Annotated in this window: 48 protein-coding genes (1 of these 48 running past the window's edge); 14 read left to right on the top strand and 34 right to left on the bottom strand. The window is 72.5% G+C overall.

Features of this window, described 5'->3' with window-relative positions:
- The 5 genes from AB0424_RS22880 to AB0424_RS22860 all read right to left on the bottom strand — a co-directional run.
- Window positions 1-966: the 5' portion of a hypothetical protein gene (locus AB0424_RS22880; RefSeq protein ID WP_366308235.1), read on the bottom strand. It extends 387 nt beyond the left edge of the window; the window shows 966 of its 1,353 coding nt (coding positions 1-966); it begins with the start codon at window positions 964-966; the stop codon falls past the left edge of the window.
- Between the two features lie 43 nt (window positions 967-1,009).
- Complete coding sequence (gene cimA, locus AB0424_RS22875) at window positions 1,010-2,626, bottom strand: citramalate synthase (RefSeq protein WP_366308233.1); 1,617 nt, start codon at window positions 2,624-2,626, stop codon at window positions 1,010-1,012.
- Between the two features lie 317 nt (window positions 2,627-2,943).
- The gene (locus AB0424_RS22870; RefSeq protein WP_366308231.1) at window positions 2,944-4,278 is read right to left on the bottom strand and encodes an MFS transporter; all 1,335 of its coding nucleotides are present in this window, start codon (window positions 4,276-4,278) and stop codon (window positions 2,944-2,946) included.
- 81 nt (window positions 4,279-4,359) lie between these two features.
- Window positions 4,360-4,899 carry a TetR/AcrR family transcriptional regulator gene (locus AB0424_RS22865; RefSeq protein ID WP_366308475.1) on the bottom strand — a complete coding sequence of 180 codons (540 nt, stop codon included), beginning with the start codon at window positions 4,897-4,899 and terminating at the stop codon, window positions 4,360-4,362.
- A 117-nt stretch (window positions 4,900-5,016) separates the two neighbouring features.
- Window positions 5,017-6,033 (bottom strand): agmatine deiminase family protein, encoded by a 1,017-nt coding sequence (locus tag AB0424_RS22860; protein ID WP_366308230.1) that lies wholly within the window; start codon window positions 6,031-6,033, stop codon window positions 5,017-5,019.
- A 165-nt stretch (window positions 6,034-6,198) separates the two neighbouring features.
- On the opposite strand from AB0424_RS22860, the gene AB0424_RS22855 reads away from it, so the two are divergent.
- The gene (locus AB0424_RS22855) at window positions 6,199-7,620 is read left to right on the top strand and encodes a cytosine permease (RefSeq protein WP_366308228.1); all 1,422 of its coding nucleotides are present in this window, start codon (window positions 6,199-6,201) and stop codon (window positions 7,618-7,620) included.
- A gap of 2 nt (window positions 7,621-7,622) precedes the next feature.
- On the opposite strand, the gene AB0424_RS22850 is transcribed toward AB0424_RS22855, so the two are convergent.
- The 3 genes from AB0424_RS22850 to AB0424_RS22840 all read right to left on the bottom strand — a co-directional run bounded on the left by AB0424_RS22850 (window position 7,623) and on the right by AB0424_RS22840 (window position 10,229).
- Entirely contained in the window at window positions 7,623-8,711 is a 1,089-nt protein-coding gene (locus AB0424_RS22850; protein WP_366308226.1) for a branched-chain amino acid aminotransferase, read from the bottom strand.
- A gap of 255 nt (window positions 8,712-8,966) precedes the next feature.
- Window positions 8,967-10,007: a 3-isopropylmalate dehydrogenase gene (locus tag AB0424_RS22845; protein ID WP_366308224.1), complete on the bottom strand. Its 1,041-nt coding sequence runs from the start codon at window positions 10,005-10,007 to the stop codon at window positions 8,967-8,969.
- Between the two features lie 90 nt (window positions 10,008-10,097).
- Entirely contained in the window at window positions 10,098-10,229 is a 132-nt protein-coding gene (locus AB0424_RS22840) for a hypothetical protein (RefSeq protein WP_017235997.1), read from the bottom strand.
- Between the two features lie 291 nt (window positions 10,230-10,520).
- Between AB0424_RS22840 and AB0424_RS22835 the strand changes: the two genes are divergently transcribed.
- The 3 genes from AB0424_RS22835 to AB0424_RS22825 all read left to right on the top strand — a co-directional run bounded on the left by AB0424_RS22835 (window position 10,521) and on the right by AB0424_RS22825 (window position 12,584).
- Window positions 10,521-10,862 carry a PadR family transcriptional regulator gene (locus AB0424_RS22835; protein ID WP_366308222.1) on the top strand — a complete coding sequence of 114 codons (342 nt, stop codon included), beginning with the start codon at window positions 10,521-10,523 and terminating at the stop codon, window positions 10,860-10,862.
- Window positions 10,859-11,578, top strand: a complete 720-nt coding sequence (locus tag AB0424_RS22830) for a hypothetical protein (protein ID WP_366308220.1) — start codon at window positions 10,859-10,861, stop codon at window positions 11,576-11,578. The genes AB0424_RS22835 and AB0424_RS22830 overlap by 4 nt, the downstream gene beginning before the upstream one ends.
- 118 nt (window positions 11,579-11,696) lie before the next feature.
- The gene (locus tag AB0424_RS22825; RefSeq protein ID WP_366308218.1) at window positions 11,697-12,584 is read left to right on the top strand and encodes an alpha/beta fold hydrolase; all 888 of its coding nucleotides are present in this window, start codon (window positions 11,697-11,699) and stop codon (window positions 12,582-12,584) included.
- Between the two features lie 37 nt (window positions 12,585-12,621).
- On the opposite strand, the gene AB0424_RS22820 is transcribed toward AB0424_RS22825, so the two are convergent.
- The gene (locus AB0424_RS22820) at window positions 12,622-13,077 is read right to left on the bottom strand and encodes a MarR family transcriptional regulator (RefSeq protein ID WP_366308216.1); all 456 of its coding nucleotides are present in this window, start codon (window positions 13,075-13,077) and stop codon (window positions 12,622-12,624) included.
- A 134-nt stretch (window positions 13,078-13,211) separates the two neighbouring features.
- Between AB0424_RS22820 and AB0424_RS22815 the strand changes: the two genes are divergently transcribed.
- Window positions 13,212-14,195 (top strand): zinc-binding alcohol dehydrogenase family protein, encoded by a 984-nt coding sequence (locus AB0424_RS22815; RefSeq protein ID WP_366308214.1) that lies wholly within the window; start codon window positions 13,212-13,214, stop codon window positions 14,193-14,195.
- A 74-nt stretch (window positions 14,196-14,269) separates the two neighbouring features.
- Here AB0424_RS22815 and pruA read toward each other — a convergent pair whose 3' ends face one another.
- Window positions 14,270-15,901 (bottom strand): L-glutamate gamma-semialdehyde dehydrogenase, encoded by a 1,632-nt coding sequence (gene pruA, locus AB0424_RS22810; protein ID WP_366308212.1) that lies wholly within the window; start codon window positions 15,899-15,901, stop codon window positions 14,270-14,272.
- Window positions 15,902-15,931: 30 nt separating this feature from the next.
- Window positions 15,932-16,858, bottom strand: a complete 927-nt coding sequence (locus tag AB0424_RS22805) for a proline dehydrogenase family protein (protein ID WP_366308210.1) — start codon at window positions 16,856-16,858, stop codon at window positions 15,932-15,934.
- Between the two features lie 184 nt (window positions 16,859-17,042).
- Here AB0424_RS22805 and AB0424_RS22800 point away from each other — a divergent pair, with 184 nt between their 5' ends.
- Both AB0424_RS22800 and AB0424_RS22795 read left to right on the top strand, forming a co-directional pair.
- Complete coding sequence (locus AB0424_RS22800) at window positions 17,043-18,155, top strand: helix-turn-helix domain-containing protein (RefSeq protein ID WP_366308208.1); 1,113 nt, start codon at window positions 17,043-17,045, stop codon at window positions 18,153-18,155.
- A 110-nt stretch (window positions 18,156-18,265) separates the two neighbouring features.
- Window positions 18,266-19,258 (top strand): NAD(P)-dependent alcohol dehydrogenase, encoded by a 993-nt coding sequence (locus tag AB0424_RS22795; RefSeq protein ID WP_366308473.1) that lies wholly within the window; start codon window positions 18,266-18,268, stop codon window positions 19,256-19,258.
- Here AB0424_RS22795 and AB0424_RS22790 read toward each other — a convergent pair.
- The 7 genes from AB0424_RS22790 to AB0424_RS22760 form a co-directional block, all read right to left on the bottom strand.
- Window positions 19,230-19,811: a TetR/AcrR family transcriptional regulator gene (locus AB0424_RS22790; RefSeq protein ID WP_366308206.1), complete on the bottom strand. Its 582-nt coding sequence runs from the start codon at window positions 19,809-19,811 to the stop codon at window positions 19,230-19,232. The genes AB0424_RS22795 and AB0424_RS22790 overlap by 29 nt on opposite strands.
- 76 nt (window positions 19,812-19,887) lie before the next feature.
- The gene (serA, locus tag AB0424_RS22785; RefSeq protein ID WP_366308204.1) at window positions 19,888-21,477 is read right to left on the bottom strand and encodes a phosphoglycerate dehydrogenase; all 1,590 of its coding nucleotides are present in this window, start codon (window positions 21,475-21,477) and stop codon (window positions 19,888-19,890) included.
- A gap of 237 nt (window positions 21,478-21,714) precedes the next feature.
- Window positions 21,715-22,716, bottom strand: a complete 1,002-nt coding sequence (ilvC, locus tag AB0424_RS22780) for a ketol-acid reductoisomerase (RefSeq protein ID WP_366308202.1) — start codon at window positions 22,714-22,716, stop codon at window positions 21,715-21,717.
- A gap of 119 nt (window positions 22,717-22,835) precedes the next feature.
- Window positions 22,836-23,363, bottom strand: a complete 528-nt coding sequence (gene ilvN / locus AB0424_RS22775; RefSeq protein WP_351909000.1) for an acetolactate synthase small subunit — start codon at window positions 23,361-23,363, stop codon at window positions 22,836-22,838.
- A 41-nt stretch (window positions 23,364-23,404) separates the two neighbouring features.
- A complete protein-coding gene (locus tag AB0424_RS22770) occupies window positions 23,405-25,255 on the bottom strand; it encodes an acetolactate synthase large subunit (protein WP_366308199.1) in 1,851 nt (616 codons plus the stop codon).
- A gap of 228 nt (window positions 25,256-25,483) precedes the next feature.
- Complete coding sequence (locus AB0424_RS22765; protein WP_366308471.1) at window positions 25,484-28,210, bottom strand: EAL domain-containing protein; 2,727 nt, start codon at window positions 28,208-28,210, stop codon at window positions 25,484-25,486.
- Window positions 28,211-28,902: 692 nt separating this feature from the next.
- Window positions 28,903-29,841 (bottom strand): 2-hydroxyacid dehydrogenase, encoded by a 939-nt coding sequence (locus AB0424_RS22760; protein ID WP_366308469.1) that lies wholly within the window; start codon window positions 29,839-29,841, stop codon window positions 28,903-28,905.
- A gap of 102 nt (window positions 29,842-29,943) precedes the next feature.
- Here AB0424_RS22760 and AB0424_RS22755 point away from each other — a divergent pair, with 102 nt between their 5' ends.
- The 3 genes from AB0424_RS22755 (at window position 29,944) to AB0424_RS22745 (ending at window position 32,508) form a co-directional block, all read left to right on the top strand.
- Window positions 29,944-30,954 (top strand): aldo/keto reductase, encoded by a 1,011-nt coding sequence (locus AB0424_RS22755; RefSeq protein ID WP_366308197.1) that lies wholly within the window; start codon window positions 29,944-29,946, stop codon window positions 30,952-30,954.
- A 100-nt stretch (window positions 30,955-31,054) separates the two neighbouring features.
- The gene (locus AB0424_RS22750; protein WP_366308195.1) at window positions 31,055-32,188 is read left to right on the top strand and encodes a PQQ-dependent sugar dehydrogenase; all 1,134 of its coding nucleotides are present in this window, start codon (window positions 31,055-31,057) and stop codon (window positions 32,186-32,188) included.
- Between the two features lie 8 nt (window positions 32,189-32,196).
- Window positions 32,197-32,508: a DUF6191 domain-containing protein gene (locus tag AB0424_RS22745; RefSeq protein ID WP_366308193.1), complete on the top strand. Its 312-nt coding sequence runs from the start codon at window positions 32,197-32,199 to the stop codon at window positions 32,506-32,508.
- Here the strand turns inward: AB0424_RS22745 and AB0424_RS22740 are convergent.
- The 7 genes from AB0424_RS22740 to AB0424_RS22710 all read right to left on the bottom strand — a co-directional run bounded on the left by AB0424_RS22740 (window position 32,392) and on the right by AB0424_RS22710 (window position 42,696).
- Entirely contained in the window at window positions 32,392-35,448 is a 3,057-nt protein-coding gene (locus AB0424_RS22740) for an AAA family ATPase (RefSeq protein WP_366308191.1), read from the bottom strand. The two genes, AB0424_RS22745 and AB0424_RS22740, sit on opposite strands and share 117 nt — an antisense overlap.
- 7 nt (window positions 35,449-35,455) lie before the next feature.
- Entirely contained in the window at window positions 35,456-35,653 is a 198-nt protein-coding gene (locus AB0424_RS22735) for a hypothetical protein (protein ID WP_366308189.1), read from the bottom strand.
- 160 nt (window positions 35,654-35,813) lie between these two features.
- Window positions 35,814-36,407, bottom strand: a complete 594-nt coding sequence (locus AB0424_RS22730; protein WP_366308187.1) for a hypothetical protein — start codon at window positions 36,405-36,407, stop codon at window positions 35,814-35,816.
- Window positions 36,408-36,442: 35 nt separating this feature from the next.
- Entirely contained in the window at window positions 36,443-37,006 is a 564-nt protein-coding gene (locus tag AB0424_RS22725) for a GNAT family protein (RefSeq protein ID WP_366308185.1), read from the bottom strand.
- Entirely contained in the window at window positions 36,984-39,248 is a 2,265-nt protein-coding gene (locus tag AB0424_RS22720) for an MMPL family transporter (protein ID WP_366308183.1), read from the bottom strand. The genes AB0424_RS22725 and AB0424_RS22720 overlap by 23 nt, the downstream gene beginning before the upstream one ends.
- A gap of 182 nt (window positions 39,249-39,430) precedes the next feature.
- On the bottom strand, window positions 39,431-41,521 hold the full coding sequence (locus tag AB0424_RS22715; RefSeq protein WP_366308181.1) for a phosphocholine-specific phospholipase C: 2,091 nt from the start codon (window positions 41,519-41,521) through the stop codon (window positions 39,431-39,433).
- A gap of 179 nt (window positions 41,522-41,700) precedes the next feature.
- On the bottom strand, window positions 41,701-42,696 hold the full coding sequence (locus AB0424_RS22710) for a winged helix-turn-helix domain-containing protein (RefSeq protein WP_366308179.1): 996 nt from the start codon (window positions 42,694-42,696) through the stop codon (window positions 41,701-41,703).
- 147 nt (window positions 42,697-42,843) lie between these two features.
- Between AB0424_RS22710 and AB0424_RS22705 the strand changes: the two genes are divergently transcribed.
- The 3 genes from AB0424_RS22705 (at window position 42,844) to AB0424_RS22695 (ending at window position 44,913) form a co-directional block, all read left to right on the top strand.
- Window positions 42,844-43,776: a hypothetical protein gene (locus AB0424_RS22705; protein ID WP_366308177.1), complete on the top strand. Its 933-nt coding sequence runs from the start codon at window positions 42,844-42,846 to the stop codon at window positions 43,774-43,776.
- A 92-nt stretch (window positions 43,777-43,868) separates the two neighbouring features.
- Window positions 43,869-44,333: a hypothetical protein gene (locus tag AB0424_RS22700; protein ID WP_366308175.1), complete on the top strand. Its 465-nt coding sequence runs from the start codon at window positions 43,869-43,871 to the stop codon at window positions 44,331-44,333.
- A gap of 121 nt (window positions 44,334-44,454) precedes the next feature.
- Entirely contained in the window at window positions 44,455-44,913 is a 459-nt protein-coding gene (locus AB0424_RS22695; protein WP_366308173.1) for a hypothetical protein, read from the top strand.
- A gap of 78 nt (window positions 44,914-44,991) precedes the next feature.
- Here the strand turns inward: AB0424_RS22695 and gatB are convergent, their stop codons facing one another.
- From gatB to AB0424_RS22650, 9 genes are all read right to left on the bottom strand, one after another.
- Window positions 44,992-46,503 carry an Asp-tRNA(Asn)/Glu-tRNA(Gln) amidotransferase subunit GatB gene (gene gatB, locus AB0424_RS22690; protein WP_366308171.1) on the bottom strand — a complete coding sequence of 504 codons (1,512 nt, stop codon included), beginning with the start codon at window positions 46,501-46,503 and terminating at the stop codon, window positions 44,992-44,994.
- A 16-nt stretch (window positions 46,504-46,519) separates the two neighbouring features.
- Window positions 46,520-46,753: a hypothetical protein gene (locus AB0424_RS22685; protein ID WP_189513203.1), complete on the bottom strand. Its 234-nt coding sequence runs from the start codon at window positions 46,751-46,753 to the stop codon at window positions 46,520-46,522.
- 5 nt (window positions 46,754-46,758) lie between these two features.
- A complete protein-coding gene (gene gatA, locus AB0424_RS22680) occupies window positions 46,759-48,258 on the bottom strand; it encodes an Asp-tRNA(Asn)/Glu-tRNA(Gln) amidotransferase subunit GatA (protein ID WP_366308169.1) in 1,500 nt (499 codons plus the stop codon).
- 6 nt (window positions 48,259-48,264) lie between these two features.
- A complete protein-coding gene (gatC, locus tag AB0424_RS22675; RefSeq protein ID WP_015036350.1) occupies window positions 48,265-48,561 on the bottom strand; it encodes an Asp-tRNA(Asn)/Glu-tRNA(Gln) amidotransferase subunit GatC in 297 nt (98 codons plus the stop codon).
- Window positions 48,562-48,656: 95 nt separating this feature from the next.
- Complete coding sequence (locus AB0424_RS22670; RefSeq protein WP_366308167.1) at window positions 48,657-50,771, bottom strand: bifunctional diguanylate cyclase/phosphodiesterase; 2,115 nt, start codon at window positions 50,769-50,771, stop codon at window positions 48,657-48,659.
- A 251-nt stretch (window positions 50,772-51,022) separates the two neighbouring features.
- A complete protein-coding gene (gene ligA, locus AB0424_RS22665; RefSeq protein WP_366308165.1) occupies window positions 51,023-53,203 on the bottom strand; it encodes an NAD-dependent DNA ligase LigA in 2,181 nt (726 codons plus the stop codon).
- 32 nt (window positions 53,204-53,235) lie between these two features.
- Window positions 53,236-54,234, bottom strand: coding sequence for a methionine synthase (locus AB0424_RS22660; RefSeq protein WP_366308467.1), 999 nt, complete (start codon window positions 54,232-54,234; stop codon window positions 53,236-53,238).
- A gap of 20 nt (window positions 54,235-54,254) precedes the next feature.
- Window positions 54,255-54,953, bottom strand: a complete 699-nt coding sequence (locus AB0424_RS22655) for an SDR family oxidoreductase (protein ID WP_366308163.1) — start codon at window positions 54,951-54,953, stop codon at window positions 54,255-54,257.
- 7 nt (window positions 54,954-54,960) lie between these two features.
- Window positions 54,961-55,500 carry a TIGR00730 family Rossman fold protein gene (locus tag AB0424_RS22650; RefSeq protein ID WP_366308161.1) on the bottom strand — a complete coding sequence of 180 codons (540 nt, stop codon included), beginning with the start codon at window positions 55,498-55,500 and terminating at the stop codon, window positions 54,961-54,963.
- Between the two features lie 98 nt (window positions 55,501-55,598).
- On the opposite strand from AB0424_RS22650, the gene AB0424_RS22645 reads away from it, so the two are divergent.
- Window positions 55,599-56,426, top strand: a complete 828-nt coding sequence (locus AB0424_RS22645; RefSeq protein WP_366308159.1) for an alpha/beta fold hydrolase — start codon at window positions 55,599-55,601, stop codon at window positions 56,424-56,426.
- The last annotated feature ends 90 nt before the right edge of the window (window positions 56,427-56,516 follow it).

Genomic DNA, 56,516 nt, shown 5'->3' with positions numbered 1-56,516 from the left:
CGGCGTCCAGTCGCGGTCCCCGGCGGCGGGACCGTGCCGCGGGTCGAAGAAGCACGGGGGCCGGCGCTCCGGGAGCGGCCTGCTCTCGCGGCGGGCGGCCAGGACGGCGAGGGAGTAGCGGCCGTCCTCCAGGGCCTGGGTGACCGGGCGGACGTCGTGCGGCCGGGCGGCCGCGGCCATCAGGGACTTGGCCCGGTCGTACGAGTCGAGGGCGCGTTCGTAGTCCCCGCGCATGGCGTCGTCGGCGCCGGGCTCGGCCGGGTGGAAGTCGAGGCGTTCGAGCTCCTCGCCGAAGGCGGTGATGTCCTCGTCGACGACCACCCGCAACCGGTCGAGGGCGGCCCGCTCCTCGGCCTCCTTGCGGAGCCGGTTGCGGCGGACCACGGCGTACGCCCCCGCTCCGCCGGCCACGACGACCGCGCCGAGGGCGACGAGACCGGCCACCGGGACCCCGGAGTCGGCGGGGGCGGCGCCCCAGGACGCGGGGGCGGAGCCGCGCAGCACCGGCAGGGCCTGGTCGACGAAGTTGTTCAGCTCGGTGGCCGCGTCGGCACCCGGCTGCCGGACGGAGGTGACGAGGTTGCCCACGGCGTCGCGGGACATCACGGCGCGGTCGGCGCGGGCGTCGAAGCCGTCGCCGAGCCGGATCGCGTACAGGCCGGTGATGCCGGTCCGCGTCCGCAGGTTCTGGAAGAGGTCCTCCGGCGGGAACTGTCCGTTCGCCGGCAGCACCGCCACGAAGAGCGGCTTGTCCGCGTCCTCGATCTTCTGCGCGAGGGCCTTGGCGTCGGCTGCGGAGAGCTGGTCGGCGGCGCCCGGGTCGACGTAGACCGGGCCCTGCTTCAGGGCGGCGGCCGCGTCGGGTACGCCCGTGGCCCTGGCGCCCGCGAGGGGTGCCAGGACCAGAAGCAGGAGCATCGTCAGCCCCGCGAGGGCCGACCCTGTGGACATCGCCCTGGTCCTCATGGTTCGACGCTACCCGAACGACGCCGAACAGGACATAGAGGGACTATTCGGCGGGGTCGATCCCGGCGCGCAGCAGACCGTAGGTGAAGGCGTCCTCCAGGGCCTGCCAGGAGGCGGCGATGACGTTCTCGCCGACACCGACCGTGGACCACTCGGTGTTGCCGTCGCTGGTGGTGACCAGGACCCGGGTCGTGGACTCGGTGCCGTGGCGGCCCTCCAGGATGCGGACCTTGTAGTCGACCAGCTCGAACTTGGCCAGCGGCGGGTACATGCGCTCCAGCGCCACCCGCATCGCCCGGTCGAGGGCGTTGACGGGGCCGTTGCCCTCGGCGGTGGCGACGATCCGCTCGCCCTTGGCCCAGAGCTTCACGGTGGCCTCGTTGGCGTGGGTGCCGTCGGGGCGGTCCTCGACGATCGCGCGCCAGGACTCGGTGCGGAAGTAGCGGCGGGCCCGGCCCTCGGCCTCCTCGCGGAGCAGCAGCTCGAAGGAGGCGTCGGCGGCCTCGTACGTGTAGCCCTGGAGCTCGCGCTCCTTGACCCGCTCGACGACCCGGCCGACGAGGGCGCGGTCGCCGCCCAGGTCGACGCCGAGCTCCTTGCCCTTGAGCTCGATGGAGGCGCGGCCCGCCATGTCGGAGACCAGCATCCGCATGGTGTTGCCGACCAGCTCGGGGTCGATGTGCTGGTAGAGGTCGGGGTCGACCTTGATCGCCGAGGCGTGGAGTCCGGCCTTGTGGGCGAAGGCGGAGACGCCGACGTACGGCTGGTGGGTGGAGGGGGTCAGGTTGACGACCTCGGCGATCGCGTGCGAGATGCGGGTCATCTCGGCGAGCGCGCCCTCGGGGAGGACCGTCTTGCCGTACTTGAGCTCCAGGGCCGCGACGACCGGGAAGAGGTTGGCGTTGCCGACCCGCTCGCCGTAGCCGTTGGCGGTGCACTGGACGTGGGTGGCGCCGGCGTCGACGGCGGCGAGGGTGTTGGCGACGGCGCAGCCGGTGTCGTCCTGGGCGTGGATGCCGAGGCGGGCGCCGGTGTCGGCGATGACGGTGGCGACGACGGCCTGGATCTGGGCGGGGAGCATGCCGCCGTTGGTGTCGCAGAGGATGACCACGTCGGCGCCGGCCTCGTGCGCGGCGCGGACGACGGCCTTGGCGTAGTCGGGGTTGGCCTTGTAGCCGTCGAAGAAGTGCTCGCAGTCGACGAAGACCCGGCGGCCCTGGGAGGTCAGGTGGGCGACGGTGTCGCGGACCATCTCCAGGTTCTCGTCGAGCGTGGTGCGCAGGGCCAGCTCGACGTGCCGGTCGTGGGACTTGGCGACCAGGGTGACCACCGGGGCGCCGGAGTCGAGGAGCGCCTTGACCTGCGGGTCCTCGGCGGCGTTGCCGCCGGCCCGGCGGGTGGCGCCGAAGGCGACGAGCTGCGCGTTCTTGAACGCGATCTCCTGCTGCGCGCGGGCGAAGAACTCCGTGTCGCGCGGGTTGGCACCGGGCCAGCCGCCCTCGATGAAGCCCACGCCGAAGTCGTCGAGGTGTCGCGCGATGGTCAGCTTGTCCGCGACGGTGAGGTTGATGCCTTCACGCTGCGCCCCGTCGCGCAGCGTCGTGTCGAAGACATGGAAGCTGTCGTCGAGGGGCGCGCTCTCGGCGTTCTCCGTGGTCATGACTGTGATGGCTCCTGTCGGATGTGGCTCCGGAAGGTCTGGATCCACTTGCCCCCATTCTCACGCGTCGTCCGTTTCCGGCATGGGTGGGGCCGGAAAACGAAAAAACCCCTCGCGGGTGCGAGAGGTCTGCGCGCGGGTCTGGGGCACGGTGTCCACTGCCGCGGGGGTCGTGCCGCGATTCAGTGGCCACTGCGGACCGGCGCGCTGCTGCCGATAATCATCGTGGTAGCAAGCACGTCGGCAGTCTGCCACAGCCGCACGGGGGGCGGCCCCGCAGTCTCAGGATGCGGGCGGGGCGCCCCGGGCCCGGCGGTTCAGGCGGTGGGGGCCGGGGCCGGCCGCTTCTCCCCGGCCCGGTCCGCGCTCCCCCGGCGGCCGACGCGGGCCAGGTCGATGTCGCGGGTCTCGCGCATGGCGAGGTAGACGACCAGCGAGACGGCGGCGCAGCCGGCGACGTACCAGGAGAAGCCGGACTCGATGCCGGCGTTCTTGAACCAGAGGGCCACGTACTCGGCGGTGCCGCCGAAGAGGGCGTTGGCGAGGGCGTACGGCAGTGCGACGCCGAGGGCGCGGATGCCGGTCGGGAAGAGCTCGGCCTTCACGCAGGCGTTGATGGAGGTGTAGCCGGTGACGACGAGGAGCGCGAGGAGGGAGAGCCCGAGGGCCGGCCAGAAGGAGTCCGCGCGCTTCAGCAGCGCCAGGATCGGCACGGTGAGCAGGGTGGAGCCGACGGCGAAGGTGATCAGGAGGGGGCGTCGGCCGATCCGGTCGGAGAGCAGGCCCGCCAGCGGCTGGAGGCAGGCGAAGACGATCAGCGCGCAGAAGGAGACCAGGGTGGCGGTCCGCTGGGGGAGCCCGGCGGAGTTGGACAGGTACTTCGTGAGGTAGGTCGTGTACGTGTAGTAGGCCACGGTCCCGCCCATGGTGAGCGCGACGACGAGGAACGCCTCCCGCTTGTGCGCCCAGAGGGCCCGGAGGGTGCCCTGGGCGCCGTCCGCGACGCCGTCGCCCGCGGTCTCCTCGTACACCTCGGTCTCCAGCATGGTGCGGCGCAGGTAGAAGACGACGGCCGCGCCGAGGGCGCCGACGACGAAGGGGACGCGCCAGCCCCAGCCGTGGAGGGCCTCGGTGGTCAGGGTGTGCTGGAGGGCGATCAGCAGGCCGAGTCCGAGGACCTGGCCGGCGGTCATCGAGACGTACTGGAAGCTGGAGGCGAAGCCGCGGTGGCGCGGCGCGGACGCCTCGGTGAGGTAGGTGGCGCTGGCGGCGTACTCGCCGCCGACGGAGAGGCCCTGGAGGAGGCGGGCGACCAGGAGGACGGCGGCGCCGCCGTAGCCCGCGACCTCGTAGGTGGGGGCGAGGGCGATGAGGAGGGCGGAGGCCGACATGAGGGTGACGGTGAGGGTGAGGGCGGTCTTGCGCCCCCTGCGGTCACCGACCCGGCCGAGGAGCCAGCCGCCGACCGGGCGCATGAAGAACCCGACGGCGAAGATCCCCGCCGTGTTCATGAGCTTGGCGGTGTCGTCGCCGTCGGGGAAGAACGCCCCCGCGAAGTAGGGCGCGAAGCTCGCGTACACGAACCAGTCGAACCACTCCACCATGTTGCCCGCGGAGCCGACCCAGATCTTCTTCCAGTGCTCTCGTCCCATGGACCGGAACCGTGCCGGAGTCGGCCGGGCGGCAACAAGGGTGCATCGCACAACGATCGGGACTACTTCCGTGCCTAAAGGTCACGGGATCAGGGTTTGGGCGATGAACTCCCTCACGTGATCGAGCACTTGCCCCCGGCCGGTGCCGGGGATGCCGACGGCGACGTGCACGCTGAAGCCGTCGAGGAGGGCCCGCATCCGGCTGGCGAACCGGTCCGGGTCGACCGTCCGGAACTCCCCCCGCGAGACGCCCTCGGCCAGGATCGCGACCAGGTCCCGGTGCCAGGCCCCCTCGATGGCCGCCTGCCGGGCCCGGGCGTCGTCGTCGGCGTTCTGCGACCGGTTCCAGACCTCCAGCCACAGCGTCCAGTGCGGATCGCGCGGCCCTTCGGGCACGTACACGTCCACGTAGCCGTCGAGCCGTTCGCGCGCGCTGCCGGGACCGGACAGCAGGGCGCTGCGCCGCGCCCCCAGCCGCCCCTCGCTCCACTCCAGCGTCCGCAGCAGGAGTTCGTCCTTGGTGCGGAAGTAGTAGAGCAGGTGGCCGCTGCTCATCCCCACCTGGCGCCCCAGCCCCGCCATGGTCAGCCCGTCGAGCCCGCGCTCGGCGATCGTGTCCATGGCCGCGGCGAGCACGTCCTCGCGCGGCGGCGCGGCCTGGTTGCGGCGGCGGGGGTGGGGTGGGGTGGGGTCGCTGCTCTGACTCACTCGTACGTTCTACCTCATGGTCCGTGCGGGTCAGACCCTCGGCTGCTGCTGGGTGATGCAGTGGATGCCGCCGCCGCCGGCGAAGATCGTGCGGGCGTCGACCAGGGTGACCGTGCGCTCGGGGAAGAGGCGGCGGAAGATCTCGGCGGCCAGCTCGTCGTGCGGGTCGTCGAAGGCGCAGAGGACGACGCCGTCGTTGCAGAGGTAGTGGTTGATGTACGAGTAGTCGACCCAGTCGCCGTCCTCGTCCTTCAGGACGGTGGGGGCCGGGACCTCGATGACCTCCAGCGGCCGCCCCTGGGCGTCGGTCTGTCCGCGGAGGAGCTCGACGTAGAGGCGGGAGCGCTCGTAGTCGGGGTGGGCCGGGTCCTGCTGGCTGTGGACGAGGACGGTGCCGGGGCGGGCGAAGGCGGCGACGATGTCGACGTGGCCCTGCGTGCCGTAGAGGCCGTAGTCGCCGGCGAGGCCGTGCGGGAGCCAGATGGCCTTCGTGGTGCCGAGCCGGGCGTGGATCTCGGTCTCGACCTGCTCGCGGGTCCACTCGGGGTTGCGGCCGGCGCCGAGCTGGACGGTGTCGGTGAGGAGGACGGTGCCCTCGCCGTCGACGTGGAGGGCGCCGCCCTCGTTGACCAGGGTGCTGCTCTGCACGCGGACGCCGGCGACGTCCGCGACATGGCGGGCGATCTTGGAGTCGTGCTCCCAGCGGGCCCAGTCCTGGGCGCCCCAGCCGTTGAAGACCCAGTCCACGGCGGCGAGTTCGGTGCCGTCGGTGACGAAGGTCGGGCCGATGTCACGCATCCAGGCGTCGTCGAGCTCGCGCTCGACGAGGTCGATCTCCGGACCGAGGAGCGCGGCGGCCGACTCGGTGTCGCCGGGGGCGACCACCATGGTGACCGGCTCGAAGGCGCGGACGGCACGGGCCACCGACGCCCACGCGGCACGCGCCTCGGCGAGCTCCTCGGCGTTCGTGAAGGTGGGGTTGGCGCCGGGCCAGGCCATCCAGGTGCGCTCGTGCGGCATCCACTCGGCGGGCATACGGAAGGTCATCGGAAGTCCTCGGGAAGCTCGAAGGAAGGGCGACGGCATGGCCACGGGTTTGAACGCCACTCTAAATGCAAATCGGCAGTCTTCCAAGGATTGACGTGCCGGTCGACCTGAGGTCACATTGAGCGGCACTCAAAACCAGCGTCACGCCCGTCCCCAGGAGGCCGCATGCCGATAGAACAGCGCGGAGTCGACACCATCCCCGAGGCCGAACGCACCAGCGGCCCCCGCGACCTCGTCTCGATCCTGCTCGGATCCAACCTCTGCCTGGGGGTGATCGTCTTCGGCTGGCTGCCCGTCTCCTTCGGCCTCGGCTTCTGGGCGTCGGTCACCTCCGTCGTGACCGGCACGGTGGCCGGCGTCGCCGTCACCGCCCCGCTGGCCCTGGTCTCCCTGCGCACCGCCACCAACCTCTCCACCTCCTCCGGCGCCTTCTTCGGCGTCCGCGGCCGGCTCGTCGGCTCGGTGGTCGGACTGCTGCTCTCGCTCGGCTACACCGCGCTGACCCTCTGGATCGGTGGCGACGTCATGGTCGGGACCCTCGCCCGGCTCGTCGGCCTGCCGACCGGCGGTGCGGCGCACGCCTCGGTGTACGCGCTGCTCGCGGCCTGCACGGTGGTCGCCGCGGTGTACGGCTACCGGCTGCTGCTCCGCCTCAGCAAGGCGCTCGCGGTGGGCATGACCGTCCTGCTCGCCGTCGGGATCGCCGCCTACGCCGGGGACTTCACGACGGCGGCGGTCGCGGACACCCCGTACCTGCTCGGTTCGTTCTGGCCGACGTGGCTGTTCTCCGCGGTCGCCGCCGGACTCAGCGGACCGGTCGCCTTCATCACCCTGCTCGGCGACTACACCCGGTACGTCTCCCCCGAGCGCCACAGCCCTCGGAAGGTGTGGCGGGCCACCTGTCTGGGCCTGCTCGTCGGCCTCCTCGTCCCCCAGCTCTTCGGCACCTTCACCGCACTGGCGTCCCGCGGCGGGCTCGACTACGCGGGCCCGCTCGTCGCCGCCTCGCCCGCCTGGTACCTGGTGCCGCTGCTCCTCGCGGCCACCGCCGGCTCCGTCGGCAACGCCGGTCTGATGCTCTACTCGATGGGGCTCGACCTGGACGCGATCCTGCCCAGGGCCACCCGCGCGCACGCCACGCTCGTGGTCGCGGCGGTGGCGACCGTCTTCGTCTTCCTCGGTCACTTCGCCTCGGACGCCCAGACCGCCATGACCTCGTTCGTCCTGCTGCTCACCGCCATCGGCACCCCGTGGGCGGTGATCACCCTGATCGGGCACGCGCGGTGCGGCGGCACGTACGACCCGGAGGCCCTCCAGGTCTTCAACAACCGCTCGCGCGGCGGGGTCTACTGGTTCTCCGCGGGCTGGCACCCGCGCGCCACCGTCTCCTGGGCGATCGGCGCCGCCGTCGGACTCGCCGCCGTCTCGACGCCCCTCTACGAGGGACCGCTGCTCGCCCTCACGGGCGGGATCGACTGCAGCTTCGTGTTCTCGGGGATCGTCGGCGGCGCGCTGTACGCCGCCCTGACGCCGAACAGGGCTCCCGGGACCACGACGGCCCCGGAAGCCCTGGCTGCCGCGGAGTAGGACTAGCCCAGCTGGTGCATCCAGCCGTGGACGTCCTCCGCCTTGCCGGTCTGGATGGCGAGGAGCGTCTCGCGGAGCTTCATCGTGACCTCGCCGGGCTCGCCGCCCGAGTGGTGCCACTCGCCCCGGGCGGACTTCACCGTGCCGACCGGGGTGATCACGGCGGCGGTGCCGCAGGCGAAGACCTCCGTCAGGGTGCCGTTCGCGCTGTCGTCCTGCCACTGGTCGATGGAGATCCGGGCCTCCTCCGACTCGTAGCCGAGGTCCTCGGCGACCTTGAGGAGGGAGTCGCGGGTGATGCCCGCGAGCAGCGAACCGGTGAGGGTGGGCGTGACGATCTTGTTCCCGTACACGAAGTACAGGTTCATGCCGCCCAGTTCCTCGACCCACTTGTGCTCGACCGCGTCGAGGTAGGCGACCTGGATGCAGCCCTTCTCGGCGGCCTCGGCCTGGGCGAGCAGGGAGGCGGCGTAGTTGCCGCCGGTCTTGGCGTCGCCGACGCCGCCGGGGACGGCGCGGACACGGTCCTCGGAGGCCCAGATGGCGACCGGCTTGACGCCCGCCGGGAAGTACGCGCCGGCCGGGGAGGCGATGACCACGAACAGGTACTCGTTGGCCGGGCGGACGCCCAGGCCGACCTCGGTCGCGATCATGAACGGGCGCAGGTAGAGGGACTCCTCGCCGCCGTGCGCAGGCACCCACGCCTGGTCCTGGCGGACCAGGGCGTCACACGCCTCGATGAAGGTCTCGACCGGCAGCTCCGGCATGCCGAGCCGGCGCGCGGAGTACTGGAAGCGGCGGCCGTTGGCGTCGGGGCGGAAGGTGGCGACCGTGCCGTCGGGGCGGCGGTACGCCTTCAGGCCCTCGAAGATCTCCTGCGCGTAGTGGAGGACGCTGGTGGCCGGGTCGAGGTGCAGCGGGCCGTACGGCACGAGCTGCCCGTCGTGCCAGCCACGCCCCTCGGTCCACCGGATGGTGACCATGTGGTCGGTGAAGTGGCGGCCGAACCCGGGGTTGGCCAGGATCGCCTCGCGCTCCGCGTCGGACAGCGGGCTGGAGGAGGGCTTGAGCTCGATGGTGGGCGTCGTCATGAGTGCGTGTCCTTCACCGGTTGTGTGTGTCGGACCGCGCTCACGCCTCAGTCTGCGGCTGACGCCCCCGGTACGAGGACGTCCGAGCATGCCCGCATGCCGCGGCCCCACGTTCGATTATCGCTCGTGGGGGCCGGTGCACGAAACGGGTGAACACGGTCCAGGGTTCGATGGTGGCACCCTGCGGCCGCACAGGTACAGCCGCCGGGCGCTGAGGCGACCCGGCGGCTGCTGTGGAGAGTCAGTCGGCGCGGGTCAGCTCGCTACTCGCGCGGCGAGCGCGTCGCCGATCTCGTCCGTCGTGCGGACGGTGTCGCCGCGCTCGGTGAGGTCGGCCGCGACGGCCTCCTCGACCCGGGCGGCCTCGGCCTCGTAGCCGAGGTGGCGCAGCAGGAGGGCGACGGAGAGGACGGTGGCCGTGGGATCGGCCTTGCCCTGGCCCGCGATGTCCGGCGCGGAGCCGTGGACCGGCTCGAACATGGACGGGAACGCGCCGCTCGGGTTGATGTTGCCCGAGGCGGCGACGCCGATGCCGCCGGAGACGGCCGCGGCGAGGTCGGTGATGATGTCGCCGAAGAGGTTGTCGGTGACGATGACGTCGAAGCGGGCCGGGTCGGTGACGAGGAAGATCGTCGCGGCGTCGACGTGCAGGTAGTCGGTCGTGACCTCGGGGAACTCGGTCGCGACCTTGGCGAAGACGTCCGTCCAGAGGTGGCCGGCGAAGGTCAGCACGTTGTTCTTGTGGACCAGCGTCAGCTTCTTGCGCGGACGGGCCTGGGCGCGGGCGAAGGCGTCCCGGACCACGCGCTCGACACCGAAGGCGGTGTTGACCGAGACCTCGGTGGCGACCTCGTGCGGGGTGCCCTTGCGGATGGTGCCGCCGTTGCCCGTGTAGGGGCCCTCGGTGCCCTCGCGGACGACCACGAAGTCGATCGCGGGCTGGCCGGCGAGCGGGGTGGCGACGCCGGGGAGCAGCTTCGACGGTCGCAGGTTCACGTGGTGGTCGAAGGCGAAGCGGAGCTTCAGGAGGAAGCCGCGCTCCAGGACGCCGGACGGCACCGACGGGTCGCCGATGGCGCCGAGCAGGATGGCGTCGTGCTTCTTGAGGGAGTCGAGGTCGGCGTCGGTGAGGGTCTCACCGGTGGCGTGGTAGCGCTTGGCGCCGAAGTCGTACTCCTCGGTCTCCAGCTTCACGTCCTGGGGAAGGACGGCCGCGAGGATCTTGAGGCCCTGGGCCACGACCTCCTGGCCGATGCCGTCGCCGGGGATGACTGCGAGATTGATGCTGTGAGACATGTCGGCACCCTACTCTTCGTCCCATCGTCTGACACGTTCCGTCCGCCATGTGGACGAACGGACAGTCGTACGGCGGGCCGGACGGGCGGATCAGTGGCCGGTGGACCCGCCGTTGTCGCGGCGGTCGAGGGCGCGCTGGAGGGCGGCCGCGGCGTTCTGGCGGGCCTCGTCGCTGGGACGGTTGGCGGAGTGGCGGACGCGGGGGGCGGTCTGAACGGCCATGAGGGATCGACTCCTTGAGATCAGTGGTGATCCGGGCGTGCGGAGATCAGTGGTGATCGAAGGCGCCGGCAGGGGCGGGGAGCGTCGCCGCAGGGGTTGCCTGCACAGGGCGTCGTGCTCTCGGCCGCCATTCGCTTGATGAAGCGAGACGTTCGGCTTCTACAAAGCTAGGGCAGCCCTCCTCATCTGTCTCCACAATTACTCGGACTTCCTACTATCTGAGACGGCCACCTGGGAGACGGGAACGCCATCTAGATTGCATTCCTACCTAGGTAGTGCTGAGATGTACCCATGGCCGCAGACCGCAGATCCAGCTGGCTCAAGGGAGTCCTCGACCTGCTCGTCCTCTCCTGTCTGACCCACGGCGAGAGTTACGGGTACGAGATCGCCAAGGCGCTCGCCGAGGCGGGACTCGGCGAGATCAAGGGCGGGACGCTCTATCCCGTGCTGAACCGCCTGGAGCAGGCGGAGCTCGTCGAGGCCGAGTTCCGCGCCGCCGAGCGCGGACCCGGGCGCCGCTACTACCGGCTCACCGCCCTGGGCCGGACCCGGCTCGCGGAGGAGGGCGCGGCCTGGACGGAGTTCCACCGGGCCGTACGGACACAACTGCACGCAGGGGGAACCGCACCATGACCACCGACGCCTATTTCGCCGAGCTGACGGAGGCGCTGCGCGCCGCGGGCGTGACCGAGGAACAGATCGCGCGGACGACCGACGAGCTGCGCGGACACCTCGCGGAGACGGGGACCGCGCCGGAGGAGGAGTTCGGTCCGGCCGCCCGGTTCGCGGAAGGGCTCGGCGGCCTCGCCCCGGCGCCCGGTGAACCGGACGACGCGGCGGAGCACTGGACGTGGACCGCCGACCTCTTCAACGACCGCCGGATGCTGGCCGTCCACGGCGACCAGGGCTGGGAGGTCGAGTCGCTCGACGCGCTCGGCCGGTTCGTCTGCCGCCGGGCCCCGGGGATCGCGCTCGCCTGGGAGTACCGCCGAGAGGTGATCAAGGGCGGGCGCCGGGGCCAGGTCCTGGGCGAGCTGGAGCCGGAGGGCTGGGAGCTCTGCGGCGAGTGGCTGGTGTACGGGTACTTCAAGCGCCCGAAGGCGGCCACCGACGGGCCCGCCGGGGCCCGGTCCACCGTCCCGGCGACCCCCGCGAAGTGGCTGTTCCTGAGCCGGCGCGGCAAGGCGCTGCTCGGCGCCTGGTGCGCCGTCGTCGCCGCCGCGTACTTCGCCCTGGGCCTGCCGGGATACGCGGTGGTCTTCGTCGCCCTGGGCAGCGCCGTCACGGCGGCGCTCACGGCCAGGCTGGAGACCGAGCGCGGTCGCGTGGCGGCGGGACGCGAGGGCTGACCGGCCGGTGCGGTGGCGCCGCACCGACACAACTAACCCCTTAATTGCCATTGACAGGTTAGAGAGAGACGTGATGGAGTCCTCTCGTAACCAGTGACACGCAATTAAGGGGTTAGAGATGTCCGTGCTGCCGACCCACCACCGCACCGTCACCGTCCGGGGCCACGAGATCGCGTACCGCGAGGCGGGCCCCGCCGACGCCCCCGTACTGCTGCTGCTGCACGGCTTCCCCACCAGCTCGCACATGTTCCGCGACCTGATCCCGCTGCTCGCCCCGCACTACCGGCTGATCGCCCCCGACCACCTCGGCTTCGGCCGCAGCGCCGCCCCCTCGGCCTCCGACTTCGACTACACCTTCGCCGAACTGGCCTCACTCACGGACGAGTTCACCCAGGCGCTGGGGCTGGAGCGGTACGCCCTCTACATCCAGGACTACGGCGCCCCCATCGGCCTGCGCCTCGCCCTCGCCCACCCGGAGCGGGTCACCGCGATCATCAGCCAGAACGGCAACGCGTACGAGGAGGGCCTCGGCGCCGACGCCTGGGCCCCGGTCCTCGCCCTCATCGCGGACCGCACCCCCGAGACCGAGGAGCCGGTCCGCGCGATCCGCTCCCTCGACGGCATCAGGTGGCAGTACGAGACCGGCGTCCCCGAGGGCTACCGGGACCGGCTGAGCCCCGACGCCTGGCACCACGACGCCGCACTGATGGCCCGCGAGGGCCAGGACGACATCCAGCTCGGCCTCATCGCCGACTACGGCGCCAACTTCGCCCTCTACCCGGCCTTCCAGGAGTACTTCCGCACCAGCGGGGTGCCGCTCCTCGCCGTCTGGGGCGAGGGCGACCAGGTCTTCGTCCCGGCGGGCGCCGCGGCCTTCCGCCGCGACCTCCCGGACGCCGAGGTCCACCTGCTCCCCACCGGCCACTTCGCCCTGGAGACCCACGCGCCGGCCGTCGCGGACCTGATCGGCGACTTCCTGGCCCGCCGCGTCCCGAAGGAGGCGTGAGGCCGCCCCTGTCGCCGACCTTCCGGCCCGGACCCCGTCAGCGGGTCCGGGCCGGCGGCGTCTGGTCGACGAGGACCGCCGTCGTGCGATCGAGGAGATCGCAGAGCGCGGCGTGCTCGGCGGGCGTGAACGCGTCGGTGAGCGCCCGCTCGAGGACGATCACCTCCTCGTACGCCCGCCCCAGCACGGCCAGCCCCTCGTCCGTCGGCGTGACGATCTGGACCTTGGCGTGCACGGGTGACGGGTCACGGCGGACGAGCCCCTTGCCCTCCATGGTGGCGACGACGCTGGCCATGCTCTGCTGGGTCACCCCGCAGGCGCGCGCCGCCTGGGCCGCGGACATGCCGCCCTCCCGCGAGAGGGCGAGCAGCACGGTGTACTGCGTCATGGTCAGCCCGTGCCCGCGCAGCACCGCCTCGTGGTGCGCCATCAACGCCTGTTCCGCACGCCTGATCCGGCTGCAGAGGTACTCCTCGACGGGCATGTCCGCCATGCGCCCACTCCCTCATTCCCGCACTCCGGCACCCACACTCACAGAATCCTGTGTTGACTCAGGTACCTGTCACACATACCGTTCCCGGCGACGACCTGTCACAGGATACTGAGTCAGCACAGGAGGCTGCTTCCATGAGGGCGATCGTTCTCGACGGCGACGACCACTACCGCATCACCGAGCTCGACACCCCCGCGCCCGGCCCCGGCGAGGTCGCGCTCCGCGTGGCCTACGCCGGCGTCCAGTGGGGCGACACGATGGTGAAGGACGGCCTCTTCCCGGTGCCCCGTCCCTTCGTCCCCGGCTTCGAGGCGTCCGGGCACATCGTCGCGGTCGGCCCGGGCGTCGACGGAGGCCGCGTCGGGGAGGCCGTCACCGCGCTCGCCGCGGGCGGCGCCCACGCCGAGGTGGTCGTCGTACCGGCGGCCCTCGCGCTCGCCGTCGGCGAGCTGCCGCTGCGGACGGCGGCGGCGTTCGGCTGGTCCACGCCGACCGCCTACGACCTCGTCCACACCGTCGCCCGTGTGCGTGCGGGCGACCGGGTCCTGATCCACGGCGCGGCCGGCGCCGTCGGCGGCCAGGCCGCGCAGTTCGCCCGGCTGGCCGGCGCCGACCGGATCGTCGGCGTGGCCGGGAGCGCCGACCGGGCCGCCTACGCCGCCCGGTCCGGCTTCGACGAGGTCCTGCTGCGCGGGGACCTCCCGGCCGGACTCGGCGACGAACGGTTCGACGTGGTCCTCGACCCGGTCGGCGGCCCGACCCGGCAGGCCGGTCTGCGCGCCCTGGCGCCACACGGACGCCTCGTCGCGTACGGCGCGCTCGGGGGACACGCACCCGTCCTCGCCGACAGCGACGCGCTGCTCGGGGACGGCGGATCGCTGATGACCTACAACGGCGCCCTGCTGAGCCGGACGCACCCCGAACGCCTCGCCGACTCCGCCCGCCGCGCCCTCGGTCTGCTGGCCGAGGGACGGATCTCCGTCGACGTCACCGCGGAGTACGACCCGGCCGAGCTCGGCCTCGCGGTGCGCAGGCTGCGCGAGGGCGCCACGCACGGCAAGAGCGTGCTCCGCGTGGCCGGGGGGTTCGACACCCCGCCCGGACCGGTCGGCGCATGAGAACCGCCCCCGTCCTCGGTTGGGGGACCGGGGAGGGGGGCGGTGTCAGGGGGCCTCTACGAGGCGGGCGGGCGTCAGCCCATGTGCGGGTAGCCGTACTCGGTCGGCGGGACCAGCGTCTCCTTGATGGCGCGGGTCAGCGTCCAGCGCATCAGGTTCTGCGGGGCGCCGGCCTTGTCGTTCGTACCCGAGGCGCGGCCGCCGCCGAAGGGCTGCTGGCCGACGACGGCGCCGGTCGACTTGTCGTTGATGTAGAAGTTGCCCGCGGCGAAGCGGAGCTTCTCCATCGTGTACGCGGCCGCCGCGCGGTCGCCGGAGATGACCGAGCCGGTGAGGGCGTAGTCCGAGACCGACTCCATCTGGGTCAGCATCGCGTCGTAGTTCTCGTCCTCGTACACGTGGATCGCGAGGATCGGGCCGAAGTACTCGGCCTTGAAGACCTCGTTCTCCGGGTCGGTGCAGGCGATGACCGTCGGGCGGACGAAGTAGCCGACCGAGTCGTCGTAGGTGCCACCGGCGACGATCGTGCAGGTCGGGTCGGCCGCGGCACGGTCGATCGCGGCCTTGTTCTTGGCGAACGAGCGCTCGTCGATGACGGCGCCGATGAAGTTCGACAGGTCGGTGACGTCACCCATGGTGATGCCGTCGACCTCGGCCGCGAACTCCTCCTTGAAGCCGTCGTTCCAGATGGAGGCCGGAACGTAGGCACGCGAGGACGCGGAGCACTTCTGGCCCTGGAACTCGAAGGAGCCACGGGTCAGCGCGGTCTTCAGGATGGCGCGGTCGGCGCTGGGGTGGGCGACGACGAAGTCCTTGCCGCCGGTCTCGCCCACGATCCGCGGGTACGAGCGGTACTTCTCGATGTTGGTGCCGACCGTCTTCCACAGGTGCTGGAAGGTGCGGGTCGAGCCGGTGAAGTGGATGCCGGCCAGGTCGCGGTGGTTCAGGGCCACCTCGGAGACGGCGATGCCGTCGCCGGTCACCAGGTTGATGACGCCCTTGGGCAGGCCGGCCTCCTCCAGGAGCTCCATGAGGAGCACGGCGGAGTGGGTCTGCGTCGGGGACGGCTTCCAGACCACCACGTTGCCCATGAGGGCGGGGGCGGTGGGCAGGTTGCCCGCGATGGCCGTGAAGTTGAACGGCGTGATCGCGTAGACGAAGCCCTCCAGCGGGCGGTGGTCCAGACGGTTCCACACACCCGGGGAGTTGGCCGGCGGCTGCTCGGCCAGGATCTGGCGGGCGTAGGCCACGTTGAAGCGCCAGAAGTCGACGAGCTCGCACGGGGTGTCGATCTCGGCCTGCTGCGCGGTCTTCGACTGGCCGAGCATGGTGGACGCGGCCAGCGTCTCGCGCCACGGGCCGGCCAGCAGCTCGGCGGCGCGCAGGATGATCGCGGCGCGGTCGTCGAAGGACATCGCGCGCCAGGCCGGGGCCGCGGCCAGGGCCGCGTCGATCGCGTCCTGGGCGTCCTGCTCGGTGGCGCCGCGGAAGGTGCCGATGACGGCCGCGTGGTTGTGCGGCTGGACGACCTTGAACTCCTCGCCGCCGCCGAGACGCTTCACGCCGCCGATGGTCATCGGCAGCTCGCGCGGGTTCTCGGCCAGCTCCTTGAGCTTGGTCTCCAGGCGGGAGCGCTCGGGGGAACCGGGGGCGTAGCCGTGCACCGGCTCGTTGACCGGAGCGGGGACCTGGGTGACAGCGTCCATGAGTCTCGATACTCCTTGTGAGAGGTGGGCTCAGCCCTTGGTGAGGATGGAGCGGACGAAGAAGAGCAGGTTGGCCGGCTTCTCCGCGAGGCGGCGCATGAAGTAGCCGTACCAGTCGGTGCCGTAGGCGGTGTACACGCGCATGCGGTGCCCCTCGGCGGCGAGCCGGTTCTGCTCCTCCGTGCGGATGCCGTACAGCATCTGGAACTCGTACTCGTCCAGCTTGCGCCCGGCGCGGCGCGCGAGCTCCTGGCCGACGGAGATCAGTCGCGGGTCGTGGGAGCCGATCATCGGGTAGCCCTCGCCGTCCATCAGGATCTTCATGATCCGGACGTACGCCTTGTCGATCTCGGGCTTGTCCTGGATGGCGACGGAGGCGGGCTCCTTGTAGGCGCCCTTCACGATGCGGACGCGGGAGCCCTCGGCCGCGAGGCGGCGGGCGTCGTCCTCGGTGCGGAAGAGGTACGCCTGGATGACGCAGCCGGTCTGCGGGAAGGACTTCCGCAGCTCCGTGTGGATGGCGAACATCGAGTCGAGGGTGGTGTGGTCCTCGGCGTCCAGGGTGACCGTGGTGCCGATCTCGGCGGCGGCCTCGACGACCGGGCGGACGTTCGCGAGGGCCAGCTCGTGGCCGTTCTCCAGCGACTGCCCGAACATCGACAGCTTGACGGACATCTCGGCGCGCTCGCCGAGGCCCAGCTCCTTGAGGCGGCCGATGAGCTCCAGGTAGGCGTCGCGCGCGGCGTGCGACTGCTCGACGGTGGTGATGTCCTCACCGACGACGTCGAGGGTGACCTCCAGGCCGCGGTCGCTCAGCTCGCGGACGATCGGCACGACGTCGTCGACCGACTCGCCGGCGATGAAGCGGGCGACGACCTGCTTGGTCCCGGGGGCGGCCGACACGAAACGGCGCATCTTGTCGCTGCGCGACGCGGCGAGGATCACGGGACCCAGCACGGGGCACCTCCAGAAAGTGCATGAGGAGAAGGGGGCCATAGCCGGATCAAGGGAACGAACCGGGAACAGCACGGAGAACCACCGTGAAACCTATGGATCGCTCCGATCCTCTGCCATCGACAGCTGTCACGCATCCGTACGCGCCCTCTCATACACATGTCTGAAAGGGTGCGAGAATGGCGTCGTGAAGGGCGATTACCAAGAACTGGTCGACGAGATCTCCGCCCTGCTGGGCGCCCCGGCGACGCTGGAGAACCGCGATTTCGGGCTGATCGCCTTCGGGGCGCACGACAGCGACGACGACACCGCCATGGACCCCGTCCGGACCCGGTCGATCCTGACCCGGAAGTCCACGCCGGCGGTCCGCGCCTGGTTCGAGGGGTACGGCATCACCCGGGCGACCGGCCCGGTCCGCATCCCGGCCGCCCCCGACGCGGGAGTCTTCCGGGACCGCATCTGCCTGCCGGTACGCCATCGGGGTGTCGTCCTCGGGTACGTCTGGCTGCTCGACGCCGAGCCCGGCCCCTCGCCCGACCGGCTGGCCGCCGCCATGGACGTCGCCGCCCGCATCGGCGACCTCCTCGCCGACGAGGAGCGGGCGGACGCCGACCTCTCCCGCGAGTTCGTCGCCGTGCTGACCGCCGGGCGCGGCTGGCAGAGCGACATGGCCGTCGCGGCGCTCCGGGCCGCCCTCGGCCCCAGCGCGGACGGCCTGCACACCCTCGTCTGCGTGACGCCCTGGCGGGGCGAGGCCCCCTCGATCCGGGCGGTGTCCGGCGCGGCGGCGGTCGCCACCCTCCCGGAGGGCGACTCCCTCGCCGTCCTCGTACGGCTGCGCACGGCCGAGGACCTCTCCCCCGCCCACGCGGCCGCGGAACGGCTGCGCGGCGCGGCGCCGGCCGGCATCGCGACCCCCCGCCGGGGCCTCACCGAGCTCCCGGCGGCCTGGCGCGAGGCCAGCACGGCGGCGCGTGCCGCCTCCGCCCAGCCGACGCTCGGCCCGGTCGCCGAGTGGGCCGGGATCGGCCCGTACCGCCTGCTCGCCGCGCTCTACCACCCCGAGATCGACCCCGTCGTCGCCCCGCTGCTCGCCCCCGCCCACGCCGAACTGGCCCGGACCGCCGAGGTGTTCCTCGACCACGCGGGCCAGGCGGGCCGCACGGCGGCCGCCCTGGGCATCCACCGACAGACCCTCTACTACCGGCTGTCCCGGGTCGAACAGCTCACGGGTCTGGACCTGGACGACGGCGAGGACCGCCTGCTGCTCCACATGTCCCTGAAGTCGGCCAAGCTGTAAGCCTCCGGGGCGATGCCCCCTCAGGGCCGCGTCGGGGTCGTCCCCGATACCCCGGAGCCTCCGGGCGCCCTACCGTCGTGGTGGAGACGGAGAACGAGCGAGGGGGCTTCATGAAGGCGTGGGTGCAGGACCGGTACGGATCGGCGGACGTGCTGGAGTTCGCCGAGGTGGAGAGACCGGTGCCGGGCGAGCGGGAGGTACTGGTCCGCGTCCACGCCGCCGCCGTCAACGCGGCCGACTGGCACCTGATGCGGGGCGACCCGTACGTGGCCAGGCTCGCCCTCGGCCTGCGAAGACCGAAGGAGCGGATCAGGGGCAGGGACTTCGCGGGCCGCGTCGAGGCCGTGGGCGCCGGGGTGACCGGGCTGCGCCCCGGCGACGAGGTCTTCGGCGAGGCGCCCGGGACGTTCGCCGAGTACGTCTGCGCCTCGGAGGAGGCGACGGAGCGCAAGCCGGCCGGCCTGACCTTCGAGCAGGCGGCGGCGATCCCGCTGGCGGGCAACACCGCCCTGATGGGGCTGCGGGACCTGGGGAACGTGCGGCCGGGCGGGAAGGTACTGGTCAACGGGGCCTCCGGCGGCGTCGGGACCTTCGCCGTACAACTGGCCAAGGCGTTCGGCGCCGAGGTGACGGGGGTGTGCAGCGCCCGGAACGCCTCGCTGGTGCTGGGGCTCGGCGCGGACCGGGTCGTGGACTACACCCGGGAGGACTTCACCGCCGGCCCGGACCGCTACGACCTGGTGTTCGACCTGGTGGGCAACCGGTCGCTGGCCGACCTCCGCCGGACCCTCTCCCCCACCGGTGCGCTCGTCCTCTCCGGCGGGGGCGTCTTCGAGGGCGGCAGCGTCTTCGGGCCGATGGCGCTGATCGTCAAGGGGCAGCTGCTCTCCCGGTTCTCCGGCCGCCGGCTCCACGTCCTCACGGCCGAGCCGAGCCGGGAGAACCTGGCGGCGCTGCGGGAGTTCGCCGAGAGCGGCGCCGTCGTCCCGGTCGTCGAGCGGACCTATCCGCTGGCCGAGGCGGCGCGCGCCCTGCGGTACGTCGAGGAGGAGCACGCCCGCGCCAAGGTGGTCCTCAGCTGTCCTCCCCCATCAGGACCCTGAGCCCCGCGGTGAGGTCGTCCGCGCTCGGCGCCGTCTCCGGGTCGACCATCCACTGGATCATCACGCCGGTGGCCAGCGCCTGGCAGAGCAGTCCGGCGACCCTGGCCTTCTCGGGGTCGGCCTCCGGGTCGATGCCGAGGAAGCCCTCGGCCATCCCGAGCCGCCCCTCGCGCTGCGGCTCCTTGATGGCGTCGCGCAGCTTCTCGTCGTCGTCCAGCCGGGTGACGATCTCGGTCTGCAGCTTCCAGACCGGCCGGCTCGCCTCGGCCGCGCCGATCACCTGCTCCCAGACGGCGTGGAAGCGCCGGTACGGGTCGGCCGGCAGCTCGCGCCTCCGCTCGCCGGAGCCGGCGGGGCCGACCTGCTCCCCCCACTCCTCGGTGAGCGCAAGGAACGCCTGCTGGAGCAGGGCGTCCTTGGAGCCGTAGTGGTAGCCGATGGAGGCCAGGTTGGTGCCGGACGCGGCAACGATGTCGCGCGCGGTGGTGCGCCCGTACCCCTTCTCCAGCAGGCAGCGCTTGGCGCCTTCGAGCAGGTCTTCCTTGTGTCCCATGACAGCACTGTACCCGGCCGCTAGACGCTCGTGTAAGACGAACGTCTAGCGACCGGGTACGGGGTCCGGGCGAGCGTCAGATCAGGTTGACCGAACGGGCCGAGGCCGCGCCGATCTCCTGCGCGATCTCCGCGAGGACCGGAGCCGGGACGGTGTCGTCCACGGTCAGGACGACGAGCGCCTCGCCGCCCTCCTCCGCGCGCGCCACCTGCATGCCCGCGATGTTCAGACCGGCCTCGCCGAGGATGCGGCCGACCGTGCCGACGACGCCGGGACGGTCCTCGTAGCGCAGCACGACCATGTGGTCGGCGAGCGCCACGTCCACGTCGTAGTCGCCGACCGCGACGATCTTCTGGAGGTGCTTGGGACCGGCCAGGGTGCCGGAGACCGACACCTCCTCGCCGCTCGACAGCGTGCCGCGCACGGTGACCACGTTGCGGTGGTCGGGCGACTCGGAGCTCGTCGTCAGCCGCACCTCGACACCGCGCTCCTGCGCGAACAGCGGGGCGTTGACGTACGAGACGGTCTCGTCGACGACGTCCTCGAACACGCCCTTGAGCGCGGAGAGTTCGAGCACCTTCACGTCGTGCTGGGTGATCTCGCCGTACACCTCGACGTCGAGGCGGGCCGCGACCTCGCCCGCGAGCGCGGTGAAGATGCGGCCGAGCTTCTCGGCGAGCGGCAGACCCGGCTTCACGTCCTCGGCGATGACACCGCCCTGGACGTTGACCGCGTCCGGGACCAGCTCGCCGGCGAGCGCCAGGCGCACCGAACGGGCGACCGCGATACCGGCCTTCTCCTGGGCCTCGTCCGTGGACGCGCCGAGGTGCGGGGTGCAGACCACCTGGTCGAGCTCGAACAGCGGGGAGTCCGTGCAGGGCTCCTTCGCGTACACGTCGAGGCCCGCGCCGGCGACCCGGCCCTCCTTGAGGGCGGTGTAGAGCGCCGCCTCGTCCACGATCCCGCCGCGCGCGGCGTTGACGATCCGGACCGAGGGCTTGACCTTGTGCAGCGCCTCGTCGCCGATGAGACCGAGGGTCTCCGGGGTCTTCGGCAGGTGGACGGTGATGAAGTCCGCGACCTCCAGGAGCTCGTCCAGGGCCAGCAGCTTCACCCCCATCTGGGCGGCGCGGGCGGGCTGCACGTAGGGGTCGTACGCGACGATCTTCATGCCGAAGGCGGACATGCGCTGGGCGACCAGGACGCCGATGCGGCCGAGGCCGACGACACCGAGGGTCTTCTCGCTCAGCTCGACGCCCGTGTACTTGTTGCGCTTCCACTCGCCGTTCTTCAGCGCGGTGTTGGCCTGCGGGATGTTGCGCGCGGTGGCGACGAGCAGACCGCACGCGAGCTCGGCGGCGGTGACGATGTTGGACGTCGGGGCGTTGACGACCATGACGCCGGCCTTGGTGGCGGCGGAGACGTCGACGTTGTCCAGACCGACACCCGCGCGGGCGACGACCCGCAGCTTGTTCGCGGCGGCGAGGGCCTCGGCGTCGACCTTGGTCGCGGAACGGACCAGGATCGCGTCCACATCGGCGATGGCGGGGATCAGCTCGGCGCGGTCGGCACCGTTGCAGTGTCGGATCTCGAAGTCCGGGCCCAGCGCGTCGACGGTGGCGGGCGACAGCTCTTCAGCGATGAGTACGACAGGTTTCGAGCTCACGTGAGTCCTCACAGGTCCAGTGCGGACGGCCGTCCCGACGGCCGCAGGCGGTGGAGGGGGCTTGCCGCGTGAAAGCGCACGACGCTGTGGGCCTGACGCGTATGTTGTTGAGCAGTGTAGTGCTGTGCCGGCGCACTTCATGCGCCTCGTTGGAAGGATCACCCGTCCGTGGTTGGACGAGGTGTCCAACGATGCGGGAAGGGGCCGGACATGGTGTCCGGCCCCCGCCCGGGAGGCTTACGCCTCCTCGTCGTTCACCCAGCTCATGAGCTTCCGCAGCTCCTTGCCGGTGGTCTCCAGGAGGTGGTTGGCGTCCTGGGTCTTGTACTCGTTGTACTTCTTCAGACCGCCGTGGTACTCCGCCATCCACTCCTTGGCGAAGGTGCCGTCCTGGATCTCCGCGAGGACCTTCTTCATCTCGGCCTTGGTGGCGTCGGTGATGATCCGCGGGCCGGTGACGTAGTCGCCCCACTCGGCGGTCTCGGAGACGGACCAGCGCATCTTCTCCAGGCCGCCCTCGTACATGAGGTCGACGATGAGCTTCAGCTCGTGGAGGCACTCGAAGTACGCGATCTCCGGCTGGTAGCCGGCCTCGGTCAGGGTCTCGAAGCCCGCCTTGACCAGCGCCGCGGTGCCACCGCAGAGGACGGCCTGCTCGCCGAACAGGTCGGTCTCGGTCTCCTCGGTGAAGGTCGTCTTGATGACGCCGGCGCGGGTGCCGCCGATGCCCTTGGCGTACGAGAGCGCCAGGTCGAACGCCTTGCCGGTGGCGTCCTGCTCGACGGCCGCGATGCACGGGACGCCGCGGCCCTCCTCGTACTGACGGCGGACCAGGTGGCCCGGGCCCTTCGGGGCGACCAGGGCGACGTCGACGCCCTCGGGGACCTTGATGAAGCCGTAGCGGACGTTCAGGCCGTGACCGAAGAAGAGCGCGTCGCCCTCCTTCAGGTGGTCCTTGATGGACTCCTCGTAGACCTGGGCCTGGATCGGGTCCGGGGTCAGGATCATGATGAGGTCGGCCTCGGCCGCGGCCTCGGCGACGGAGACGACGCGCAGACCCTGCTCCTCGGCCTTGGCCTTGGACTTCGAGCCCTCCTGGAGACCGACGCGGACGTCGACACCGGAGTCACGGAGCGACAGCGCGTGGGCGTGGCCCTGGCTGCCGTAGCCGATCACCGCGACCTTGCGGCCCTGGATGATGGACAGGTCTGCGTCGGCGTCGTAGAACAGCTCGGCCACTGGAAATCTCCTTGAGGTGCTGGTGTTGCGTCCCACCGTACGGCGGGGAGCGGGAGGTAGGTTTTCGGGTCTCGTCAGTCGGACCGCCGGATGGACCGGCGGTCGACCTCCGATGACTCTCAGGCGCTGCGGTCGAGCGCCCGCAGGGACCGGTCCGTGATGGACCGGGAACCACGCCCTATGGCGATCGTGCCGGACTGGACGAGCTCCTTCACGCCGAACTGCTCGAGCATCTTGAGCATCGCGTCGAGCTTGTCACTCGAACCGGTGGCCTCGATGGTGACCGCCTCGGGCGAGACGTCCACGGTCTTGGCGCGGAACAGCTGCACGATCTCGACGATCTGGGAGCGGGTCTCGTTGTCGGCGCGGACCTTCACCAGGACGAGCTCGCGCTGGATCGCGGCGCTGGGCTCGAGTTCGACGATCTTCAGGACGTTGACCAGCTTGTTGAGCTGCTTGGTCACCTGCTCCAGGGGCAGGCCCTCGACATTGACCACGATGGTGATGCGGGAGATGTCGGGGTGCTCGGTGATGCCGACGGCGAGGGAGTCGATGTTGAAGCCGCGGCGGGAGAACAGGGCGGCGATCCGGGCGAGGATGCCGGGCGTGTTCTCGACGAGAACGGAGAGCGTGTGCTTGGTGGACATGGTCTGGGTCTCTTCCTTTTCGCTCTGCTGCGTTCCGCGCTTCAGTCGTCTTCGCCGTCGCCGAAGTCGGGGCGGACGCCCCGTGCGGCCATGACCTCGTCGTTCGAGGTGCCGGCGGCGACCATCGGCCAGACCTGGGCGTCCTCGTGGACGATGAAGTCGATCACGACCGGGCGGTCGTTGATGGCGTTGGCCTCGGCGATGACCTTGTCCAGGTCGGCCGGGTCCTCACAGCGCAGGGCGACGCAGCCCATGGCCTCGGAGAGCTTGACGAAGTCGGGGACGCGGGTGCCCTTGTTCGCCTGGATGTCGTCCGGGCCGGAGTGCAGGACCGTGTTGGAGTAGCGCTGGTTGTAGAAGAGGGTCTGCCACTGGCGGACCATCCCGAGGGCGCCGTTGTTGATGATGGCGACCTTGATCGGGATGTTGTTCAGGGCGCAGGTGGTGAGCTCCTGGTTGGTCATCTGGAAGCAGCCGTCGCCGTCGACCGCCCAGACCGTGCGGTCCGGCATGCCGGCCTTGGCGCCCATCGCGGCGGGGACCGCGTACCCCATCGTCCCGGCGCCGCCGGAGTTCAGCCAGGTGGCCGGCTTCTCGTAGTCGATGAAGTGGGCGGCCCACATCTGGTGCTGGCCGACGCCCGCCGTGAAGATCGTGCCCTCGGGGGCGAGGCGGCCGATGCGCTGGATGACCTGCTGCGGCGAGAGGCTGCCGTCCTCCGGCAGGTCGTAGCCGAGCGGGTAGGTCTCGCGCCAGCGGCTCAGGTCGCTCCACCAGGCGGTGTAGTCGCCCTTGTTGCCCTCGCTGTGCTCCGCCTGGACGGCCTGGACCAGGTCGGCGATGACCTCGCGGGCGTCACCGACGATCGGGACGTCGGCGGCGCGGTTCTTGCCGATCTCGGCCGGGTCGATGTCCGCGTGGACGATCTTGGCGAACGGGGCGAAGCTGTCGAGCTTGCCGGTGACGCGGTCGTCGAAGCGGGCGCCGAGGGCGACGATCAGGTCGGCCTTCTGCAGCGCGGTGACGGCGGTGACGGAGCCGTGCATGCCCGGCATGCCGACGTGCAGCGGGTGGCTGTCGGGGAAGGCGCCGAGGGCCATCAGGGTGGTGGTGACCGGGGCGCCGGTGAGCTCGGCGAGGATCTTCAGCTCGGCCGTGGCGCCGGCCTTGATGACACCGCCGCCGACGTACAGGACGGGCCGCTTGGCCGCGGAGATGAGCTTGGCGGCCTCGCGGATCTGCTTGGCGTGCGGCTTGGTCACCGGGCGGTAGCCGGGCAGGTCGGTCTGGGGCGGCCAGCTGAAGGTGGTCTTCGCCTGGAGGGCGTCCTTGGCGATGTCGACCAGGACCGGGCCGGGGCGGCCGGTGGAGGCGATGTGGAACGCCTCGGCGATCGTCCGCGGGATGTCCTCGGCCTTGGTGACCAGGAAGTTGTGCTTGGTGATCGGCATCGTGATGCCGCAGATGTCCGCCTCCTGGAAGGCGTCCGTGCCGATCGCCTTCGAGGCGACCTGACCGGTGATCGCGACCATCGGGACCGAGTCCATGTGCGCGTCGGCGATCGGGGTGACGAGGTTGGTCGCACCGGGGCCGCTGGTCACCATGCAGACGCCGACCTTGCCGGTGGCCTGGGCGTAGCCGGTGGCCGCGTGGCCCGCGCCCTGCTCGTGACGGACCAGGATGTGGCGCACCTTCTGCGAGTCCATCAGCGGGTCGTAGGCCGGGAGGATGCAGCCGCCGGGGAGGCCGAAGATGGTGTCCGCGCCCACCTCTTCGAGAGAACGGATGAGGGACTGCGCACCCGTGACGTGCTCGACGGTGGTGGCGGGCTGCGCGCCGCCGCGGGGCCGCGGCTGCGGATGGTGCCCGGTGGCCTGGTCGGTCATCAGCATCTCTTCTCGAAGCAGAGGGTTTTTGCGAGGTGTTTTGCGAGGGTTTGCGTCGATTTTGGGGTGAGCCAGTGCAACAAAAAACCCCTCGTGCCGTGAGGCAAGCGAGGGGAGCGCGTCGGGTGCGTTCTAAGCCGGGCCTACTGTGGCCCCGCTTCAGCCGACGCGCTTTCCAAGTACGAGAATTCGGGTGCGCATGGCACTGACCCTCCCTCTCGGGCCTCACCACTGTCAAGTGGGTGGGACGGGCGTCTCAGTATGTGAGCCGATCGGGGGACGGTTTCCGGCCGGTACGGGCACCCCGCCCGGGAGCGGGTAGTCGTCCCGCACCAGGGCCCTGCGCAGCCGGTACTCGTCGAGCGGGCCCGAGAAGGCCATCCCCTGGGCGTGGCTGCACCCCATCGCGCGCAGGGCGATGACCTGCTCCGGTACGTCGACGCCGTCGGCGACGGTCTGCATCCCCAGCTCGCCGGCGATACGGAGCACCCCACGCGTGATCTTGCGGAGCCGGGGCGACTCAACCACGCCCTCGACGAGCCCCCGGTCCAGCTTCAGTATGTCGACCGGAAGCCTCCTGAGGGCGTTGATCGCCACATGTCCGCTGCCGAATCCGTCGAGCGCGATCCGCACCCCGAGACGGCGCAGCGCCACCAGCCGCTGTTCGAGCTCGTCGAGGGGGGTCCTGGCGTCGGTGTCGGCCAGTTCGACGACGAGCGAGCCGGACGGCAGGCCGTGCCGGGTGAGCAGGGACTCGACCGTGCCGAGCGGCAGCGAGCGGTCCAGGAGGCCGCGGGCGGAGAGCCGGACGGCGACCGGGGCACGGTGGCCGATTCCCGCCCGCTCGGCGGCCTGCTCCACCGCCTCCTCCAGGAGCCAGCGCCCGAGCTCCGCCGGGCGCTCCCCGTCGTCGGTGACCCGGAGGTACTCCGCGGGGGTGAAGAGGATGCCCTGCGCGGACCGCCAGCGCGCCTGGGCGCTGACGGCCGCGATCCGGCCGGTGGCGAGGTCGACGACCGGCTGATGGAGCAGGGCGAACTCGCCGTCGTGGAGGGCGGTCCGCAGCCGGGCGGCCAGCTCCGTGCGCCGTACGATCTCGGCCTGCATCTGGGGTGCGTAGAGCTCGACGCGGTCCTTCCCGGCGGCCTTGGCGCGGTACATGGCGAGGTCCGCGTTGCGCAGGAGGTCGCCGGCCTCCATGTCGGGCTCGGCGAAGGCGACGCCGATGGAGGCGGCGACCCGCACCTCGTTGCCCCCGTCGACGCGGTACGGCCGGGAGAGCGTGAGCCGGAGCCGGTCGGCGATCTCCTGGACCTGGCTCTGGCGTGCCGCCCGGTCCCGTCCGCCGTCGCCGACGATGAGGGCGGCGAACTCGTCGCCGCCGAGCCGGGCGGCCGTGTCGCCGGCCCGGACGGAGTCGTGCAGGCGGCGGGCGGCCTGGACCAGGAGGTCGTCGCCCGCCTGGTGGCCGAGGCGGTCGTTGACCGCCTTGAAGCCGTCGAGGTCGATGAAGAGCACGGCCGCGCCGGCGTCGGAGGAGCGGCGGCCGCCGAGCGCCTGCCGGACCCGCCGGGTGAACAGCGCCCGGTTGGGCAGGTCGGTGAGCGGGTCGTGCTCGGCGTTGTGCTGCAACTGGGCCTGGAGCCTGACGCGTTCGGTCACGTCACGGCTGTTGAAGATCAGTCCGCCCTGGTGCCGGTTGACGGTCGACTCCACGTTGAGCCAGTCGCCGCGGCCGGAGCGGAAGCGGCACTCGATCCGGGTGGTGGGCTCCTCGGCGGGCGAGACGGCCAGGAAGCGCCGCACCTCGTGGACGACGGCGCCGAGGTCCTCGGGGTGGATGAGGGAGGCCAGCTCGGAGCCGACGAGATCGTCGGCGTCGCGGCCGTACACCCCGCTCGCGGCGGGGCTCACGTAGCGGAGCACCCCGGTCGGCGCGGCGATCATGATGACGTCGCTCGACCCCTGCACGAGTGACCGGAAGTGGTTCTCCTTCTGGGCCAGTTCGTGGGTGAGCGCGATGTTGTCGAGGAGCATGATGCCCTGCCGCACGACGAGGGCGAGCACGACCGTGCAGCCGGTCAGGACGACGACCTTGTCGACCCGGCGCCCCTCGACCACGTTGTACAGGATGCCGAGGGTGCAGACCGCCGCGGCGAGGTACGGGGTGAGGGCCGCCAGCGAGCCGGCGACGGGGCGGCTGTGGAGCAGGGGGCCGCGGGCGGCGACCGCGCCGTCGGGCGGGCGGCGCACCCCCCAGGGCGCGTAGGCGAGGAGCAGCGAGCCGGCGAACCAGCCGGCGTCGAGCAGCTGGCCCGAGGCGTAGTTCTCGCGGAGCAGCGGCGAGGTGAACAGGGCGTCGCACAGCACGGTCAGCGCGAGCGCGGCGATGGCGGTGTTGGTCGCCGACCGGTTCGCCTGCGAGCGCCTGAAGTGCAGCACCAGGACCATGCTGACGAGCACGATGTCGAGCAGCGGGTACGCCAGCGACAGCGCGGCCTGGGCGACGGGCTCGCCCTCGAAGTGGGCGGTGCGGGCGAGGGCGAGGCTCCAGGACAGCGTCAGCAGCGAGCCGCCGATGAGCCAGGCGTCGAGCCCCAGGCAGACCCAGCCGGCCCGGGTGACGGGCTTCTTGGCGAGGACGAGGAGGCCGACGATGGCGGGCGGGGCGAAGAGCAGGAAGAAGAGGTCGGCGACGGAGGAGTCCGGCACCTCCGCGCGGAGCACGACCTCGTACCAGCCCCACACCGCGTTGCCCGCGCAGGCCATGAACGAGGAGAAGGCGAAGAGCAGCCAGGCGGGGCGGGCGCTGCCGCGGTGGGCACGGCCGTAGAGGAAGCAGGAGACCGCGGCGGTGAGGGCGGCGGCACTGAGGCCGAAGTCGCCCATGAAGAGCGCGAGCCGCGGGGAGCCCCAGCCGAGCGAGGCGCCCGTGGTGTACCCGGCGCAGATGAGGCCCAGGGTGACCTGGGCGAGGACCGACCGGAGGCCGGTCCGCTCCGGGTCCCGCTCCCGCTCCCGGCCGCCCCGGCGACCGGGGTCGTCGGCGGCGGAGGGGCGGGTCAGGACCGCCCCGGGCGCGCTCACCGACCCCTCCGGCACCGCGCCGCCGCACCCGGCCGCCTCGTGCGGGCGGGCCTGTGGCTCGTCGACGGCGCCGGGGGCGTGTCCGTCGCAGTCGCCGGGTGCCGCGTCCGACGGCGCGGGGGCGCGGCCCTCGGGGCCCCCGCCTCCCGTGCCGTGCGGCCCCGGTCCGGCGTGCGGCCCGGGGCCGGGCGGTTCGGTGGCGCGGGGCGCGCCGTGCTGCGCGGCCTGTTCCGGTACCGAGCGCGCGAGGCCGGCGGCGGGGCGTGGAAGGCCGGCCGACGGCGGCGTCGCCGCGTCGGGTCGTCGGTCGTCCGGCCGTGCCGCACCCGTCGCCCCCCTCGGAATCTGATGTCCCGTCACTTCGCTCCCCAGCGTCAGCCCGTACTCGACGCAGTCCCCCGCTCCGGGACGATACACCAGGTTCGTCACTCAGGGACAGGGTCGCTGTACTCTGCGTGACGACGTCGGGACGTCCGCGCGGCGCGTGCCGGGACGGACGCCACCCGTCCGGTCCCGCGGGCCCCTGCGGACCGCCGGGCCGGCCGGGACGGTGCGCCCGGCGCCGCTCAGCCGGTGGTCAGGAGGACGTTGGCCAGCTCCTCGCCGGCCGCGAACCGCCGGAGCTGCCCGGCGATCAGCCGCTTCGCGCGCGGCATGAAGGCCGAGGTCGAACCTCCCACGTGGGGGCTGATCAGGACACCGGGAGCGTGCCACAAGGGGTGGCCGGCCGGCAGCGGTTCCGGGTCGGTGACATCGAGTGCCGCCGTGATCCGGCCACTCTCCACCTCCTTGAGGAGCGCGGCGGTGTCGACGACCGGGCCCCGGGCCACGTTGACCAGCAGCGCGCCGTCCTTCATCCGCCCCAGGAACCCGGCGTCGGCGAGGTGCGTGGTGGCGGGGGTGAGCGGCGTCGAGAGGACGACCACGTCCGCCTCGGGCAGCAGGGCGGGCAGCTCGGTCAGGGCGTGGACCGGGCCGCGCTCTGTGGTGCGCGCGGAGCGTGCGACGCGCGCCACCCGCGCGCACTCGAAGGGCGCGAGCCGGTCCTCGATCGCGGCGCCGATCGATCCGTACCCCACGATCAGGACGGACTTGTCGGCGAGCGCGGGGTAGAAGCCGGCCCGCCACTCCTCGGCGTCCTGGCCGCGCACGAACCCGGGGATCCCGCGCAGCGAGGCGAGGATCAGCGCGAGCGTGAGCTCGGCGGTGCTGGCCTCGTGGACGCCCTTGGCGTTGCACAGGGCGACGCCCGGCCGCAGCGAGCCGAGGCCGGGCGTGACGTGGTCGATGCCCGCGGACAGGGTCTGCACGGCCCGGAGCGAGGTCATCGCGGCCAGCGGCCGTACGGCGATCTCGGACCCCTTCATGTACGGCACGACGTAGAAGGCGCACCGGGCCGGATCGGCCGGGAACTCCGGCCCGCCGTCCCAGAAGCGGTAGTTCAGCCCTGACGCGCCGGGCGCGGGGAGCCCCTCGATCTCGTCCGCGGGAACCGGAAGCCACACGTCGGCGGCCGTGTCTTCGAATCTCATGACCGGGAGGCTATGCGAAGAATCCCGTTCGTCATTGGTTACTTTGGGGGACGGCACAGGGAGGGGTACCGGCAGGTGGAGCGCAGGACTATCGGGGCGACGGCGCTCGACGTGGGTGCGATCGGCCTGGGGTGCATGCCGATGAGCTGGGCGTACAGCCGTTCGGAACAGCGCGGGGACCGTTCGCTGCGGACCGTGCACGCGGCGCTCGACGCCGGGGTGAGCCTGCTCGACACCGCCGACATGTACGGACCGTTCACCAACGAGCTGCTGTTGGGGCGGGTGTTGAAGGAGCGGCGGGCGGAGGCGTTCGTCTCGACGAAGTGCGGACTGCTCGTCGGCGACCAGCACGTGGTCGCCAACGGCAGGCCGGGATACGTGCGTCGGGCGTGCGACGCCTCGCTGCGGCGGCTCCAGACCGATGTGATCGACCTCTACCAGCTGCACCGCGCGGACCCCGAGGTGCCGGTCGAGGAGACCTGGGGCGCGATGGCCGACCTGGTGTCGGCCGGCAAGGTGCGGGCCCTCGGTCTCTGCGCGGTCGGCGCCCGCTCGGCCCGCCGGGGCGCGGTCGGCGCGGGCCGGGACGGCTACGAGGGAACGATCCGCCAACTGGAGCGCGTCCAGCAGGTGTTCCCCGTGGCGGCGGTGGAGGCCGAGCTGTCGGTGTGGTCGCAGGAGGCGCTGGCGCGGCTGCTGCCCTGGTGCGCCGCTCGGGGCGTCGGCTTCCTGGCGGCGATGCCGCTGGGGAACGGTTTCCTCACCGGGACGCTGACCCCCGGCAGCGGCTTCGAGCGGGACGATCCGCGGGCCCGGCACCCGCGGTTCACGGCGGAGATGATGGCCGCGAACCAGCCGCTCGTCGCGGGGCTGCGGAGGGTCGCCGCGCGGCACGGGGCGGACGTCACCCCGGCGCAGGTCGCGCTGGCCTGGGTGCTGGGGCGGGGCGCGCACGTCGTGCCGGTGCCGGGCGCGAAGCGGGAGCGGTGGGCGGTGGAGAACGCGGGGGCGGCGGAGCTCCGGCTGACGGCGGAGGACCTGGCGGAGATCGCGTCGCTCCCGGCGCCCCGGGGATCCTGGGACTGACGCGCCGCGAGGGTGGTCCGCGGCGGTCGGGAACCTGATCGGGTCGAGCGGTGTATCAAGGGTGAAGGGATGCCGCTCGACTCGTCGAAGGGGACCGGACATGAGCCGTCCTGCTGTTGTGAAGGCCCTGTGGGGCGCCGCCGTGCTGATGCTCGTGGCCGGCTGCTCCTCGGGAGACCCTGCGGACCCGGGGGACCGGCCGGGCACGTCACCGCCGGCCGCGGTCTCCCCCTCGTCCCCGGGGGCCGGGGCTCCGTCCGGCGGCGGGCGGGCGACGGTGGCGGGGACGCTGACCGAGGGGCTGAAGTCCCCGTGGGGCGTCGCCCGGCTGCCCGACGGCGACCTGCTGGTCTCCTCGCGGGACGAGCGGACGATCACCCGGGTGGACGGGCGGACCGGCGCGAAGACGGTGCTCGGCGAGGTGCCGGGGGTCGCCCCGGGCGGGGAGGGCGGTCTGCTGGGCCTAGCCGTCCGGGACGGCTGGGTGTACGCCTATCTGACGGCCGCGTCCGACAACCGCATCGTGCGCCTGCGGTACGGCGGCGGCGACGGCGACCGGCTCGGCGCGCCGGAGCCGGTGCTGACCGGCATCCCCAAGGGGGTCGTGCACAACGGCGGGCGGATCGCGTTCGGCCCGGACGGCATGCTGTACGCGGGGACGGGCGAGACGGGCCGCACCGGCCTCGCCCAGGACCGGGGCTCGCTGGGCGGGAAGATCCTGCGGATGACGCCGGAGGGCGGACCGGCGCCGGGCAACCCCGTCGCGGACTCGGTGGTCTATTCGTCCGGGCACCGCAATGTGCAGGGGATCGCCTGGGACGCGGCGGGCCGGCTGTGGGCGGCCGAGTTCGGGCAGAACACCTGGGACGAGCTGAACCTGATCGAGCCCGGCGGCAACTACGGCTGGCCGGAGGTGGAGGGGAAGGCCGGTCGGTCCGGGTTCGTCGACCCGGTGGCCCAGTGGCCGACCTCGGAGGCGTCCCCGAGCGGCATCGCGTACGCACGGGGAGCGATCTGGATGGCCGCGCTGCGCGGGGAGCGGCTGTGGCGTGTGCCGCTGTCCGGAGCGGAACGTTCGGGGGACCCGGAGGCGTTCCTGACAGAGGAGTACGGCCGCCTGCGCACGGTGGTCGCGGCGGGTGACGGACAGCTCCTGCTGGTGACCAGCGAGACCGACACCCGGGGGACGCCAGGGCCCGGGGACGACAGGATCCTCCGGCTGGAGGTGAGCTGAAGGAGGCGGTGACCGTGTTCGGCGGAATCGAGGAGCTCTTCGCACCGGGGCGCAGGCACACCGAGGAGGAGCTGCGGCGGCAGGCCCTCACCCGGGAGGACCCGGGGGACGCCGACCCGTCGCGCGGCCCGATAGACCTGCGCTCGGGCCGGGTGACGATACGGGTGCCCCGCCCCGGGGCGGAGGCGGCGGGGCGCCCGGGGTCAGAGGGCCGGGTCGAGGAGGTGGAGGCGGTGGGCGAGGGCGGCGGCCTCGCCGCGGCCGGCGACGCCGAGCTTGGCGAGGATGTTGGAGACGTGGACGCTGGCCGTCTTGGGTGAGATGAACAGCTCCTCGGCGATCTGGCGGTTGGTGCGTCCGACCGCGACCAGGCGCAGGACGTCCTGCTCGCGGGGGGTCAGGCCGAAGCCGTCGTCGCCGGGCTCCGCCGGGGCCTGGGCCTGCCGGTCGGGGGCGAGGGAGAGACGGGCGCGGGCGGCGAGGAGCTCGGTGTCCTCGCGGAGGGGGCGGGCGCCGAGCCGGAGGGCCTCGGCATGGGCCTCGCGCAGCAGGGCGGCGGCCTCCTCGCGGCGGCCTCCCTCGACCAGCAGGGCGTCGGCGTGGCGATGGCGGGCGCGGGCGAGCTGGGCGGGACGTTCAAGGGGTTCGTAGGCGGCGACGACCTCGGCCCAGCGGGCGGCGGACTCGCGGCCCTCGGCGCGGGCGAGCTCCTCCGAGACGTGCCGGGAGTGGGCCGTCCAGAGGGGTGCCGGGGTGGCGAGGCCGAGGAGGCAGCGGCGGATCAGCTCCAGCGCCTCCGGGCGGCCCTCGTCGGCGGCGGGCAGCCCGCGGCTGTCTGCCTCGGCGGCGACGGCGGTGAGGACGAGCGGCCAGCCGTAGCGGTGGGTGCCGGGCGGGAAGCCGGCCTCGGCGGCGGCGGCGACGGTGGCGCGGACCTCGGCGAGGTGGCCCTCGGCGGCGGCCACGGCGATCGCGACCTGGGCCATGGGCAGGGTGTACTGCGGGATCGGGTCGCGGGTGCCGTAGACGGCGCGGGCGTCGGCGAGGTGGCGGGCGGCCGCCGGCAGTTCGCCGCGGGCCGCGGCGAGCTGGGCGAGTCGGAGGGAGGCCGAGCCACGCGGCTTGGTGCTGCTGGCCCGGCGCAGCACGCGTTCGGACGACTCACGGGCCTCCTCCCAGCGCCCGAGGGCGAGAAGGGACTCGGCGCGGTTGGCCTCGATCCAGCCGACGCTGTCGACCAGGCCGTAGGAGCGGGAGAGCCGGATGCCGGAGTCGGCGATCTCGACGGCCTCACGGGAGCGGCCGAGGGACTCCAGGGCGGAGGAGATGTTGATGTGGGCGCGGGCGGCCTCGTTGAACTGGCCGAGCGCCGTGGTCCGTTCGCGGACGTCGTGCATCTCGGCGAGTCCGGCCTCGACGTCGCCGGCCGCGGTCATGATGGTGCCGAGGGTGAGGCGGGCGTTGAGTTCGATGGACTCGGCCTTGACGAGCCGGGCGTACTCGACGGCGCGTTCGGCGGTGGTGAGGGCGTCGGGTCCCGGGTTGCGGAGCATGCCCCAGCCGGCGGCGCCGACGAGGACGGTGGCGTGGACGGCGGACGGTGGGAGGCCCTTGACGAGTTCCTGGGCGCGGGCGATCTCCTCCCAGCCGTCGCCGCGGCCGAGGTTGGACTGGAGGCGGGCCCGCTCGGTCCAGAACCAGGCGGCGCGCAGCGGGTCCTTGTCCTCGTCGGTGTCGAGGAGGCGCAGCGCCATCTTGCCGATCTTCACGGCCCGTTCGCGTTCGCCGCTGAGGCGGGCGGCGACGGCTGCCTCGGCGAGCAGGTCGAGGTAGCGCAGCGGGGTGGTCTCGGGGTCGCAGCCGCAGGGCGGGTACGCCTCGGCGTAGTCCATGGGCCGGAGCTCGCGGCGGATCTCGGCGGGGGCCTCGTCCCAGAGTTCCATGGCCCGTTCGAGGAGGCGGAGCTGCTCGGCGTAGGCGTGGCGCTTACGGGTGGCGACGGAGGCGCGGAGGACGGCGGGCAGGGCCTTGGCGGCGTCGTGCGCGTGGTACCAGTAGGTGGCGAGCCGGGTGGCGCGCTCGTCGGCGCGGACGAGCCCGGGGTCGGTCTCCAGGGCCTCGGCGTAGCGCCGGTTGAGGCGGGAGCGTTCGCCGGGCAGCAGGTCGTCGCTGACGGCCTCGCGGACCAGGGAGTGGCGGAAGCGGTAGCCGTCGCCGTCGGGGACGGCGAGCAGGATGTTGGCGCCGACACAGGCCCGCAGCGCCTCGATGAGCTCGTCCTCGCTGAGCCGGGCGACGGCGGCGAGCAGGTCGTACTCGACGGTGGAGCCGCCCTCGGCGACGATCCTGGCGACCCGCTGGGCGTCCTCGGGGAGCGCCTCGACCCGGACGAGCAGGAGGTCGCGCAGGGAGTCGCTGAGGTGGCCGAGGGCGCAGCCGGCCTCGTGGGAGACGACGAGCTCCTCGACGAAGAAGGCGTTGCCGTCGGAGCGCGCGAAGACCTCCTCGACGAGTCCGGGGTCGGGTTCCGCGGCGAGGATGCCGGTGAGCTGGCGGTGGACCTCGGTACGGGTGAAGCGGGCGAGTTCGACGCGGCGGATGGTGCGGAGCCGGTCGAGTTCGGCGAGGAGGGGGCGCAGTGGGTGGCGGCGGTGGATGTCGTCGGCGCGGTAGCTGGCGACGACCACGATCCGGCCGCGGCGCAGGGTGCGCAGGAGGTAGGTGAGCAGGTGCCGGGTGGAGGCGTCGGCCCAGTGCAGGTCCTCCAGGACGAGCACGATCGTGCGGTCGGCGGCGAGCCGTTCCAGGAGCCGTACGGTGAGTTCGAAGAGGCGGCCGGTGGAGTCCTCGTCGGACGTCTCGTGGCTGCCGGGGTCGCCGAGTTCGGGCAGCAGGCGGGCGAGTTCGGCCTGGTGGCCGTCGGCTGCGGCGGTGAGTTCGTCGGGGAGCCGGCGGCGGAGCGAGCGCAGGGCGGCGGCGAAGGGCGCGAAGGGGAGTCCGTCGGCGCCGAGTTCGACGCAGCCGCCGACGGCGACCACGGCTCCCCGGTCGCAGGCCGTGTCGAGGAACTCCTCGATGAGCCGGGTCTTGCCGACCCCCGCCTCGCCGCCGATCAGCAGGGCCTGGGGCTCTCCCGCGGTCGCGCGGGAGAGCGCCTCGGTGAGGGCGGTGAGTTCGCCGGCCCGGCCGACGAAGACGGGACTGACTGACCTGGTCTCCACGGCGCCGAGCATCGCACAACCATCCGTACGGTCGCTCATACGGGGGTCACGCGGCCCGTGCGAAGCGGCCGCGGTCGCCGTCGCCCACCCGCCCCTCCGCGTCGTGGCCGCCGTGCCGCCGGCCGAAGAGCCGCAGACCCCGGGTCGCCCCGGCGGTCTCGGCGGCCTCGTGCGAGAGGCGCCGGGCGGCGGCCTCGCGGATGAGCTCGGCGTGGTGCATGCGGTGGAGTTCGTACGCGAACATCGGGTGCTCCCTGGTTCTTCTCGGTTTCGGTATCGCTCCTTGCGATGCCTCTACTGTCGTTTCCCAGGGGATGCGGTCACATCGGGCGTGTGCCGCATGTTCGGTGTACGGGGGGCCTTAGGCGGGTCTCAGGGGGTCCTTAGGCGGACCGGGGCCCGCCTCAGGACCCGGCGGTGGGCAGGGTCAGGAACAGGTCGAAGTAGGTGCCGACCGAGAGGAGCAGCCCGAGGCCGCCGAGGACGGCGCCGGCGACGGCGACCGCGCGGACCCATCCGGTGCGGCGGGGCAGGGTGAGCACGACGACGGCGACGACGAGGGCGAGCAGCGCGAACACGCCGTTCACCAGGGCGGTGCTGTGCCAGGCGTCGCCGTAGATCTCCGAGATCTGCTGGGCCGGGGAGCCGCTCTGGGAGGTGTTGATCTGCCCGATGAGCGTCTCGCGCTCGGAGACGACCTTGCCGGTCCAGGTCCCGGTGAGGGCCACGGCGCCGAGGGCGGCGGAGATCACGGCCGCGGCGCCGACGCCGGTCCCGGTGGTCTCGGGGGCGGCGGCGAGGAGGGCCTCGTCGTCGTCCGTCTCCTCGTCGCCCGCGTCCTCGTCGTGCGTCCCGCCGGGGGCGTCGGACGCGTCGAGGGGGTCCGCGGCCTCCCGGGCGGCGGTGTCCTCCGCGGCCGCGGCGGCCTCCGCGGCCGCCGCTTCCCCGGTCTCCTCGGCGGTCTTCTCGTCGGTCTTCTCGGTCGTCTTGATGTCCATGCGGCGCACGCTAGGGGGCCCACATGAGAGCGGCCTTAAGAAGCGGCGGCCTTCGCGGCGCGCCAGTCGGGGGCGAGGACGGCCCAGACCTCGGTGTCCGCGCGGGTGCCGCGGTAGAGGTAGTTCTCCCGCAGCACGCCGTCCCTCGTCATGCCGAGGCGGCGGGCGACGGCGATGCTCGGCCCGTTCGCCGCGGAGGCGAGCCATTCGACGCGGTGGATCCCGCGCTCCTCGATCGCCCAGTCGATGATGACCCGGCAGGCGCGGGTGATCAGGCCCCGGCCCGCGGCGGAGGGCTCCAGCCAGCAGCCGGCCTCGGCGGTTCCGTTGGCGGCGTCGAAGATCCGGAAGAGGACGCCGCCGACGAGCGTGCCGTCGGCCCAGATGCCGTAGAGCCGTCCGGTGTCGGTGGCCGCCTTCTCGGCGTACGAGGTGAGGTAGGCGCGGGCGGAGTCGAGGTCCGCGACGAAGTCGGGGAGGGCGATGTGCCGTCCGATGAACTCCCGGCCCCGGTCCATGTGGGCGAGGAGCTCCTCGGCCTGCCAGGGCTCCAGGGGCCGCAGTTCGGCACCGTCGTCACCGAGCGATATCGCGAACATCGTCGCTCCTCTCCTCTGCGGCCGGGGCCGGGGTCGTGGCGGGGGCCGTCACACGCTGTCCAGGGATCTTCGCACGCGCGTCGGCGACCTCGCGGCACTCGGGCGGTTCGATGCTGATCCGGGGCAGGATCCGGTCGAGCCGCTTGGGCAGCCACCAGTTCGCCCCGCCGAGCAGGTGCATGAGCGCGGGGACGAGAAGGGTGCGCAGGACGAAGGCGTCGAGGGCGACGGCCGCCGCGAGCGCGATGCCGAACATCGCGATGACCCGGTCGCCGGAGAGCACGAAGGCGAGGAAGACCGAGATCATGATGACGGCGGCGGAGTTGATCACGCGGCTGGTCTCGGCGAGCCCGACGCGGACCGCCCGCCGGTTGTCCCCGGTCTCCAGCCACTCCTCGTACATCCGGCTGACCAGGAAGACCTGGTAGTCCATGGAGAGCCCGAAGAGGACGGAGACCATGATCACGGGGAGGAAGGGTTCGATCGGGCCGGCGCTGCCGAGGCCGAGGAGCTCGGTCCCCCAGCCCCACTGGAAGATCGCCACGACGATGCCGAAGGCGGCGGCGACGGCCGCGACGTTCATCGCGGCGGCCTTGAGCGGGATGCCGATCGAGCGGAAGGCGAGCAGGAGCAGCAGGCAGCCGAGCGCGATGACGACGCCGACGAAGAGCGGCAGCTTGCCGACGATGATCTCGGCGAAGTCGTCGTACGAGGCGGTGACGCCGCCCACGTTCACGTCGAGGGAGGTGCCGGCCTCGGCCCGCGGGATGACGTCCTGGCGGAGCCGGTCGACCAGGTCGCTGGTGGCCTTGGACTGCGGCGAGGAGTCGGGGACGACGGTGAGCACCGCGGTGTCGCCGGAGCTGTTGTAGGTGACCGGGGAGACGGAGGCGACCCCGTGGGTGGCGGAGAGCGCGGCCGGCAGCTGGTCGAGGGCGACCCGGTCGTCGGCGCCGTCGAGCCCGGCGACGAGCGTGAGGGGTCCGTTGACGCCCGGGCCGAAGCCCTCGGCGATCAGGTCGTACGCCTGGCGCGTGGTCGCGGTGGCCGGATTGTTGCCCTGGTCGGAGGTGCCGAGGTGGAGCGTGAGGGTGGGCAGCGCCAGGACGCCCATGACGACGGCCGCGACGGCCCCGAGGAGCTTGGGGTGGCGCTCGACGAAGGCGGACCAGCGGGCCGCGAACCCGGTGGGGAGCTCCGGCTGCGGCCCGTGCTCGACAAGGGTCCGCCGCTCGCGCCGGGACAGCGCCCGCGGGCCGATGAAGGAGAGCAGCGCGGGCAGCAGGGTGACGGAGGCGGCGACCGTGAGGACGACGGTGAGGGAGGCGGCGATGGCGACGCCGTTGAGGAAGCCGAGCCGCAGGATCAGCATGCCGAGCAGGGCGATGCAGACGGTGGCCCCGGCGAAGACGACGGCACGGCCGGTGGTGGCGACGGCGGTCTGGGCCGCCTCGGCGACGGAGAGCCCTCGTTTGAGGCCCCTTCGGTGCCGGGTCACGATGAAGAGCGCGTAGTCGATGCCGACGCCCAGGCCGACGAGCATGCCGAGCATGGGGGCGAAGTCGGCGACGGTCATCAGATGGCCGAGGAGCACGATCCCGGAGTACGCGATGCCGACGCTGACGAGCGCGGTCGCGATGGGGAGCGCGGAGGCGGCGAGCGAGCCGAAGGCGAGGAAGAGGACGACGGCCGCCACGGCGACGCCGACGACCTCGGCGATGTGGCCGCCGGGGGCCTCGGTGAGGGCGACGGCGCTGCCCCCGAGCTCGACCCGGAGGCCCTCGGTGCCGTCCGCCGCGGCCTTCGCCGTGTCGACGAGGGCGCGGGCCTGGGCCTCGGGGATGTCGTCGGCCTGCTCGTCGAAGGTGACGGTGGCGTAGGCGGTGCGGCCGTCCTCGCTGATCTGGCCGCGGGTGTCGCCGTACGGGGAGGTCACGGCGGCGATGCCGGGCAGGTCGGCGACCTCGTCGAGCATCGCGGTCATGCGCCGTTCGACCGCGTCGGCGCGGACGCTGCCGTGGTCGGTGTGCCAGACGACGGTGTCGCTGTCCCCGCCGAGGCCGTGGAAGCCGCGGTCGAGGAGGGCGGTGGCCCGGCCGGACTCGGTGCCGGGGACCTCGTAGTCGTTGGAGTACGCGTTGCCGGCGACGATCGCCCCGGCGCCGACCCCGCCGAGAGCGAGGAGCCACAGGAGGACGACGACGAGACGGTGCCGGATGCACCATCGGGCGATGGCTGCCAAAGGACGTGCTCCCTGGTGGTTCGTGATCGTGCACGGGAACAGCCCGAGCAGAACGCGCGTGACCTACGTGCGCCCACTCTTACAGCCAAACGTGATCCTTTGTCCCTTTCGTGTCGATGCTCACAGGCGTGTGCGGAGGTTAAAGGACCGGGGTCCTCCCACCCCCGCACCCGCCTGGCGAGTCACCCGGAGACGCTGGGGCGACCGTTCTCGATGTGGCCCATGAGCCGGCGACGGAAGCCGCCGGGGGCGGTCACCTCGACGTCGTACCAGCCGTGCGCGTCGGCGGCCGAGTGCACGACGGTACGGGTCCGCCCGGGCTTCACGGTGACGGTGCGGGTCCAGTCGGCGAGGTCGTCCTCGTCGCCGTAGCCCAGCGGCCGGACGGTGAAGGCGACCGGGGCCTCGCCCGTGTTCCGCACGGTGAGGTGCAGGTCGCGGTCGTGATGGTCGATGCGCGAGGCCAGCTCGGCGCCGCCCGCCGCGGGGCCCTCGAACTCGCGGCGGAAACCGTTGGGGCCGGTGATCGTGAAGCGGTAGCGGTCACCCGGCACGGGGACGGTCCACTCCCCCGTCCCCCTGACGTCCTGGTGCTGCGGGACGGCGAACTCGCCCGCGTAGGGGTAGAGGGCGAAGTGCGCGCTCGCCTTCCCGCGGTTGCTCAGCGCGACCGTGACGGCACCGGCACCCGTGGTCGCGGCGGCGTCCGGCTGGTACGGGAGGGGGCGGGCGGGGCGGACGCCGGGCTCCTGGACGGGCATCCGCTGCACGGCCGGGGGCTGCGGCCGCCAGCGGCCGGTGAAGGGCGGGATCGGTCCGGGCTGCTCGACCTCGGGCCGCCGCCGGCCGCGCTTGAAGTCGAAGGCGGAGGTGAGGTCGCCCGTGACGGTGCGGCGCCAGGGCGTGATGTGGGGTTCCCCGACCCCCGTGAGCCGCTCCAGGAAGCGGATCACGGAGGTGTGGTCGAAGGTCTCGGAGCAGACGTATCCGCCGGTCGACCACGGCGAGACGACGAGCAGCGGGACGCGGATGCCGAGGCCGGTGGGCTGTCCCTTCCACCGCTCGTCCGCGTTCTCGGCCGGCGGGACCGGCGGCGGGACGTGGTCGAAGAAGCCGTCGTTCTCGTCGTAGTTGATCAGGACCACGGTGTGGCGCCACACGTCCGGGTGGGCGCCGAGGGCGTCGAGCACCTTGTAGACCAGGGTGGCGGAGGCGATCGGCGAGGAGGAGCCGGGGTGCTCGGAGTCGATCGCGGAGGGGACGAGGTACGAGACCTCGGGCAGCGTGCCGGCGGCGACGTCGGCGCGGAAGGCGTCGGCGAGGGTGCCGGACTCGACGCGGCGCAGTCCGCGCTCGAAGAGGGAGCGCTCGGCCGGGGCGAGGCCGGCGACGCCCTCCTCCAGGAGGGCCAGGAGCCGGGTCCGCTCGGCGCTGTCGTCGGTGTCGCGGACGGCGGCGTAGAAGGACTCCATGTAGGTGTGCCCGCCGGTGCCGGCGAGCGCCTTGCGGGCGATCTTCTTGAAGGTGGTGAAGAACTCGATGTTGTTGTCGGTGAAGTTCTCCCACTCGGTGTACGTCTTCCAGCTCCGCCCGGCGGCTTCGAGCCGCTCGGCGTAGGTGGACCAGCCGTAGCCGGGGTGGGTGCCCTCGGCGTAGGCGGCGTTGGTGACGGCCCGGCTGCCGTCGGCCTCGAAGCCGGTCCAGCCGGACCAGAGGTGGTTGCGGTTGGGGCTCGTCGAGGTGTGGATCGACGAGTGGTAGGCGTCGCAGACGGTGAAGGTGTCGGCGAGCTCGTAGTGCAGGGGGAGGTCCTGCCGGTCGTAGTACGCCATGGTGGCGGCGGTCTTGGCCGAGACCCAGCCGTCCATCCAGCCGCCGTGCCACGCCTTCGCCCCGCCGCCCCAGGAGTGGTCGAGGTCGCCGATGTACTGGAGGTCCTTCTGCTGCGTCTCGGCGGCGCCGCGGACGGGGAAGGGCAGCACGGTCCGGCCGGGCGCGGCGGGCTGCTCGAAGACCGGGCGGCCCGAGGGCAGCTCGACGGCGTTGCGGTCGCCGAATCCGCGGACGCCTCGGAGGGTGCCGAAGTAGTGATCGAAGGAACGGTTCTCCTGCATCAGGATCACCACGTGCCGGACCGCCGCCATCCCCCCGGCCGGGGGCTCCGCGGCCATCGCCGCCTGCAGCGACGGCGGCAGCAGCGAACCGGCCGCCGCGGCGCCGAGGGCACCTCCGCCCAGCGCGAGCAGCCTTCTGCGGGACATCTCGGATGACAAGACATGCCTCCAGTCGACGTCCAATGGTTCTCCGTCGAGCCATTGGGTGGTACGCCGGCGACGGTAGTGAGACGGGATGACCACGAGAAGACCCGCCGGGGGCCCGGTGGTGAACGTCCAAGGGAACGCGCCGGAAATCCAAGCAGTTTCCGGCCACTCCACCGGGCCCCCGCCGACCGTCAGACCCGGATGCGGAGCCTCACCCCCTCCAGCAGCGCGAGGCCCAGCTCGGTGACCGAGTGCAGGGTCGCGTTGCGGTGGCGCAGGCTGGAGACCAGCGCCGCCTCCCGCAGGGCGGTGATGTGCCGGCTGGCGTTGGGCGGCGTGGTGCCCGCGCGGCGGGCGAGCTGACCGGTGGTCGCGACCCCTTCGGCCAGCGCGGACAGCAGCACCGCCCGGGTCGGGCCGATCAGCGCCGCGAGCGCCCGCCCGTCGGCCGGATTCGCCTCCGGCGTCGTCCAGTAGGCGTCGTGCTCGATCGGATGGACGAGCACCGGCGGCAGCGTCGGGTCGGCGAGGGTCGTGGGGGCGTACCGCGAGAAGAACGACGGCTGGAGCAGCAGCCCGCGCCCCTGGAGGTGGAGGTCCTGGTCGACCGGGAAGTCGAGCCGGAGCACCGGGTAGTCCCAGTGCGCCGACGGGTGGAGCGTGCTGAGGACCGCGTCCCAGCCGCCCTCCGCGAGCGCCGCCGAGCGCCGCGACCGGTCGCGACAGACCTGCACCCGCATCCGCTCCCAGAACGGGCCGAGCACCGCGTCGAAGTAGGCGTGCGCCGCGTCGGCCAGCCGGCCGATCCCCTCGGGCTCCCCCTCCGTCAGCTCCCGCGCCCAGGCCGGTAACCGTCTCGTCGGATTCTGCCGCGCGAACTCCCTCATGTCGCTCAGCACTTGATGCTGCGGCGTGGACCTCAGGGCCTCCATCCGGTCTTCGAGGGTCCCGCCGACCGCGGGGGTCAGGAAGTCCACCGAGTACCCGACGGGCGGCGCGAGGGCCGTCAACAGCCGCGTGCCGGAGGGGACTCGGGGCAGCGACTCCCGGAGCCAGGGCCCGAACAGCACCCCCGCGTCCCTTCTCCGCAGCCGGTTCAGGCTGATCAGCACCTCCCACATCGGATCGGGCTCGGTGGCGAGCCGAATCCGGCCGAGGTCCTCCCCCGTGAAATGGATCCGCAGCACCTCAACCCCTCCCACCAGGGCAATTGCGTTCCAGCGCAACAAAGTTCATGACACTCCCCCGTTGAACGCAGACTCTGACCCGTTCGCCACGTGATCAGCACGGTCGACGTGATCAGCACAGTCGCCAACAGGACGGTGGATCGTAAAATGCCCGAGACCCTGACGAAGAGACGTTGGGGCAGGCGTGTCGCTCCGCGGGGGCTCGTACGCGCACTCGCCCTCGGCCTGGCCCTCGCCGCGGCAGCCGGCTGCTCCGGTCCGGCCGCCGCACCGCCCGGACCGGCCCCGGAACCGGCGGCGGAACCCGCCCCGCTGACCGCCCTGCACCGGCTTCCGCCGATCACCGGCCTGCTCTTCACCTCCCACGTCCGCAGCACCGAGGCGCAGCAGCGGATCGCCGTCGCCTGCATGGCCGGACGGGGGTTCCGTTACGCCCCCGTCCCTCCGCCCAAGGCTCCGGACGGCGCCGACGAGCGCCCCCGGCCCTTCGGCCTGGAGACCCCGGACCCGCCCCGCGCAGGCGCCACCCCGCCGCCCGAGACGCCGCCCGCCTCCGGCAGCCCGGAGAGCACCGCCGCCTACGCGCGGGCCCTCTTCGGCGAGGACGGCAAGCGGGTCACCGCCAAGGGCCTGCGCCTGAGCGTCTCCCGGCCCGGCGAGGGCTGCCTCGCCGAGGCGGAGACACGGGTGCTCGGCGACGGGCGCATCCGCTGGCTCCAGGTCCGGATCATGCTCTTCGAGGCACAGGAGCAGACCCGCAAGGACGTGGAGAAGGACCCCGCGTTCCGGGCGGCGACCGCCCGCTGGCGGGAGTGCATGGACCGGAACAGGGTCAAGGCCCAGGACCCCGTCCAGGTGCAGAACGCGCTCCGCACGGCGGAGGCCCGGCGCACCGACCCCGTCGCCGCGGCCGATCTGCGCTGCAAGGCGGAGACGGGGTACCTGACCACCGCGTACGGGCGACTCGCCGCCACGCAGCAGCGCTGGCTCGACGAGCACCCCGACATCGGCGGCGACTGGAAGAAGCTGTCCGCCCGCCAGGACGAGGCGGCCCGCACGGTCCTCGGCCCGGCGGCCTGACCCGCCGACGGCCCCCGCCGACCGCCCCACCACGCTCTTCCGCTCCCGCGCCCGGGAGCGGACGCTCCACCCAGACGAGAGGGACACCCTTCATGTCCACGACCCATCCCAGGTCCGGCCTGCGCGGCAGACTCGCCGCCGTCGCGGGCGCCACCGCGCTCCTCGTGGGCGCCGGCATCGGCACCGCGGCGACCGCGTCGGCCGGCCCCAACTGCGCGTCGGGTTACCACTGCGTCTTCTACCAGGGCATCGGCACCTCCGCCGGGCACGCCTACTACAACAGCGACCCCGACTTCACCGACGACTACTTCGACGGCACCGCGAACAAGGTGAACGACAACGTCTGGTCGGCCAGCAACTCCAGCAACGGCGGCTACGAGAGCCACTACTACTACGACGTCAACTACGGCGGCGGACTGGTCTTCTGCGTCAACCCGGGCAGCGCGGTCAACTACGACCGGCTCTCGAACGACGGCGTCACCGGCAACAACCGCGGCCAGCGCGACGAGGCCAGCTCGCTCCTCATGCGCCCCTCCACCACCGTCTCCTGCTTCTGACGACGACACCCCACGGCCCGCGAACGGGAAGCGGGTGCGCGGAGGAGCTTCCTCTCCCCCACGCACCCTCGCGGTCCATGCCTCAGGCGACACAACCGACCACCGAAAGGTAGATCAGAACATGACCAGGATCGGCTCGAACACCGGATTCCGCACCAAGTTCGCCGCCGTCGCCGGCGCCACCGCGCTCCTCGTGGGCGGCGGCATCGCCACCGCGACGTCCGCGTCGGCCGGCCCCAGCTGCTCCCCCGGCTTCCACTGCCTCTTCGAGGGCAGCATCGGCGCGTCGAGCCACATGTACTTCAACAGCGACCCCGACTTCACCGACGACATCTTCAGCAGCGGGCACGGGGTCAACGACAACTCGTGGTCGGCCAGCAACTCCAGCAACGGCGGCTACGAGAGCCACTACTACTACGACGTCAACTACGGCGGCGGGCTGGTCTTCTGCGTCAACCCGGGCAGCTACGTCACCCACACCCAGCTGTCGGACGACAACGTCGACGGCAACCACTCCGGCCAGCGCGACGAGGCCAGCTCCCTGCTGATGCGCCCCTCCACCACCGTCTCCTGCTTCTGATCCCGCACCCGGGAGGAAGACGGCGGCCCCGCACCGGAGTTCCGGTGCGGGGCCGCCGTGCCGTGCGCGCGGAGGGGATCAGCCCTCGCTGACGCCCAGCTTCTCCAGGATCAGGTCCTTGACCTTCGCCGCGTCCGCCTGGCCACGGGTGGCCTTCATGACGGCGCCGACGAGCGCGCCGACGGCGGCGACCTTGCCGCCGCGGATCTTGTCGGCGATGCCCGCGTTGCCCGCGATGGCCTCGTCGACGGCCGCGCCGAGCGCGCCGTCGTCGGAGACGACCTTCAGACCGCGCTTCTCGACGACCGCGTCCGGGGTGCCCTCGCCGGCGAGGACGCCCTCGATGACCTGGCGGGCCAGCTTGTCGTTCAGGTCGCCGGCGGCGACCAGGGCCGACACCCGGGCCACGTCGGCCGGGGTGATCGCCAGCTCCTCCAGCGAGACGCCCTGCTCGTTGGCGTTGCGGGCGAGCTCGCCCATCCACCACTTGCGGGCCGAGGTCGCGTCCGCGCCCGCCTCGATCGTGGCGACGATCGAGTCGACCGCGCCCGCGTTGAGGATGGACTGCATGTCCAGCTCGGACACGCCCCACTCCTCGCGCAGCCGGTTGCGGCGCACCCGGGGCAGCTCCGGCAGACCGGCGCGCAGCTCCTCGACCCACTCACGGGACGGGGCGACGGGGACGAGGTCGGGCTCCGGGAAGTACCGGTAGTCCTCGGCGTTGTCCTTGATGCGGCCGGAGGTGGTGGAGCCGTCGTCCTCGTGGAAGTGACGGGTCTCCTGCACGATCGTGCCACCGGAGGTGAGCACGGCCGCGTGGCGCTGGATCTCGAAGCGCGCCGCGCGCTCCACCGAACGGAGCGAGTTGACGTTCTTCGTCTCCGAGCGGGTGCCGAAGGTCTTGGTGCCGTTGGGGCGCAGCGACAGGTTCACGTCGCAGCGCATCTGGCCCTTGTCCATCCGCGCCTCGGAGACCCCGAGGGCGCGGATCAGCTCGCGCAGCTCGGCGACGTACGCCTTGGCGACCTCGGGGGCCCGCTCGCCCGCGCCCTCGATGGGCTTGGTGACGATCTCGATGAGCGGGATGCCGGCCCGGTTGTAGTCGAGCAGCGAGTGCGAGGCGCCGTGGATGCGGCCGGTCGCGCCACCGATGTGGGTGGACTTGCCGGTGTCCTCCTCCATGTGGGCGCGCTCGATCTCCACGCGGAAGATCTCGCCGTCCTCCAGCTGGACGTCCAGGTAGCCGTTGAAGGCGATCGGCTCGTCGTACTGGGAGGTCTGGAAGTTCTTCGGCATGTCCGGATAGAAGTAGTTCTTCCGGGCGAAGCGGCACCACTCGGCGATCTCGCAGTTCAGCGCGAGGCCGATCTTGATGGCGGACTCGACGCCGATCTCGTTGACGACCGGCAGCGAGCCGGGCAGGCCGAGGCAGGTCGGGCAGGTCTGCGAGTTGGCGTCCGCGCCCAGCTCGGTCGAGCAGCCGCAGAACATCTTGGTCCTGGTGCCGAGCTCGACATGGACCTCCAGGCCCATGACGGGGTCGAACGCCGCGAGGGCCGCGTCGTACGACAGCAGTTCAGTGACAGTCACGGTGAGACTTTCCCTCTCAGCCCAGCAGGACGTCGTCGTCGCCCAGGCGCTTGAGCTCCCGGTAGAGGATCGCCAGGCCGGTAACGATGGCGGCGGCGGACACGGCGGAATCGATCAGCCGCAGCATGTCGTTGTCGTTGCGGGCCATCTTGGCCTGCTTCGCCACGCTGATGGCACCGAACGCGGTGGTCGCCAGCGAGACGTAGACGCCGGTCTTCGACTTCTTGAAGTTCTTGGCCTTCTTTGCCATGGCACTCACAGCGACGGAGCCTCCTCAAGCAGCGGGTGGCCCCACTTTTCCACGAAGGCGGCCTCGACGGCCGCACCGACCTTGTAGAGCCGGTCGTCCTTCATGGCGGGGGCGATGATCTGCAGACCGACCGGGAGACCGTCCTCGGGCGCCAGGCCGCAGGGGAGCGACATGGCGGCGTTGCCGGCCAGGTTGGTCGGGATCGTGCACAGGTCCGCGAGGTACATGGCCATCGGGTCGTCGGCGCGCTCGCCGATCGGGAAGGCGGTGGTGGGGGTCGTCGGGGAGACGATGACGTCCACCTCCTCGAAGGCCCTCTCGAACTCGCGGGTGATGAGGGTGCGGACCTTCTGGGCGGAGCCGTAGTACGCGTCGTAGTAGCCGGAGCTCAGCGCGTACGTGCCCAGGATGATGCGGCGCTTGACCTCGTCGCCGAAGCCGGCCTCACGGGTGAGGGCGGTGACGTCCTCGGCGGACCGCGTGCCGTCGTCGCCGACCCGCAGGCCGTAGCGCATGGCGTCGAAGCGGGCCAGGTTCGAGGAGCACTCGGACGGCGCGATCAGGTAGTACGCCGAGAGGGCCAGGTCGAAGGTCGGGCAGTCCAGCTCGACGACCTCGGCGCCCAGCGACTTCAGCAGCTCGACGGACTCGTCGAAGCGCTGCACGACGCCGGCCTGGTAGCCCTCGCCGCGGAACTGCTTGACGACGCCGACGCGCATGCCGGCGACCGAGCCGTTGCGCGCGGCCTCGACGACCTGCGGGACCTCGGCGTCGATGGAGGTCGAGTCCAGCGGGTCGTGTCCGGCGATCGCCTCGTGGAGGAGGGCCGCGTCCAGGACCGTGCGGGCGCAGGGGCCGCCCTGGTCGAGGGAGGACGAGAAGGCCACCATGCCGTAGCGGGAGACCGCGCCGTAGGTCGGCTTGACGCCGACGGTGCCGGTGACGGCGGCGGGCTGGCGGATCGAGCCGCCGGTGTCCGTGCCGATGGCGAGCGGGGCCTCGTACGCGGCGAGGGCGGCCGAGGAACCGCCGCCGGAGCCGCCGGGGATCCGGGTGAGGTCCCAGGGGTTGCCGGTCGGGCCGTACGCGCTGTTCTCCGTGGAGGAGCCCATCGCGAACTCGTCCATGTTCGTCTTGCCGAGGATGACGACGTCGGCGGCCTTGAGGTTCTTGACCAGGGTCGCGTCGTACGGAGGGATCCAGCCCTCCAGCATCTTCGAGCCGACGGTCGTCGGCATGCCGGCGGTGGTGAAGATGTCCTTCAGGGCGAGCGGGACACCGGCCAGCGGGCCGAGCTTCTCGCCGCGGGCGCGCTTCTCGTCGACGGCGCGGGCCTGCGCGAGGGCGCCCTCGCGGTCGACGTGCAGGAAGGCGTGGACCTTCTCGTCGACGGCCTCGATGCGGGCGAGGTGGGCCTCGGTGACCTCGACGGCGGTCAGCTCGCCGGCGGCGATCTTCCCGGCGATCTCGGCTGCCGTGAGCTTGATGATGATGTTGTCCGTCATGACGTGTTAGTCCTCCCCCAGGATCTGCGGCACCTTGAAACGCTGCTGCTCCTGGGCCGGGGCGCCGGAGAGCGCCTGCTCGGGGGTGAGCGACGGACGGACCTCGTCCGCGCGCATGACATTGGTCAGCGGCAGCGGGTGGGAGGTCGGCGGTACGTCTTGGTCGGCGACCTCGGAGACGCGGGCGACCGCGCCGATGATGTCGTCGAGCTGGCCGGCGAAGTGATCGAGTTCTTCGCCCTTCAGCTCCAGACGCGCCAGCCGTGCGAGGTGGGCGACCTCCTCGCGCGTGATGCCAGGCATGCGGATCCTCACGGGGTGAGCTTGATGGTGTTGGTCCATCCTATGGGGCCCGTACCCCTGCCCGTGAAACGGTTTGGCCCGCAGCGCGGCACCCCTCAGGGAACGACCTGCCCCGAGGGCTGGTCGAGCTCGACCTGGGCCGCGATGTCGGCGGGTCGGCGCCAGCCGTGCTCGCCGCGGGCCAGGAGCCAGGCGGTGGCCTCGGGGGGCGGCATGGCGGCGGCGACGAGCCAGCCCTGGACGGCGTCGCAGCCCAGGTCCCGGAGGCGTTCCCAGGTCTCGTCGTCCTCCACGCCCTCGGCGACGACGAGGAGGCCGAGCGAGTGGGCGAGGTCGACGGTGCAGCGGACGATCTCGGCGTCCTCGGTGTCGACGGCGAGCCGGGCGACGAAGGAGCGGTCGATCTTCAGTTCGCTGACGGGCAGCCGGCGGAGGTGGACCAGGGAGGAGTAGCCGGTGCCGAAGTCGTCGAGGGACATCTTCACGCCGTGGCCGGTGAGGCCGTTGAGCGTGTCGGCGGCCCGCTGGGGGTCCTCCAGGAGGACGTGCTCCGTTATCTCCAGCTGGAGGGCGCCGGCCGGGACGCCGTGGCGGGCGAGCCGGGCGGCGACGGCGCCGGCGAAGCCGGGGGTGTGGACGTCGCGCGGCGAGACGTTGACGGCGACCGGGACGTTGAGGCCCTGGGCGCGCCAGCGGGCGACCTGGGCGAGCGCGGTCTCCAGGACGTACTCGGTGAGGTGCGGCATCAGGCCGGAGGACTCGGCGATGGCGATGAACTCGTCCGGCGGGACCTTGCCGCGCTCGGGGTGGACCCAGCGGACGAGCGCCTCCAGGCCGGCGACCTGTCCGTCGAAGCGGACCTTGGGCTGGTAGTGGAGTTCGACCTCGCCGGCGTCCAGGGCGCGGCGGAGGTCGCCGAGGAGGCCGAGCCGGTCGGGCGTGTTGGAGTCGCGCTTGGACTCGTAGACCTCGACGCCGGTGCGGTCGCGCTTGGCCTGGTACATGGCGACGTCGGCACGGCGCAGCAGCCCCTCGGCGTCGAGGGCGTGGTCGGGGAAGACGGCGACGCCGGCGCTGGCCTCCAGGACGAGGGTGAGCCCGTCGAGGTCGAGCGGGGAGGAGAGTTCGGCGACGAGGTGGCGGGCGACCCGCTGGGCGCTGGTGGTGGAGTCGGCGGTGGGCAGCAGGACGGCGAACTCGTCGCCGCCGAGCCGGGCGGCCTCGGCGCCGCGGGGCAGCGCGAGGTCGAGCCGTTCGGCGATCTGGAGGAGCAGCCGGTCGCCGGCGAGGTGTCCGAGGGTGTCGTTGACCGACCGGAAGCGGTCGAGGTCGATCAGGACGAGGGCGGCGCGGGCGCCTGCGGCCTCGGCCTCCTCCAGGGCGGTCCAGGCCCGTTCCAGGAGCCACTGGCGGTTGGGGAGCCCGGTGAGCGGGTCGCGCAGCTGCTCCTCGGCGCGGGCGCGGGCGATCCAGAGGGTGGAGTCGAGGGCGATGAGGGGGACGGCGAAGAGCGGCAGCAGGACCGGCCGGGTGGCGGCGACGACGCAGATGAGCGGGGCGATGCCGAGGAGGGCGACGGCGACGAGGCCCTGGCGCAGGAGGGCGGTGCGGGCGACGGTGGGCAGGCCGCGGCCCTGGGGCGCGAGCGTGTACCACAGGAGGAGCCGGGTCACCACGAGGTAGGCGCCGGCGGCGACGAGGACCTCCGGGAGGTCCCCGATGGTCCAGTCGAGGGGCCACCAGGGCTGTTCGACGGTGGGCACGTCCCCGAAGAGGGCGAGGACGACGGCGGCGGCTCCCACGCCGAGGACGTCGGCGGCGCCGTGCAGGAGGCCCTGGCGCCAGCGGTCCCGGCGGGCGGCGCCGACGAGGGTGACGACGGTCAGCGAGACGAGGCCGGCGGGCACCCAGCCGTACAGCAGGAGGACGGCGAGGGTGAGGGCGGCGCCGGAGCCGGTGCCGCCCCACCAGCGGTCGCGGCCGAGGGCGACCAGATGGCCGACGATGAGGCCGGTGAGCACGGCGAGGGACCAGCCGGCGGCTCCGCCGGGGAAGAGTCCGTGACCGGTGGTCAGGGCTCGCTGGAGCCCGACGGCGAGTACGACGGCGGCGATGCCCACCACGGCTGCGGGCAGCCGGGAGGTGAAGCCCGGGGTGACCGCACGGCCGTGTGACCGTGGGACCGGGGCGGCGCTCTCGGTCGGTTCCATTCCCGTCCCTCTCACAGGCGGCGGTGCCGTCGGGTGTGCGCGGGGCCGCGGTGCGGCCGTCCGTCCTCCGGCCGGCGCGCGGCGGGGCGGAGCCCCCGGGCGGCCGTGCGGAACAAGACGCACGGTCACCACACTAGGCCGCCGAGGGCTTCGACGGGCAGCGCTCTCCCTCTCTTGCCCGAATGCGGCCCAGCCACCCGTAACGATCTGGTATGCGCCGAACGGGTGGCCCTCCGTGGGGTGATGGGCGGCTACTCGGCGACCGGGACCGCGGCCTCCCGCGCCGCCTCGGGCCCCTGTTCGAGCAGGACGGAGAAGCCGGCCTCGTCCAGAACCGGAACCTTCAGCTGCATCGCCTTGTCGTACTTCGAACCAGGGTTTTCGCCGACGACCACGAAGGCGGTCTTCTTCGAAACGGAACCGGTCACCTTCGCTCCGAGCCTCTGGAGGGACTCTTTTGCGCCATCCCTGGTGAACCGCTCCAGGGTGCCGGTCACCACGACCGTGAGCCCTTCCAGCGGACGCGGCCCCTCGTCCTCCCCGGCGCCCTCGTCCTCCAGGGTGACCCCCGCGGCGCGCCACTTGCGCACGATCTCGCGGTGCCACTCCTCCGCGAACCACTGCTTCACCGCGGCCGCGATGATCCCGCCGACGCCGTCGACGGCCGCCAGCTCCTCCTCGCTCGCCTGCTCGATCCGCTCCAGGGAGCGGAACTCGCGGGCCAGCGCCTCGGCCGCGACCGGCCCCACGTGCCGGATGGAGAGCCCGTTGATGAAGCGGGCCAGCGGGCGGGTCTTCGCCGCCGCGATGTTCTCCAGCATCGCCAGGGCGTTCTTCCTCGGCTCGCCCTTCTGGTTGGCGAAGACCGTGGCGATCTTCTCCTCGCCGGTCTTCGGGTCCCGCTTGGGCAGTCCGCTGTCCGCGTCGAGGACGTACGCCTTGATCGGCAGCAGCTGCTCGATCGTCAGGTCGAAGAGGTCGCCCTCGTCCAGCAGCGGCGGTTCGGCCGGCTCCAGCGGGCGGGTGAGCGCCGCCGCGGCCACCTTGCCGAAGCTCTCGATGTCCAGGCACTGGCGGCCGGCCAGGAAGAAGAGCCGCTCGCGCAGCTGGGCCGGGCAGGTCCGGGCGTTCGGGCAGCGGAGGTCGATGTCGCCCTCCTTCATCGCCTTCAGCGGCGTCCCGCACTCCGGGCACTCCGCGGGCATCACGAACTCCCGCTCGGTGCCGTCCCGCAGGTCGGCGACCGGTCCGAGGATCTCCGGGATGACGTCGCCGGCCTTGCGCAGCACGACCGTGTCGCCGATGAGGACGCCCTTGGCCTTCACCACCTCCTGGTTGTGGAGGGTGGCGAACTCGACCTCGGAACCGGCCACCGTCACCGGCTCCACCTGTGCGTACGGCGTGACGCGCCCGGTCCGGCCGACCCCGACCTTGATGTCGACCAGCTTGGTGTTGACCTCCTCCGGCGCGTACTTCCAGGCGATCGCCCAGCGCGGGGCGCGGGCCGTGGAGCCCAGCCGGCCCTGGAGCGGGATCTCGTCGAGCTTGACGACCACGCCGTCGATCTCGTGCTCCACGGAGTGACGGTTCTCCCCGAAGTACGCGATGAACGCGCGCACCCCGTCGAGCGAGTCGACCACCCGGTTGTGCCGCGCCGTGGGAAGCCCCCACGCGTGCAGCAGCTCGTACGTCTCCGAGAGCCGGGAGATGTCGAAGCCCTCGCGGGCGCCGATGCCGTGGACCACCATGTGGAGCGGGCGGGAGGCGGTGACCTTCGGGTCCTTCTGGCGCAGGGAACCGGCCGCCGCGTTGCGCGGGTTGGCGAAGGGCTTGTCGCCGGCGGCCACCAGCCGGGCGTTGAGCTCCTCGAAGCCCTCCATCGGGAAGAAGACCTCGCCGCGGATCTCCACGAGCTCCGGGATCCGGTCGCCGCGCAGCCGCTCCGGGATGTCGGCGATCGTCCGCACGTTGGGCGTGATGTCCTCGCCGGTGCGGCCGTCGCCGCGGGTGGCGGCCCGGGTCAGCCGCCCGTGCTCGTAGGTCAGGTTGACCGCGAGGCCGTCGACCTTGAGCTCGCACAGGTAGTGGAAGTCGGGGGTGCCGACGTCCCGCGCGACCCGCTCGGCCCAGGTGGCCAGCTCCTCGTCGTCGAAGGCGTTGTCCAGGGAGAGCATGCGCTCCCGGTGCTCGACGGAGGTGAACTCCGTCTCGTACTGCCCCGCGACCTTCTGCGTCGGGGAGTCCGGCGTCCGCAGCTCCGGGTACTCCTCCTCCAGCGCCTCCAGGGCGCGCAGGAGCCGGTCGAACTCGCCGTCGCTGACGACCGGCTGGTCCTTCACGTAGTACCGGAAGCGGTGCTCCTCGACCTGCTCGGCGAGGTCGGCGTGCTTCTCCCGTGCCTCGGCGGGCAGGGCCCCCTGTTCGACTGCCACCTTCGTCCGTCCTCCCGTGCCTCTGAACCCGGTCACTCTGGGTTGTCCGCGAGCGATCTCGCCGCCCGGGCGCAGTGGGCGAGCGCCGCGCGGGCGTAGGCGGGCGAAGCGCCCGCGAGCCCGCACGTGGGGGTGACGACCACGGACTCCGCGAGAGTCCCCGGATTCAGCCCCAGCCTGCGCCACAGCGTCCTGACACCCATGACGCTACCGCCAGGGTCGGACAATGCGGTGTCGGTGGACGGCACCACACCGGCGAAGAGCGTCGTACCGGCCTCCACGGCCTCGCCGATCGTCTCCTCGTCACGCTCGGTGAGAAGGCCGAAGTCGAACGAGACACCGGCCACGCCCGCCCGCCGCAGCAGCGCGATGGGGACGTCGGGGGCGCAGGAGTGGACGACGACCGGACCGTCGTGGACGGCGATCACGTCGCGCAGGGCGGACTCCACGACCTGCCGGTCGACGGCCCGGTAGGTGCGGTACCCGCTGGCCGTGCGGACGTGGCCGCGCAGCACGGCGGTGAGCGAGGGCTCGTCGAGCTGGAGGACGAGCCGGGCCCCGGGGACGCGCCTGCGCAGGTCCGCCAGGTGGCCGCGGAGCCCCTCGGCGAGGGAGCCGGTGAGGTCGCGGCAGGCTCCCGGGTCGCCGACGGCCGCCTCGCCGCCGCGCAGTTCCAGGGCCGCCGCGAGCGTCCACGGGCCCACGGCCTGCACCTTGAGCGGGCCCTCGTACCCCTGGGTGAACTCCTCCAGGGCGTCCAGGTCCTCGCCCAGCCAGGAGCGGGCGCGCTTGGTGTCGCGGCCCGGCCGGTCGCTGATCCGCCAGCCGCTCGGCTCCACGTGCGCGTAGAGGTCGACGAGCATCCCGGTGGTGCGGCCGATCATGTCGGCGCCGGGGCCGCGGGCCGGCAGCTCCGCGAGGAACGGGAAGTCCTCGAAGGAGCCGGTGGCGGCCTTGGCGGCCTCGCGGGCGTCGCCGCCCGGCAGGGAGCCGACGCCGGTGGCGGGGCCCCAGGGGCTCGTGTCGCCCATGTCCTCGGTCTCGCTCACGGCTAGCGCCCCGGTCGGACGGTGAGGTCGTTGATCTCCGCGTCGCGCGGCAGGTCGATCGCCGTGAGGACGGCCGTCGCCACCGACTCGGGGTCGATCCACTTCGACGCGTCGTACTCCTTGCCCTCCTGCCGGTGCACCTTCTCCTGCATGGGGCTCGCCGTCCGGCCCGGGTAGACCGAGGTGACCCGGACGCCGTGGGCGTGCTCCTCGTGGCGCAGGGCGTCGGCGAGGGCCTTGAGGCCGTGCTTGGAGGCGGCGTACGCGCCCCACTCGCCGTGCGCGTTGAGCCCGGCGCCGGAGTTCACGAAGACGACGTGGCCCTGCGAGACCCTCAGCTGGGGCAGCAGGTGCCGGGTCAGCTCGGCCGGGGCGATCAGGTTGACGTTGAGCTGGTGGTGCCACGTCTTCGGGGTGAGCTCCCCGATCGGGCCCAGGTCGACGACCCCCGCGATGTGCAGCAGGCTGTCCACCCGCTCCGGCATGGTCTGGTGCGAGAACGCCCAGGACAGCCGGTCCGGGTCGGCGAGGTCGCCGACCAGCGTCCGCGCCCCGGGGAACTGCCCGGCGAGCTCCTTCGCCCGCCCCGCGTCGCGCGCGTGCAGCACGAGCTCGTCCCCGCGCGCGTGCAGGCGGCGCGCGACGGCCGCGCCGATGCCGGAACCGGCTCCGGTGATCACATGAGTAGCCATGGGGACCATGCTCGCATCAGCGGGAGGCGATGTTCTCCTCCAGGTGGGCGAGGGCGGCCGGGCCGTCGTCGGCGAAGAAGACGAGGTCGGCCAGGGGCAGGGGCAGGAAGCCCTCGGTGTCCATGCGGTGGAACTGGGCCTTCAGACCGTCGTAGAAGCCCGCCGTGTTCAGCAGGACGACCGGCTTGACGTGCTTGCCGTGCTTCTTCAGCTCCAGGATCTCGGTGGCCTCGTCGAGCGTGCCGGTGCCGCCCACCATGACGACGATCGCGTCGGACTTGGCGAGGAGCAGCGCCTTGCGCTCGGCGAGGTCCCGGGCGACGACCATCTCGTCGGCGTCCGGCCGGGCCTTGTGCGCGAGGAAGTCGACGGAGACGCCGACGAGCCGGCCGCCCGCCTCCTGGACGCCGTCGGCGACCACCTTCATCAGACCGGTGTCGGAGCCGCCCCAGACCAGGGTGTGACCGGCCTTCCCGAGGAGACGGGCGAAGTCGCGCGCGGGGGTCGTGTACCGCTCGTCGAGCTGGGCGGCGGAGAGGAAGACGCAGATGTTCATGGCCCCCACCGTAGGCCGTGACCAGCGGCTTCGGAATTTCTCCGGGAAATCCCGTCCGGCGGCGATGAGTTCGGGAGGCGGCCGCGGTCTGCCCTGCCATGGACGAGGTGAGCACCACGCTGGGCAGGGTCCGCGGCCGGGTCACGTCACGGGACGGCACGGCGATCGCGTACGAGCGGTACGGCGACGGGCGGCACGAGGGGCGGGCGCCGGTCGTCCTGGTGAGCGGGGCCCTGGCCACCGCGGCGGCCGAACGGCCGCTCGCCGGGCTCCTCGCCCGGCACTTCACGGTCTTCGCCTACGACCGGCGGGGCCGCGGCGGGAGCGGGGACGCCGGGCCCTGCGCGGTGGAGCGCGAGATCGAGGACCTGGCGGCGGTCGTGGAAGCGGCCGGGGCCGGGGCGGCCCTGCACGGGACGGGGACCGGGGGCGCGCTGGCGCTCGCCGCGGTCGCCGCCGGGCTGCCGGCGGCGGCCCTGTCGGTGTACGAGCCGCCGTACTCGGCGGAGGCCGCGGAGGTGTGGCGGCGGGTGGCGGCGCTGCTGGAGGAGGGCCGTCCGGAGGCGGCGCTCGGCCTCGTCCCGGCGGACACGTCCTTACCCGCCGAGGCGTGGCTCGCGGGCGCGGGACCGGCCCGCGCCCTCGCCCACGACCTCGCGGTGCTCGGCGACGGTCCGCCGCCCGGGCGCGCCCTCGCCGAGGTCCACACGCGCGTGCTGGTCGTCGACGGCGGCTTCAGTCCCGCGGGGACCCGCCGGGCCGCCCGCGGCCTCGCCGCCGCCCTGCCCCGCGGCCGGCACCGCACGCTGACCGGGCAGACGTCCGAGGTGGCGCCGCACGTCCTCGCCCCCGTCCTGGAGCAGTTCCTGACGGAGGAACGGGAGGACGGGAGGGACGACGGGAGGAGGCGGGAGACCGCCGCCTAGGGCCTGTCGTCACATTCCCCTCTGCCCCGCGACGCCTGGCACGCGCTCTCGCCGCACCGGGCGAAAGCGCGAGTACGCCCAGTACGAGCA

Origin of the sequence: Streptomyces sp. NPDC051180, assembly GCF_040689545.1 — a bacterium.
In the GTDB taxonomy this organism is placed as follows: Bacteria; Actinomycetota; Actinomycetes; order Streptomycetales; family Streptomycetaceae; genus Streptomyces.
The sequence above is the reverse complement of the archived record's forward strand: the minus strand, read 5'-3'. Positions and strand labels throughout refer to the sequence as shown.

Excerpts from the sequence above, each read along its gene's own strand:
- cimA (WP_366308233.1), bottom strand. The coding sequence starts at position 2,626 with ATGACCACGGAGAACGCCGAGAGCGCGCCCCTCGACGACAGCTTCCAT.
- AB0424_RS22870 (WP_366308231.1), bottom strand. The coding sequence starts at position 4,278 with ATGGGACGAGAGCACTGGAAGAAGATCTGGGTCGGCTCCGCGGGCAAC.
- AB0424_RS22865 (WP_366308475.1), bottom strand. The coding sequence starts at position 4,899 with ATGGACACGATCGCCGAGCGCGGGCTCGACGGGCTGACCATGGCGGGG.
- AB0424_RS22860 (WP_366308230.1), bottom strand. The coding sequence starts at position 6,033 with ATGACCTTCCGTATGCCCGCCGAGTGGATGCCGCACGAGCGCACCTGG.
- AB0424_RS22855 (WP_366308228.1), top strand. The coding sequence starts at position 6,199 with ATGCCGATAGAACAGCGCGGAGTCGACACCATCCCCGAGGCCGAACGC.
- AB0424_RS22850 (WP_366308226.1), bottom strand. The coding sequence starts at position 8,711 with ATGACGACGCCCACCATCGAGCTCAAGCCCTCCTCCAGCCCGCTGTCC.
- AB0424_RS22845 (WP_366308224.1), bottom strand. The coding sequence starts at position 10,007 with ATGTCTCACAGCATCAATCTCGCAGTCATCCCCGGCGACGGCATCGGC.
- AB0424_RS22840 (WP_017235997.1), bottom strand. The coding sequence starts at position 10,229 with ATGGCCGTTCAGACCGCCCCCCGCGTCCGCCACTCCGCCAACCGTCCC.
- AB0424_RS22835 (WP_366308222.1), top strand. The coding sequence starts at position 10,521 with ATGGCCGCAGACCGCAGATCCAGCTGGCTCAAGGGAGTCCTCGACCTG.
- AB0424_RS22830 (WP_366308220.1), top strand. The coding sequence starts at position 10,859 with ATGACCACCGACGCCTATTTCGCCGAGCTGACGGAGGCGCTGCGCGCC.
- AB0424_RS22825 (WP_366308218.1), top strand. The coding sequence starts at position 11,697 with ATGTCCGTGCTGCCGACCCACCACCGCACCGTCACCGTCCGGGGCCAC.
- AB0424_RS22820 (WP_366308216.1), bottom strand. The coding sequence starts at position 13,077 with ATGGCGGACATGCCCGTCGAGGAGTACCTCTGCAGCCGGATCAGGCGT.
- AB0424_RS22815 (WP_366308214.1), top strand. The coding sequence starts at position 13,212 with ATGAGGGCGATCGTTCTCGACGGCGACGACCACTACCGCATCACCGAG.
- pruA (WP_366308212.1), bottom strand. The coding sequence starts at position 15,901 with ATGGACGCTGTCACCCAGGTCCCCGCTCCGGTCAACGAGCCGGTGCAC.
- AB0424_RS22795 (WP_366308473.1), top strand. The coding sequence starts at position 18,266 with ATGAAGGCGTGGGTGCAGGACCGGTACGGATCGGCGGACGTGCTGGAG.
- AB0424_RS22790 (WP_366308206.1), bottom strand. The coding sequence starts at position 19,811 with ATGGGACACAAGGAAGACCTGCTCGAAGGCGCCAAGCGCTGCCTGCTG.
- ilvN (WP_351909000.1), bottom strand. The coding sequence starts at position 23,363 with ATGTCCACCAAGCACACGCTCTCCGTTCTCGTCGAGAACACGCCCGGC.
- AB0424_RS22770 (WP_366308199.1), bottom strand. The coding sequence starts at position 25,255 with ATGCTGATGACCGACCAGGCCACCGGGCACCATCCGCAGCCGCGGCCC.
- AB0424_RS22750 (WP_366308195.1), top strand. The coding sequence starts at position 31,055 with ATGAGCCGTCCTGCTGTTGTGAAGGCCCTGTGGGGCGCCGCCGTGCTG.
- AB0424_RS22740 (WP_366308191.1), bottom strand. The coding sequence starts at position 35,448 with ATGAGCGACCGTACGGATGGTTGTGCGATGCTCGGCGCCGTGGAGACC.
- AB0424_RS22735 (WP_366308189.1), bottom strand. The coding sequence starts at position 35,653 with ATGTTCGCGTACGAACTCCACCGCATGCACCACGCCGAGCTCATCCGC.
- AB0424_RS22730 (WP_366308187.1), bottom strand. The coding sequence starts at position 36,407 with ATGGACATCAAGACGACCGAGAAGACCGACGAGAAGACCGCCGAGGAG.
- AB0424_RS22725 (WP_366308185.1), bottom strand. The coding sequence starts at position 37,006 with ATGTTCGCGATATCGCTCGGTGACGACGGTGCCGAACTGCGGCCCCTG.
- AB0424_RS22705 (WP_366308177.1), top strand. The coding sequence starts at position 42,844 with ATGCCCGAGACCCTGACGAAGAGACGTTGGGGCAGGCGTGTCGCTCCG.
- AB0424_RS22700 (WP_366308175.1), top strand. The coding sequence starts at position 43,869 with ATGTCCACGACCCATCCCAGGTCCGGCCTGCGCGGCAGACTCGCCGCC.
- AB0424_RS22695 (WP_366308173.1), top strand. The coding sequence starts at position 44,455 with ATGACCAGGATCGGCTCGAACACCGGATTCCGCACCAAGTTCGCCGCC.
- AB0424_RS22685 (WP_189513203.1), bottom strand. The coding sequence starts at position 46,753 with ATGGCAAAGAAGGCCAAGAACTTCAAGAAGTCGAAGACCGGCGTCTAC.
- gatA (WP_366308169.1), bottom strand. The coding sequence starts at position 48,258 with ATGACGGACAACATCATCATCAAGCTCACGGCAGCCGAGATCGCCGGG.
- gatC (WP_015036350.1), bottom strand. The coding sequence starts at position 48,561 with ATGCCTGGCATCACGCGCGAGGAGGTCGCCCACCTCGCACGGCTGGCG.
- AB0424_RS22670 (WP_366308167.1), bottom strand. The coding sequence starts at position 50,771 with ATGGAACCGACCGAGAGCGCCGCCCCGGTCCCACGGTCACACGGCCGT.
- AB0424_RS22660 (WP_366308467.1), bottom strand. The coding sequence starts at position 54,234 with ATGGGCGACACGAGCCCCTGGGGCCCCGCCACCGGCGTCGGCTCCCTG.
- AB0424_RS22655 (WP_366308163.1), bottom strand. The coding sequence starts at position 54,953 with ATGGTCCCCATGGCTACTCATGTGATCACCGGAGCCGGTTCCGGCATC.
- AB0424_RS22650 (WP_366308161.1), bottom strand. The coding sequence starts at position 55,500 with ATGAACATCTGCGTCTTCCTCTCCGCCGCCCAGCTCGACGAGCGGTAC.
- AB0424_RS22645 (WP_366308159.1), top strand. The coding sequence starts at position 55,599 with ATGGACGAGGTGAGCACCACGCTGGGCAGGGTCCGCGGCCGGGTCACG.